Origin of the sequence: Nonomuraea montanisoli, from assembly GCF_013363975.1 — a bacterium.
Lineage (GTDB): Bacteria > Actinomycetota > Actinomycetes > Streptosporangiales > Streptosporangiaceae > Nonomuraea > Nonomuraea montanisoli.
In genome coordinates, this window is the sequence record NZ_JABWGN010000015.1 from 113,111 (window position 1) to 167,879 (window position 54,769).

Sequence of the window (54,769 nt, forward strand, 5' to 3'; positions counted from 1 at the left end):
CATCCTCATCGGCACCCTGGACGTGGCCGAGTCGGAGAACCTGGCCCGCCTGCTGCGGCGGCGCGAGCTCGACCCGGTCGTGCTCAACGCCAAGAACGACGCCGAGGAGGCGTCGATCATCGCCCGGGCCGGCGAGCGCGACGCCATCACCGTCTCCACGCAGATGGCCGGGCGCGGCACCGACATCCGCCTCGGCGACGGCGTGCCCGAGCTGGGCGGCCTGTACGTGATCGGCTCCGGCCGCCACGCCAGCAGCCGCCTCGACGATCAGCTCCGCGGCCGGGCCGGGCGGCAGGGAGACCCCGGCGGCTCGGTGTTCTTCGTCAGCATGCGCGACGACCTGGTCACCCAGTTCGCGCCCGACGAGCGGCCGCCCGCCCCCGACCCCGACGGCGTGGTCCGGCACCGCCGCGGCGCCTACGTCGTCGCCCACGCCCAGCGCGTCGCCGAGGGCGTCAACCTGCAGATCCACCGCAACACCTGGCGCTACACCCGGCTGCTGGAGCAGCAGCGCGAGCTCATCCTGGAGTGGCGCGACAAGGTCCTGCACGGCGACGCCGCCGCGCGGGCGCTGGCCGAGGGCGACCCCGAGCGGTGGGCGTCCATGCCCGAGGACACCCGCGAGGAGACGGCCCGGCAGATCGTGCTGCACGCCATCGACCGCTGCTGGACCGAGCACCTGGCGTTCCTCACCGACCTGCGCGAGGGCATCCACCTGCGGGCCCTGGGCCGGATGAGCCCGATCGACGAGTTCCACCGGGAGGCGGTCGCCGAGTACAAGGCGATGCTGGCGGAGGTGGAGCGGCGCTCGCTGGAGGCGTTCGAGGCGCCCGAGCCCGACCTGAGGCGGCCCACGGCGACCTGGACGTACATGGTGCAGGACAACCCGTTCGGCACCGAGTGGGACCGCATCCTCAAGCGCATGGGACCGGACGGCCGCCGTCGCGGATGATTGCCCGCCGTACCTGACGGAAGGTGGCAGGTACGGCTGGGAGGCTTGAGCCATGACAACGAAGGCGAAGCTCCTGGCCGTCACCCTCGACTGCGCGGAGCCCAAGAAACTGGCCGAGTTCTACCACCAGGTCACCGGCTTCGACGTGCAGTACTCCGAGGACGAGTACGCCGCGGTCGGCAACGGCACCACAGCCATCTACTTCGGCCGGGTCCCCGAGCGCGAGCCCGCCCCCTGGCCCGGCCCGGCCAAGCAGTTCCACCTCGACTTCCGGGTGCCCGACGTGGAGAAGGCGGTCGAGGAGTACATCGCGCTGGGGGCGACCAAGCCCGACTTCCAGCCCGGCGTCAGCGAGGAGGAGGGCGTCCGCTGGATCGTGCTGCGCGACCCCGAGGGGCACCTGTTCTGCGTGTGCCCCGACCAGTCCTGACGCCCCTGGCTCAAGGGTGAATTGTCCTAAAGGATGATTCCTGCGCTCCGCTTCCCTCATAAGCTGGAGCAATGCTCCTCCACGTTCCCCCGCCCCTGCGTGGGCGCCGATGACCTGGGCCGGACTCCTCATCGCCCTGCTCGGCGCCCTGGGATACGCGCTCGGGGCCGCCCTGCAACAGTTCGAGGCCGTGGCGGCCGGCGCCTCGCTCAAGCTGGTGCGACGGCCCCGCTGGTGGATCGGCGGGGTCATCGGGTTCGCCGGGGCGAGCCTGCACGCCGTGGCGCTCAGCTTCGCGCCGCTGGTCGCGGTGCAGCCCATCAGCGTGGCCACGCTCGTGTTCGCCGTGCCGCTGGCCGCGCTGATGTACGGACGGCGGCCGTACCGGGCCGAGATCCTCGGCTCGATCGCCGTGGCCGTCGGGCTCGTGTGGCTCATGCTGCTCGTGCCGGCCCACAACGTCACCCCGCACCTCGGCGACGGCGCCGCGCTCGCGTTCATCGGCGTGATCGCGGCGATCGCGGTGGCCGCCGAGCTGGTCTCCCGCCGGCTGCGGGGCCCCGCCAAGGCGCTGCTGATGTCGGTGGGGGCGGGGGCCGTCACGGCCAGCGTGTCCACGTTCGTGCGCGTGGTGGGCGGCGGCATGCAGGGCGACTGGAGCAGGCTGCTGCACTGGTTCACGCTGGCCGTGCCGGTGCTGCTGGTCTGCGCGGTGGTGCTGCTCCAGCGCTCGTACGCCGTCGGCTACTTCGGCATCGCGTACGCGGGCGTCCAGGTCGTCGACCCGGTCACCTCCGTGCTGGCCGGTGCGATCCTGCTGGGCGAGCCGCTGCCGGCGAGCCCCTCCACGGCGATCCCGGCGCTGCTCGCCGGGGCGCTGACCGTCGCCGGCACGATCACGCTCGGGCGGCTGGCCCCCGACCACTCGCGGCCCGCCGCGGTGGAGTCCATTCCAGCACCTCCCGCATTGACCGCAGCATCAGATCGGAGCTGAGCCGGGACGCGAGGGCCATGCCCGCCTCGCGCAGCGACACCGCGACCGGATTGTGGAGCTTCGTCGCCCGGCAGACCGCCGTCGAGCGGCGCATGATCGTGCTCGTCCGCTCCAGCCGGGCGGCCGAGTAGGCGGCCAGCCCACTGCCGCCCACCACGGAATCCGCCCCGTCTCCGACCGCGTGCGCCGGCCCGTCTCCGACCGCGTGCGCCAGCACGACCGCGTCCTCGATGGCCTGGCAGGCGCCCTGGCCCAGGTTCGGCGTCATCGGGTGGGCCGCGTCGCCCACCAGCGCCACCCGGCCCCGGTGGAAGGCCGGCAGCGGCGTGGCGAACGCGTGCACGTCGCTCCGCACGATCCGCTCCGGCCGTACGGCGGCCAGCAGTGACGGGATCGGCTCGTGCCAGCCGCCGAACCGGCGCAGCAGCTCCTCCCGCTCGTCCCCGTGGGCGGCGCCCTCGGGAGCCAGGTCCGTGGCGTAGAAGTAGACGACGTCGTCGGCCAGGAGATGGGCGCCGAACAGCCGGCCCCTGCCCCACGTCTCGGTGCTGGGCAGCGGGCGGCCGTCCCACGGCACCAGCCCGCGCCAGGCCGTCACCCCCGCGTACACGGGGCCCGGATGGCCGGGGAAGAGCGCGCGGCGGGTCGCCGAGCGGATGCCGTCGGCGGCCACGACCAGATCGGCCGCGTGCTCGCCCGTGTCCGTGCGCACGACTCCCGTGGCGGCGTCCACACCGGTCACGGTGACGCCCAGGCGCGGGGCGTCCGCACCCAGCGCCTCCACCAGCAGGTCCACCAGCGTGGCCCGCGCGAGCAGGACCACCGAGTCGTCGAACTCCTCCTGGGCCCTGTCCACCGTCGTGTGCGCCAGCCACCGCCCGTCGGGGCGGCGGACGCCCACCCGCCCCTGCACCCGCGACAGCGCCCGGACCCGGTCGCCGAGCCCGAGCGTGTCCAGGGCGCGCAGCGCGTTCACCGCGATGCCGAGCCCCGAGCCGACCGGCTCCAGCCGCGCGGCGCGCTCCAGCACCGTCACGTCCCACCCCGCCCGGCGCAGCGCGATCCCCGCGCTCAGCCCGCCGATCCCCGCCCCGATCACCACAGCAGCCGGCATCGCCGCCTCCTTCACTACGTCTGTAGTTTCACGGTACTACGGATGTAGTGTCGATGACTACAGGTGTAGTTGGCGCCCCGTAGGATCGGTGACCGTGAAGCGTTCAGAGGCGGTCGCGGAGGCGGCCATCACGCTGCTGGCGGAGCGGGGCATGCGCGGCCTGACCCACCGGGCCGTGGACGAGGCCGCCGGCCTGCCGCCCGGCTCCGCCTCCAACCTCGCCCGCACCCGCGCCGCGCTGCTCGAACTCACGCTGGCGCACCTGGTGGAGCTGGAGGAGCGCGCCCTGGCTCCCGCGCTGGAGAGCGGGCTGACCGCGCTCGACCGGCGGCCGTCGCGGGAGGTCCTGGTGGGCCTGCTGGTGGAGGCGCTGCAGGTGCAGATCGCCGACGTCCGGCGCTCGCTGGCCCGCTACGAGCTGGCCCTGGAGGCGACCCGGCGGCCCGAGCTGCGCCGCGTCTACGACCGGGCGGGCCGCCGCTTCCGCGACCCGGCGGTGGCATTGCTGGCCGTCCTGGGGTCGCCCGACCCGGTACGGCACTCCCGCCAGCTCGTGGCGTTCACCGAGGGCGTCATGTTCGACGCGATCGCCGGGGCGGGGGAGAGCCCGTCGCGGGAGGACACCCACGCGGCGATCCGCGAGCTGCTCGACGGCATGCTCGGGCCGGCCTGAGCCGCCACCGTCCGGTTCGGCCTCAGGCGAGGGCGGTGGGCTCGGGCTTGGGGGAGGGCGGTGGGCTCGGGGTCGGGCTCGGGGGAGGGCGGTGGGCGGTGGGCTCGGGCGAGGTCAGCCGGTGAGGCGGGCGCGGTGGGCCGGCCACTCCTCCTGGAGGATGCCGAAGACGGCCGTGTCGCGCCAAGTGCCGTCCGGCCGCCTGCGATGGCGGCGCAGCGTGCCCTCGTGGACGCCGCCGATCCGCCGGATGGCGTCCTGGGAGCGCGTGTTCAGCCCGTCGGTCTTGAGCATGACGCGGTTGTACCCCAGCTCGTCGAAGGCATGGTCGATGAGCAGCACCTTGCAGTTCGTGTTCACGGCCGTGCGCCAGACCGCCCTGCCGTACCACGTCCAGCCGATCTCGATGCTCTCGTCGAAGCCCGGCACGTCGCAGTAGGCGGTCCAGCCCACGGCCCGGCCGCTCTCACGCGCGACGACGGCGAGGGGGACGTGCCTGTCGTCCGCGATCAGCCCGGCGGCCACCTCACGCAGTTCCTCCTCGGTCCCGGGGCGCGCGGGCATCCAGCGCCACACCTCCGGGTCACCGCCTCCGGCGGCGAACAGGTCGGGGACGTGGGCGAGGGTGAGCGGTTCGAGCCGGACGACGTCGTTCTCGAGCACCACGGGGGAGGGGAGCTTCGCGGTCATGGCCGCCAGCCTAGGGCGCGGCCGGAACCCGGGTCATGGCCACATGGCGGCTTTTGCCGACGACCACTGTCGACACGCATACCGGCCGGTCGGTAGGGTCAACGCCATGGACTTCGCCTACGACAGCGTCACCGAGGAGTTGCGCGAGCGGCTGCTGCGCTTCATGGACGAGTGCGTCCTTCCGGCCGAGGCCGCCTTCGCCGAACAGGCCGCCACCAGCGGCTGGAGCGCGCCGCCGCTGCTCGCCGACCTCAAGGACGAGGCGCGCAAGCGCGGCCTGTGGAACCTGTTCCTGCCCGGCCGGGACGGCGCCGGGCTGACGAACCTCCAGTACGCGCCCCTGGCGGAGATCATGGGCCGCAGCCCCCACCTGGCGCCCGCCGCGACCAACTGCGCGGCGCCCGACACGGGCAACATGGAGGTGCTGTCGATGTTCGGCAGCGAGTGGCAGCGCGGGGAGTGGCTGCGCCCGCTGCTCGACGGGGAGATCCGGTCCGCGTTCGCGATGACCGAGCCCGACGTGGCCTCCTCCGACGCGACCAACATCGCCACCTCGATCGTGCGCGACGGCGACGAGTACGTGATCAACGGCCGCAAGTGGTTCATCTCGGGCGCCATGAACCCCGAGTGCAAGATCTTCATCGTCATGGGCAAGACCGACCCGGAGGCGCCCTCGCACCGCCAGCAGAGCATGGTGCTGGTGCCGCGAGACACGCCCGGCATGCACATCAGGCGCGGCATGAGCGTGTTCGGCTACGACGACGCCGACCACGGCGGCCACGCCGAGATCGTGTTCGAGGACGTCCGCGTCCCGGCCGACAACCTCATCGGCGAGCAGGGCGGCGGCTTCGCCATCGCGCAGGCCCGGCTCGGGCCCGGCCGCATCCACCACTGCATGCGCCTGATCGGCATGGCCGAGCGCGCCGTCGAGCTGATGTGCCGGCGCGCGCTGAGCCGCACCACGTTCGGCAGGCCTGTCGCCCAGCAGGGCGTCGTCCAGGACTGGATCGCCGAGTCCCGCGTCCGCATCGAGCAGCTCCGGCCGCTGGTGCTCAGGACGGCCTGGCTCATGGACACCGTCGGCAACCAGGGCGCCCACACCGAGATCCAGGCCATCAAGATCGCCACCCCGGCGGCCGTCGAGTGGATCCTCGACAAGGCCATCCAGGTCCACGGGGCGGGTGGCGTCTCCCAGGACTTCCCGCTGGCCGGCCTGTGGGCCGGGGCCCGCTCCCTGCGCCTGGCCGACGGCCCGGACGAGGTCCACAAGCGTTCCCTGGCCTACCGCGAGCTGAAGAAGTACATGTGACACCGATCGGAGGATCCCGAGTGGAGGAAGCACGGCTCAGGGAACTGGCGGCGGAGTTCGTCGCCCGCCACGACCCGGGAGGCGACCGGCTGGAGTTCCTGCGCGCCAGGTTCGACGCCGGGCTGGCCTGGGTGTGGTACCCGGAGGGCCTCGGCGGCCTCGGGCTGGCGCCCGAGCTGCAACGGGTGGTGGACGAGGAGCTGGCCGGCACCCCGCAGATCGACGTCGGCCTCCAGGGCATCGGCCTCGGCATGGCGGCCCCCACGATCCTGGCGTTCGGCACCGAGGAGCAGAAGCGCCGCTTCCTGCGCCCGCTGTGGACCGGCGAGGAGATCTGGTGCCAGCTCTTCAGCGAGCCCGGCGCCGGCTCCGACCTCGCCACGCTCGCCACCCGCGCCGTCCGGGACGGCGACGAGTGGGTCGTGGACGGGCAGAAGGTGTGGACGTCCGGCGCCCACCACGCCCGGTGGGCGATCCTCGTCGCCCGCACCGACCCGGGCGTGCCCAAGCACCGCGGTATGACGTACTTCGTCTGCGACATGCACGCCCCCGGCGTCGAGGTCCGCCCGCTGCGGCAGATCACCGGCGAGGCCGAGTTCAACGAGGTCTTCATGACCGGCGTGCGGCTGGCCGACGACCTGCGGCTCGGCCAGGTCGGCGACGGCTGGCGGGTCGCCCAGACCACGCTCATGAACGAGCGCGTCGCCATCGGCGGCGCCCGGGTGCGGCGCGGCGGCGGCATGCTCGGCCCGGTCCTGGACACCTGGCGCGAGCAGCCCGAGCTGCGCACTCACGACCTGCACCAGCGGCTGCTCGCGCTGTGGGTGGAGGCGGAGGTGACCCGGCTGTCCGGCGACCGGCTGCGCGAGCAGCTCGCCGCCGGCCAGCCCGGGCCCGAGGGGTCGGGCATGAAGCTGTCGTTCGCCAGGCTCAACCAGGCGGTGTCCGGTCTCGACGTGGAGCTGCGGCGCGACCTCGGCTACGACGACTGGACCTTCCGCCGCTCCGACACCGTCGACTTCTACGGCCGCGGCGCGGGCTACCGCTACCTGCGCGCCAAGGGCAACTCCATCGAGGGCGGCACCTCGGAGATCCTCCGGAACATCATCGCCGAGCGCGTCCTCGGCCTGCCCGCCGAACCCCGCGTCGACAAGGACGTCCCCTGGAAGGACCTGCCGCGATGACCCTGCTGTACTCGGAGGTCGAGGAGGAGCTGCGGGCCGCCGTCCGCGCCGTGCTCGCCGACCGCTGCCCGCCCGCCGCCGTCCTCGCGCGGGCCGAGTCCGAGCCGTACGACCCGAGCCTGTGGAAGACCCTCGCCGTCGAGATCGGCGTGGCGGGGCTGCTGGTGCCGGAGGAGCACGGCGGCGCCGGGGCGACGGCCAGCGAGGCGGCCGTGGTGCTGGAGGAGCTGGGGCGCGGGGTGGCGCCGGTGCCGTTCTTCACCAGCTCGGTCCTGGCCACGTACGCGCTGGTGCGCGCCGGTGAGACGGGCGCCGGGGCGGTGGGCGGGCTGCTGGGGCGGCTCGCGGAGGGGCGGGCGACGGCGGCGCTGGTGGTCCCGTTCGCCGCCTCGCCCTACCGGCCCTGGCCGTCCCGGGGCGGCGTCACCGAGGCGGGGGAGCGGCTCTCCGGGAGCGTGGCCGGGGTGGCGGGCGCGGACGTGGCCGACGTCCTGGTCGTCCCGGTGCCCGGGCCGGACGGGACGGCGGTCCTGTACTCCGTGGACCGCGAGGCGGCGGCCGTCGAGGCGGCGCCGTCGCTGGACCTGACGCGGCCCGTGGCCACCGTGACGCTCGACGGGGCGCCCGCCGCCCGGCTGGGCGTCGTGGACCTGGCCGAGGTGCTGCGCCTCGGCGCGGGGCTGCTGGCCTCCGAGCAGCTCGGCGTGGCCGAGTGGTGCCTGGAGACCACGCTCGCGTACGTCAAGGAGCGCCGCCAGTTCGCCCGGCCGGTGGGCTCGTTCCAGGCGGTCAAGCACCGGCTGGCGGACCTGTGGCTGGACGTGGTCAGGGCCAGGGCCGCCGCCAGGGCGGCCGCGTCGGGCGGGGCTTCCGGCGAGGACGGGCCCGACCCGGTGGCGGTCGCCGTGGCCCAGGCGTGGAACGGCGGCGTGGCGGTCCACGTGGCCGAGGAGGCGCTCCAGCTCCACGGCGGGATCGGGATGACCTGGGAGCACCCCGTGCATCTCTTCCTCAAGCGCGCCAAGGCCGACGAGATCGCCCTGGGCACCCCGGGCGACCACCGGGAGGCGCTGGCCTCACTGGCCGACGTGCCCGGCCCGGTCCCCGTCCCGCAGTGACGTGAGCAGCAGGTCGGCGAAGTGCCGTCCCACCTGGGCGCCGGTCAGCGGCCCGTCCGCGTGGTACCAGGAGCCCAGGTGGTGGACCGAGCCGAAGAAGTAGTCGACGACGAGATCGGCCGGGACCCGGTCGCTGAACGTGCCCTCGCGCTGCCCCTCCGCCACGAGATCGCGGAACCGCTCGTGGTAGCGGCGGCGCTCGGCCCGCACGCTCTTCTGCGTCTCGGGCGCGAGCAGGTGCATCGACCGGAAGAAGATCTTGGAGTCGTCGAGGTTGGCCGTGGTGGTCTCGACGACGTCGGCCGCGGCGGCGTGCAGCCGCTCGGCGAGCGTGCCGGGGCCGTCGGCGATGCGGGTGAGCCGGTCCATCTGCATGCGGAGCACACGGGCGTAGATCTCGTGCAGCAGATCATCCTTGGAACTGAAATAGTGGTACATGGCGCCCTTGGTGACGCCTGCCGCCAGCACGATCTCCTGCACGGAGGTGCCCTCGAAGCCCCTCTCGGCGAACAACCGCGTCGCCGCGCCCAGCAGCCGGCCGCGTACCGGTTCTTCCTTCACGTGTCCCCCTTGGTCACCTCCGATAGGATACCGACTGGTCGGTTGATTGGTCTTCGCGGTGCTATTTCCGTCACCTTAGGGTGCCCTTCCCCCGGGTGGGGTATTACTTGACGTGGCGAGGGATCTTCGGCGTGGCAGATCCCGTTTGGTTCCGACTCATCATTCGGGGAGTTTGCCGTGCCCGGTGGCTCTATCTACGTGCAGCAGGACGCGAAGTACGCGGGCTCGTCGCCGCAGTGGTACTACGAGAAGTTCTGGCGTGAGGCGGCCAAGAGCCGTCAGCGGTCCCGGATGATCAAGGCGGCCGTGGGCTTCGTGGCCGGCATCGGCCTGGCCCTCCGCTTCGGCCTCGACCTCGTGCCCTTCTACGGCCTCGCGCTCGCGGGCGTCGTCGCCGCCGCCGACTGGTGGTGGGCGTGGAACTCCTTCCGGGCCACGGCGGTCTGGCGCGGCCGGCGGCACGGCGAGGTCATCACCGGCCGGCTGCTGCGGCGCTCGCTGCGCAGGCGCGGCTACAAGGTCCTCGACGGCCGCGCCATCCGCGGCCAGGCGTCCATCGACCACCTCGTGATCGGCCCGGGCGGGGTGTGGATCGTCGACAACGAGTCGTGGAGCCCCGACACCGAGATCGCCGCGTACGGCGGCCGGCTGTTCTTCGGCGAGAAGTACGGCACCAGCGTGGCCAAGCCGCTGGTCGACACCGCCGACGCGTTCGCCGAGATGCTGACGCGCGAGACCGGGGTCGCGGTGACGATCACGCCCCTGCTGGCCGCGCACTCCGGCTCGCTGCCGCGCGGCGGCAGCGTCACGGCCGAAGGGCTCACGCTGCTCAAGCCGCGGCTGGTGGCCCGCCGGATCAAGGCGGCGCGCGAGGTCGTGCTGGACGACGCCCAGATCGAGCTGCTGGCCCGTACGGCGGCGCGCGAGCTGCAGCGCTCCTGACCGGCTCCTGGCCCGCTCCTTCGGCGTGACTCGGGCGAGGTCGTCGTGACTCAGGTGGGGTCGTCGTGGCCGGCGGCGGGCTCACCGGTCAGGTAGCCCAGGGTGCCGGTCACGTCCAGCAGTCGCTGGAGGGCCGGCCCCCGGTTGTCCAGGCGCAGCCGCGCGCCCGTCTCGTCCGCCCGGCGGCGGACCAGGAGCAGCGCCGACAGGCCCCGGGAGTCGCACAGCCGCAGCTCGGCGGCGTCCAGGCGTACCTCCCGAGGCGCGTCGGCGACGGCCAGGGCGGCGTGGACGGCGTCGAGGAGTTCGTCCGCGGTCGTGTGGTCGAGATCACCGCGCAGGGCGACGCGCAGGGTGCCCGGCTCGGGCGTCTCCAGGGCGAGCTCCAGCGGCTCGGGCGCGAAACCGCTCACGCGCCTCCTCCGGTGGCGGCGCGCAGGGTCTCGTGCCCGTACGCCAGCATGCCCGTCGTCCGGGGGAAGTCGGTGAGCCGCTCGGCGAGCAGGTCCAGCGCGGGCAGCAGGGCGCGGGCCGGCACGCCCCGCGCCGCGAGGATCTCGCCGGTCCACGCCAGGAAGCCGCCGAACAGCTCCTGATCGTCCAGGTAGAGCGCGGTGCCCAGGAAGTCCACGATGTGCGCGACGTCCTCGGCGGTGTGGCGGAGCTGCTGGGGCGTGTAGGAGGCCATCGCGGGGATCCGCTCGCGCAGCCCGTCCATGACCTGCCTGACCAGTTGCCGGGCCGACCGGGCGACCAGCGTGTACTCCTGGTCGTCCAGGTGCGGCAGGTCGTCGACGGCCTGGCGGCCCGGCGCCGGGCGGGGCGGGAGGCCGGCGTCCAGCCCGTCGGCCGCCGAGCGGGCGTCGGGCGCCCAGGCGTCGGCGCCCAGCAGGCGGGCGTAGCGGCCCTCGGGCCCGAACGCGGCGCCGCCCGCCAGCACCGGCGTCCCGGTCGCCTGGCAGGCCGTGATGGCGGCGTGCGCGGCCGGCAGTCGCGTGGCGATCGAGCTGGACAGCGCCACGACGTCCGGGCCCGTGCGGTGCAGGTGCGCGATCAGGTGCGGCGTGGGCACCTGCGCCCCCAGGTAGTCCACCCGCCAGCCGCGTAGGCGCAGCACCTCGGCCAGGATCCGCGCGGGGAACGCGTGCCACTCCCCGTCGATGCACGCCACCGTGACCCGCCCCCGGGGCTGCGCGGGCGCGGAGCCGTGGGGAGTGGACTGCGCGGGCGCGGAGCCTTCGAGAGTGGGCGGCGCGGGCGTGGAGCCGTGGGGAGTGGGCTGCGCGGGCGCGAAGATGCGGGCGGCCGGGTGGTGCGCCAGGGCGGCCAGCACGCGCTCGTTGACCGCGGTGATCGTGTGCTCCTGCGCGACCGTGATCCGGTTGGCCGCCCACTCGCGGCCCACCCGTGCCTGCACGGGCGCCACCACGTCCATGAGCAGGCTCTCCATGTCCATACCGTCGTGGAGCGCGGCCACCACCACGTCCACCGCCGCGTACTCGTCGCCGGCCGCCGCGGCCTCCCACAGCAGCTCGGCGCGGCTCACCGCGTCGTCCGTCGTGACGCCGCCCGGCGCGCCCGGGAGGTCCGCGCGTGCCGTCATGAGGCGCCACCGCCGTCACGGGGAGCGGCCGTCCCACGCCCCGTGCCGGGAAGGGGCGTCCCACGACCCGTGCCGGGAAGGGGCGTCTCACGCCCCGTGCCGGGAAGGGAGGTCCCGCGGCCCGCTCGGGGGGCGGTGATCGCGACGACCGCGATGTCGTCGTGGTCGCCGCCGCCGCCGATCCACTGCGCGGCCAGCATCTGGACGCGCTCGGTCAGCGCCTCGGGCGGCATTCCCGCGCACTGTTCCAGCTCCTCGCGCAGCCGCTGCTCGCCGAACAGCTCGTCGCCCAGCGGTCCGCCGCGTGCCTCGGTCACGCCGTCGGTGTAGAGGAGGCAGGTGTCGCCCGGCTCCAGCTCCACGGTCACGGTGGTGGCGGTGACGGTCTCCAGCATGCCGATCAGGGTGCCGCGCGTGCCCACCTCCTCCACCCGGCCGTCGGCCCGCAGGATCAGCGGCGGCAGGTGTCCCGCGCTGGTCAGTCGCATCGTCACGCGTGGCCCGTCCCGCCGTACGGACGCCAGCACGAGCGTGACGAACGTCCTGCTGTCACTCCGCAGCAGCACGTCGTTGAGCAGCCCCAGCAGCCGCCCGTGGTCGCGGGCCACCGGCAGCAGCGCGTGCAGCGTCGTGCGGATCCGGCCGGTGAACACCGCCGCCTCCAGGCCCTTGCCGCACACGTCCCCCAGCACCACCAGCGACTCCCCGCCGGGTTCCGCGGCCGGGTGCAGGTCGTAGAAGTCGCCGCCGACCAGCTCCGTGGCCCCCGCGGGCCGGTAACGGGCCGACAGCTCCACCCCGTCCAGGCCGCGGGTCGTGGGCGGCAGGAGCTCGCGCATCAGGGTCTCGGTGATCGACGCCTGCTCGGCGTACAGGCGGGCCGCGGACATGGCGGCCCCGGCCCGGGCGGCGAACAGCCGGGCGAACACCTCCTCGCCCTCGGAGAAACTCGCGTGGCCGGAACGCCGCAGCAGCATCAGCGCCCCCGCCGGAACCCCGTGGCCGGGCAGGGCCGTGACCACCATGGAGCCCGGCTCGCCCAGCTCCTCGCGGGCCAGCCAGCCGGGGGCCGAGGCGGGGTCGATCCAGCGCGACGGCACCGGCGGGAACCCGCGCAGCGCCTCGGCCAGCCCCGGCACCTCGCGCGGGTCCACGACGAGGTTCTCGCGCACCACGCGGCCGTCCGGCCCGCAGTACGCGACCGGATGCCTGCGCCCGGTGGCGGGCAGGATCACCAGGGCGGCGTCGGCCAGGTGCCGGGCGGCCAGCCGGACGGTGACGTCCATGCAGCGGTCGAGGTTCAGGGAGGAGAGCAGCTCGTTGGACGCCTCGGCGAGGAACGCGGTCCGCCTGCGCTCCAGCCGCAGCGCCTCGGACACCCGCTCGTGGTCGGTGGCGTCCACCAGCCACCAGGTCACGCCGGAGCCGCCGTCGCCGAGGGTGGGATGCGCCTCGAACGCCCGGTCGCCGATGAGTCCCCGTACGGGCGCGGCGGAGGCGTCCTCGGTGACGAGCCGGTGGGCCTCGGCGAGCCAGGCCGGCACGGCCTCGGCCAGCGGCACCCCCGGGGCGGCCGTGGCGGGCAGCGCGCGGGCCGCGTCGTTGACGTGCTCTATGACGCCGTCGCCGCCGACCAGCAGCACCGGGTACGGCGCGCTCCGCCAGACGGTCCCGGCCGGACCGTGTTCCGCTTCGCTGGTTGCACCCGTCACAATCGCGAGCCCTCGACGCGGGCTCTGCCTCCTGGATCACCTAGTGTGCTCGAAGAACGTTTTGCCCCACTGTAGCCCACTCCGCCGTCTTCCTACCCAGCCTTCCTACCCGGCGGTAACATCAGGCCAGGCCCTCGATGAACGCCGTGAGCTGGGAGACGTTGCGGCATTCGGTCATCGGGACGACGGCCGCGTACGCGCTCGCGACGGAGTCGCCCGTGTCCCACTGCGCACGCGGCTCGGGGTTGAGCCAGTAGGCGGTGCGGGCCCGCCCGGCCAGGGCCTTCAGGGTGTCGAGCGCGGGCGGCTGGTAGTTGGAGCGGGCGTCGCCGAGGATCAGCAGCGACGTCTTCGGGCCGACGGCGTCGCCGTGGCGCTCGGCGAAGCGCTCCAGCGCGTGCCCGTAGTTGGTGCGGCCGAAGCGGATCATGTCGGCCTCGTTCGCCATCCTGGTCATGGCGTCCACCACGTCCGTACCGGGCTGGAAGAACCGGGTGATCTCGTCCACCGTGTCCACGAACCCGAACGCCCGCACCTTCGCGAACTGCTCTCTCAGCGCGTACGTGAGCAGCACCGTGAAGTGCGCGAACGACGAGACCGAGTCGCTGACGTCGCACAGCACGACCAGCTCGGGCCGGTGCGGCCGGGGCGGACGGAACGACGGCGTCAGCGGCACCCCGCCGCTCTGCAGGGACGCCCGCACCGTCCGGCGGAAGTCGAGCCGCCCGCGCCTGCCCCGCTTGCGGCGGATCGCCAGCCGCGTCGCCAGCCGCCTGGCCAGCGGCTGCACCTCCCGGCGCAGCCGCGCCAGGTCGTCCCGGGTGGCGCGCAGGAACTCGACCTGGTCGAGCGGCGGGCGCACGGCCGAGCGGGCGATGCGCTCGACGCCCGAGTCCTCGGCGATGCGGCGGCGCACATCGGCGGCCACGGCGTCCTCGAAGCGCCGGATCCCGGCGTTCACCTGGTCGCGGACCGCCCGCTCCGCCAGGCCGCCGCGCTCGCGCCCGGCCAGCACCTCGCGCAGGATCCCGGCCATCAGCGTCTCGGGGGACAGGGCCCGCATGACGCTGTACGAGAACCAGTTCTGGCGTCCCGGCCCGGCCTGCTGCCGCCCGAACCGTTCCACCATGGCGCGGGCGAACTCCCGCATCTCCGCGTCGCTCCCGCCGGTCAGCAGCCCGGCCAGCCGCGCCCGCAGCTCGGCCGTCTGCTCGGAGGCCTTGGCGGTGTCGCCGGGTGGACGGGCCGGCGCGCCGGACGCGACGGCGCTGTCACCGGGCCCGGCCGGCGCACCGGACATGACAGGCGGGAACCACAGGTCGAACAGCACGTCGAACCCGGGCCGGTGGACGGGCCGCTTGACCAGCGTCGCCGCGTAGGCGGCGCGCAGCGACTTGCGCTCGGCCAGGTCGATCACCCGCAGGGCGCGCACCGCGTCCAGCCCCTCGGCCACGGACACGGGCACGCCCGCCTCGCGCAACGCCCGCACGAACCCGACATGCCGGTCGATCAGCGACTCACCCACCGGACAGGCCCAGTTCCTTCATCGCCCGCCGATGGTCGGAGGCGTGCTTGAGCACCACGCCCAGCGTCCCGGCGACGGTCGCCTCGTCCAGTTCGTCGCGTCCCAGGGCCAGCAGCGTGTTGGCCCAGTCCACGGTCTCGGCCACTGACGGGGCCTTCTTCAGCTCCAGCCCGCGCAGGGTCGCCACCGTACGGGCGAGCTGTTCGGCCAGGTCGGCCCGGATGGTCGGCACCTGCGCGAGCACGATGTCCCGCTCCCGCTCGGGCGCCGGGTAGCCGATGTACAGGTACAGGCAGCGCCGCTTCAGCGCCTCGGACAGCTCGCGGGTGGCGTTGGAGGTCAGCACGACGTACGGCCTGCGCACGGCGGAGACGGTGCCCAGCTCGGGGATCGTCACCTGGAAGTCGGACAGCAGCTCCAGCAGCAGCCCCTCGACCTCCACATCCGCCTTGTCGGTCTCGTCCACCAGCAGCACGGTCGGCACGTCGGCCCGGATCGCCTTCAGGAGCGGCCGTTCGAGCAGGAACTCCTCGGTGAAGATGTCCTCGTCCGTGCTGGTGGCCTGGATGCGGAGGAGCTGCTTCTTGTAGTTCCACTCGTACAGCGCCCGGGCCTCGTCCAGACCCTCGTAACACTGCAGCCGGATGAGCTGGGACCCGCTCGCCCGCGCCACGGCCTTGGCCAGCTGCGTCTTGCCCACCCCGGCGGGCCCCTCGACCAGCAACGGCCTGCCGAGCGCGGCGGCCAGGAAGACGGAGGTGGAGATGGCGTCGTCGGAGAGGTATCCCGCGGCGGCCAGCCGCTCGCCGACCTGGGCGGGGGAGTCGAACATGAAGGCTCCTGTCGTCACAGCCGAACCTTATTCTAGTCTCGCGCCCGTTCGCCGGGAGGAGCCGGACTCCGGCCGATTCGACCAGGATGCCGAGTGCCGGTATATTCCTCTCAGCAACGCGCCGCTAGCTCAGTTGGTTAGAGCAGCTGACTCTTAATCAGCGGGTCCGGGGTTCGAGTCCCTGGCGGCGCACGCGATCGAAGCCCCGCTCGGCTCGCCGAGCGGGGCTTCGCTTTTCTCCGCCGCGGCCTGGGCCCCCGGGGTGTTCGACGGATCGCCCTGCCTTCCAGGGCGACCGGCCGATTACAGATCGAGGGTCATTCCGGCGGGCGCCCGTCCGGCCAGACACAGGGGGAGGCCGCTCCCAGGTAGAGGTTGTCGCCTTCCGCCCAGGTGAGGGTGAGGGTGAAGCCGTCGGGCCGGGACTCGCCGCTCAGGTCAGGGTTCCCGGGTCTCCCGACCGCGACGATGCGATGGCCTGCGGCTTCCCAGTGGGCGCGAACCTGCTGTGAGATGGACATGTTCTCGCTCGTGGGCACGTCTCGTAGCCAGTAGGCGCGGCCTATGACCACCTTGTCGTCGGGCTGATCGTCGTTGAGGCAGGCATGTGGCGCCAGCGAGCTCTCGATCAGTTCCAATCGCGGTCGAGTAGCAAGAGCGTCTGCTGTGTCACGGATGAGTTGCTCGGCGCGAGCGATGGCTTGAGTTTGGTTGAGTGCGGATTCGTGCACAGTGCATCCCGAGAGCAAGAGTGCTGGCAAGACGAGGGCAAAGCGAAGCACCGGGGGTCACCTCTCGGTTGGGTTGCCCAGTTCGGGCATGAGCAGTTGTGGCTGCGTGTTGAGAGGCGCCGGGTGCACGATCTTGTCGTACTGGCCGTTGATGATCCGTCCCATGTTCTGCAGCGAAGTCGAGTAGGGCTGCCAGTAGCTGCTGTGCGCCGATGTGAAGACCTCTCTCCCCACAGGCATGTGCCGACCTCCGAACGATGCATCACCTGGGTCTGCGCCGAAGCGGCCGAGGGCCGCGACCGGGTCGTTGCCGGCCTCGCCCACCCAGACGTGCTCTGCCCTGACGCCCAGTTGCCGAGCGTGATCGACCCCCACCCCAGGGCTGCCGATGAGGATGACGTCGTCCGCGAAGCGCCCAGGACGTAGAACGGCGGCGCGACCGGTGGTCAATGACCCGTAGCTGTGACCGATGACGACAGCACGGGCGGTGCCCGACGGGCGGTGGGCTGCGTGAAGACCATCGTTGAAGGAGGCGAGCGCCTTACCACCTGCCGCGGCGGCCGAGGCGAAGGCGACGGACTTGGCCGGATCCATCAGCCCCGGATCGAGTTGAGGGGCGTTGTAGCCCAGCCACGTGATGGAAGCAATCGTGCGGTCACCGCTGTAGTACGAGGCCTGCTGCCACAGCGCCCGCGACCGCTCCAGGTCCCCGTGCGCCGCGTCCAGTCCCGACGTGAGGCCCGACACCGACGTGACCGTGATGTCCGCCGTATCCGGATCCCCCCACGAGACCACGAGCCGTCCCTGACCCGTGACGTCGAACGCCAGCAACAGCGGCTCCGGGTGCCCCGGCACCGGGCGCAGGTCCGCCTCGATGAGGTCGATGCGGCGGAGCCGGGCCGCGATGCGTTCCCAGCCGCCCAGCAGGCCCGGGTCCGCCAGCCGGCCGAGGTCGGCCGTGGCCGTCTCCAGCTCCCGCTCCAGCCGTGTCCGCTGCTCCGCCAGCCAGTGCCGGTTCGCCCGGTCGCGGGTGGCCGCCGGCAGGCCGTTCAGCAGCCCGAACCGCGGCAACGCCGTCAGTCGTTCCCGTGTCCCCGCCGAGAGCGTGGTCCACCATGCGGCGACCCGCGCCGCCAGGCCCCCGTCGGCGCCGCCCTCCTGCACGGCCAGCAGGCGCGTCACCGCCTCCTCGTCGCCGGCGCCGGCGCGCGCCAGCAGGCGCTCCGCCCCGGCCGGGTCCGCGGCGTGGGCGCCGAACAGGCCGTACGCGGCGAGTCCCGACGGCAGCAAGAGTCCCGGCGGCAGCGAGAGTCCTGACGGCAGCGAGCGGCTCGGGACGGTCTCGCGGATGCGGTGCAGCCGCCGCCGCAGGTCGTCGCTCTGGGCCGCGGTCCAGGTGGCGATGCGGCCGAGCGCGTGGCCCGGCTCGGCGGACAGGCCGTGACCCGACAGCTCGGCGGCCAGGCGCGCCCCCGCGACGGGCAGCGTGTGCGCGACCCGGCCCAGGGACGCCACCAGGGCGGTCATGGCGTCCGCGTCGATGCCCTGGAAACGTCCCGCGGCGGGGGCCAGGGTCGTCACCGGCGTCGTCAACGCCGGCACCGCCGGGGCCGGGCCGCCGTGCCGTACGACGAGGAGGGCGAGGGCGTGCAGTGCGCCCGCGAGCGAGGACTGCAGGGCGGAGCGGTGGCGCGAGAGGGCGTCGGCGAAAGCGGGGGCGCCGCCGCCGACCCAGGCGTGGGCATGCATGAGCCGCGTCGCCGGGTCGAGGTCGGTGTGGTGGCCGGCGGCCAGCGCCGCGGCCCGTTCGTACGCCGCGAGCGCCGCCCTGTGATCCGCCATGTCGCGGCCCAGAGTGCCAGGTCAGCCCGGTGGTTCTCAGGTGATCGGCGAGTCACCCGGGTAAGTGCTTTCTCGGCTGGTTAGTCAGGAGGCGTGGCTGGAGGGGCGAGAGATACCCTTGGAGGCTATGGCGTGTCGTATTACGGAGCTGGTGCTGGACTGCCGCGATCCGGAGGGGTTGGCGGCGTTCTGGTGTGAGGTGTTGGGCTATGTGGTGCTTGAGCGGCCCGATGACGGGTCGGTGGAGATCGGGCCGGAGAAGACGGGGGCCGGCTGGCTCCAGCCGACCCTCGTGCTCAGCCCGGCCGAGGAACCCAGGAGCGGCAAGCTACGGCTGCACATCGACGTGAACGCGACCGACCGCGACCAGGACGCCGAGCTGGACAGGCTGCTCGCGCTGGGGGCCCGGCCGGCGGACGTGGGGCAGACCGGCGAGGAGAGCTGGCACGTGCTGGCCGACCCGGAGGGCAACGAGTTCTGCCTGCTGCGGAGGAGGGTGGACGCGTAAGGCCCTTCCGGTCACCTCTCCTTCCGGTCATCCTCCTGCTGGGGCTCGTTCACGGCCGCTCCTCCGTTCGCTCGGTGGGGGTCGCCGAGCAGACGCAGGAGCAGGCGCGGCTCGCCCGGCCAGGCCTCCAGCAGGACCTCGCGCGGGACCTGCCGGGCCGCGTACCGCAGCGCCAGGGCGACCACCACGATGTCGTCGAGCGGGCCGATGACCGGCAGGAACTCGGGGATCAGGTCGACCGGGCTGGCCACCCACACGCCTGCGATCATGACGGCGATCTTGGCGCGGCGCGGCACGGCCGGGTGGCGGCGGAGCCTGCGGACGGCGGTCAGGCAGTCGGGGATGAACGCGGCCAGATCCCGCAACAGGCCGGGCGGCAGCCTGCGCGCCAGGAGGACGAGCACGCCCCAGGTGGCCGCCACGCACACGACCGTGACGGCGAGTCCGATCAGCCATCCCCGCACGCGGTCCCCGCCCTCGCTTCCGTTCCCGGCCGTTCCCGGCCGTTCCCGGCCCTTCCGGTACGGCCTCACTTTACGGTCCGCACCTCACGGTGGGCACGGCCGCGGTTGCCGACCGCCGCCGGTAAGGGCGCCTTCCTCTTTCGACAGGTACGAGAGGAGGATGTGGGCATGCACACGCGACCACTCGGACAGACGACCGTCAGCTCCATCGGTCTCGGCGCGATGCCCATGTCGGTGGCGGGACACATGCCCGACGAGGCCCAGTCGATCCGGACGATCCACGCGGCCCTGGACGCCGGCGTGACGCTGATCGACACGGCCGACGCCTACACCCCCGCCCACGACCAGGTCGGGCACAACGAGCGGCTGGTCGCCAAGGCGCTGGCGAGCTGGGGCGGCGACCGGGACACGGTGCTGGTGGCGACCAAGGGCGGGCACACGCGCGTTCCCGGGGGCGGCTGGGCCGTCGACGGCCGCCCGTCGTACCTGGTCGAGGCGTGCGAGCGGTCGCTCAAGGCCCTGGGGGTGGAGACGATCGGGCTCTACCAGCACCACCGGCCCGACCCGTCCGTGCCGTACGAGGAGACGATCGGCGCGCTGCGCGACCTGCTCGACACCGGCAAGATCCGGATGGCCGGGATCTCCAACGCCGACCCCGGCCAGATCAGGACGGCCTACGACGTCCTGGGCGGCCGGCTGGCGAGCGTGCAGAACCAGTACTCGCCCGCCTTCCGTTCCTCCGAGCCGGAGATCGACGTGTGCGAGGAGCTCGGGGTGGCGTTCCTGCCGTGGTCGCCGCTGGGCGGGATCAGCGCGGCGGGGCGGCTCGGCGGGGAGTACGAGGCGTTCGCCAAGGTGGCCGAGGGGCGCGGGGTGTCGCCGCAGCGCGTCTGCCTGGCGTGGGAGCTGGCCCGCAGCCCGGTCATGATCCCCATCCCGGGGGCGAGCCGGCCGGAGAGCGTCCGCGACTCGGTGGAGGCGGCCGATCTCGTGCTGACCGCCGAGGAGCTCGCGCAGCTCGACGGGTGATCTTTGACACGCCCGGCGCCGGCGCGGTCGGCCGGTTTCGCACGGCGGGTACGGGCGTGCGAAGCTTTGAACGTCCCCAACACCAGGAGGTCCTCATGACGGAAACACCGGAGCCGGAAGTCAGCGAAACTCCCGAGGACGAGATGAAGCGCAAGTTCCGGGAGGCTCTTGAGGCCAAGCGTGCCCAGCAGAGCGGTGCGGGCGCTGGTGGCAAGGGCGGCGACTCTTCCAAGATTCACGGCGCTCACGGGCCGGCCGCCAGCAAGCGCTCCTTCCGCCGCAAGAGCGGTGGCTGACGCACAGCGGGCAGGCGTCGTGAGCACGCGCTGAAACCTGGTTTTCTGGAGGGGTACGGCATGCCGTACCCCTCCTTTTCTTTGCCTGGAAGGTAGATCTTCACCCGTTTTATGGGGTTTCCTTTGCTATTGTCCGGTTCGCTGGCTAGAGTCGAACGCATCGACCGGTCAGTGACCTAAGCCCTTCGCCAGGAAGCGGCGGCTGACCGGCGCCGAATCCCGCGCCTGCGGGAACCGGGGAACCACATCTCTGGGGTGAATCCAGCCCAACTCGGGCCGGTAGGGCATCTCCACGTCCGAACCCGTCAGCTAACCCGGTAGGCGAGATGGAGAGGACGAACTTCGATGCGCTACCGCGTACCCCCGGACGGGGCAGTGACACCGGCCGCCTGCTGAGCGGCACCCCCTTCCCCCTGACTTACCTTTTCGCGCTCCCGCGTAGCGCCCGTTAGGCGATCTGCCCGGCTACGCCCCCATCTGTGCGAGCGCGCCCTCCTGTACCCCACGTAAAGGATTCTTCCGACACATGTCCGCACGACTTGGCATGCGTTCTTTCTCCCTCCTGACGGCGGCCGTACTCGGCGCACTCACCATCGGCGCCGGTACCGCGGCCCACGCCGACACCGTCGACGACCAGAAGGTCCTCCTCCAGGGCTCCACCAAGGCCTCCTACTTCTGGGACGACTCCTCCGGCCGCGCCGGCGACACCGGCCTGCCGGCCAGCGGCAAGCCCATGCAGAAGGGCCTGGTCGCCAGCCCGAGCTGGCCCCTCATGACCGAGGGCTACGTCGTCTACAAGGGCAAGAAGGCCCCGTTCTTCGTCGGCGACCGCGGCCCGGGCGTGCCCTCCAGCAGCGGCGTCATGCTCGACCTCGACGCCAAGACCTTCGCCCAGCTCACCGGCGGCCGCTTCAACTCCGAGACCCTCGGCGTCGACGGCGTCGGCGGCCAGGGCCACATCAAGGTGAGCTACGTCATCACCAAGTGGGGCAGCGGCCCGGGCAAGAAGAACGTCCCGGTCTCCTTCGCCTCCGGCGCCTGGCGCCGCGTCGACCACAGCCCGGCCAAGCCGCCGCTGCTGGCCGAGGACAAGTCCACCGCTCCGAAGGAGTCCGGCGCCGGTTCCACCGGTGAGGTGGCCTCCGTCTCCGCGCGGGACAAGGGCAACGACGACGCCGGCGTGGTGACCGCCGCCGAGCACACCTCCGGCCGCTCCACCGCCGAGGCCGGCGACGCCGCCTCCGGCGACCAGGGCCTCAGCGCCTCGGCCGGCCTCGCCCTGATGGGCGTGGCCGCGGTCGGCGGCGGCGCGTACCTCGGCCGCGACCGCCTGCGCAAGCTGCTCGTCAAGAGCTGACCCCACCGGGTCGCCCAGCGCTGACCCGGCCAGGCCGTCAAGCGCTGACCCCGCCGGGCCGGCCGCCGTCCCCCCGGACGGCACGCCGGCCGGCACCCGACCACATGGCCGGGTCCGGACGCCACCCCGTCCGGTCCGGCCCTCCCCAAGGGGCCTGCCTGCCTCTCCATCCAGGCCCCTTGTCGCCCCGCTCCGGACCACCGCCGCCCCGGTGGTTCCGGAGCGGGGCGACGCATTTCCGGCATTCTTCGCCGCACATCTGGTGCTCTTTACCGCACACCGATCCGAATGTCATTCTGTTGAACGTGATCGCGCGTGCGAAGGCCAACGGCATCGAGATCGCCTACGACAGCTTCGGCACCCCCGGCGCCCGTCCGCTCCTGCTCGTCATGGGGCTGGGCACCCAGCTCATCCACTGGGACGACGACTTCTGCCGCCTCCTCGCCGAGCAGGGACACCACGTCGTCCGCTTCGACAACCGCGACGCGGGCCTGTCCACCCACCTGCGCGAGTTCGGCCGGCCGGAGCTCGGCGGCGCCGCGCCGTACCTGCTGGACGACATGGCCGACGACACGGCGGGGCTGATGGACGTGCTCGGGTGGCCCGCCGCCCACGTGGTGGGCGTCTCGATGGGCGGCATGATCGCCCAGGTGCTGGCCATCCGGCATCGCGGACGGGTGCTCAGCCTCACCTCCATGATGTCCACGCCCGGCCCGCAGGCCGCCCCTCCCTCGCCCGCCGCCACCGCGGTGCTGCTGGCGACGCCGCCCGCCGGGCGCGAGGAGGCCATCGCACGCTCCCAGGCCGCCTGGGCCGTGATCGGCTCACCCGGCTACGAGCCGGACCGGGCGCGCATCGCGGACGTGACGGGACGCGCCTTCGACCGCTGCTTCGACCCGGCCGGGACCGCGCGCCAGCTCGCCGCCATCATGGCCTCGGGGGACCGTACCGAGGGACTGCGCGGGCTCGGCGTGCCGGCGCTCGTGGTCCATGGCGAGGCCGACCAGCTCGTCCCCCTCGCGGGCGGCCGGGCCACCGCCGAGGCCATCCCCGGGGCGAGGCTGCTGACCTTCCCCGGGATGGGCCACGACCTGCCGCGCCCGGTCTGGCCGGACCTCGTCGCCGCCATCACCCGGCTGACCGCCGGGCCGGCGCCCGCCGGCTAGACGTCCAGCTTCTCCTCGATGGAACGCAGCTGGTGCCTGGCCATCGCCAGGTTGGCCCGGTTCCGGTCCAGGGCGAGGTAGAGGAACAGTCCCTTGCCGCCGCGCCCGCTGATGGGCCGGATGATGTGGTACTGCGAGCCGAGCGTGATGAGGATGTCCTCGATCGCGTCCTTGAGACCGAGCGAGTCCATCGTGCGCAGCTTGGCCTTGACCACCTCGGTGTTGCCGGCGCCCGCGACCTGGAGGTCCAGGTCCTTGGAGCCGCCGAGCGCGCCCAGCGTCATGCCGCTGCCGTGGTCGACGACCGCCGCCCCGATGGCGCCGTCGATCGTCATCATCTCCTTGAGCGAGACGTCCATGCTGGCCATGTCACTTCTCCGTTCTGTGGTGATGTTCCTGAGGTGGGTCATCGCATCCGTGCTGCGATGGCGGCCACGGCGGCCGCCGTCTTGCGGCCCTCCAGCCGGAGCAGCCCGAGGTTCGTGCCGGGCTGGGCCAGGACTGTGAGGACGATGGTGGGGCCCGCGGCGTAGAACGCGGCGAACCCGGCCGTGCCCGAGATGAGCGTCTCCTCCAGGTCGCCCCTCCCGGACATGGCGAGCATGCGCCTGCTCATCGCGAGCAGGGCGGCGGTGAGCGCGGCCGTCCGCTCGCCGTTGTCGACCACGGGGTCGCAGGCGACGGCCAGCCCGTCGACCGTGCAGGCGACGCTGCCGCTGATGTCGGGGGTGCGCTCCCGCAGGAGCACCATCTCCTTGAGCACCTCGTCGTGCAGCTCCACCGGCGGCCTCCTTCTGAGCGAGGGCAGTCTCACGACGGCGAGTGGGGGGAACCTCATGCCAGCTCCTCCAGGGCCTTCTTCAGCCGCATGAGCAGGGCCAGGTCCCGCGGGTCCGCCGTCACGGCCGGGCCGAAGGACGGCGCCGGGCCGGACGGGCCTGACGTGGCGGAGGGGACGGACGCGCCCGCCGTGCCCGCCGTGCCCGCCGCGCCTGTCGTGTCCGCGGCGCCTGTCGTGTCCGTGGCGCCGGTCGTGTCCGTCGGGTCCGTCGTGTCCGGGAGGAGGGGCGGCGGTCCGGCCGGCGCCGCGAGCGGCCCGGGCGCGGGCGGGCGCGACGGGACCGTGGACGGCTGGGCTGTGTCCGCGGAGGGCCGGGCCGGATCCGGCGGCTGAGGCGGCGCATCCGCCGGATCCGGGGTCTGGGGGGAGGGGCGGGAGCGCCGGCCGCCCCCGCGTGCGCGCTTGGGCAGCGCCGCCCCGCGCCCTCCGCCGCCCGCGGGCGAGGGGGCGGCGGGCGCGTCACCGATCGCTCCGGTACCGGCCGCCCCGGCACCGGTGGTCCCAGACGCGGCGGGATCCGCTGAACGGGCCGGATCGGCGGAGCCGGCAAGGTCGGCGGAACGGGTCGGGTCGGCGGAACGAGCCGGGGCGGTGGAGTCGGCAAGGTCGGCGGAACGAGCCGGATCGGTGGAACAGGTCGGGTCGGTGGACGGGCTGGGGTCGGAGGACGGGCCGGGGTTGGAGGACGGGCCGGGGTCGGTGGACGGGCCGGGGTCGGAGGACGGGGCCGGGGCGGCCGGAGTGAGGAGCCCGGACGCGGCCAGCCGCCGTACCGCCAGCAGCACCGAGTACCCCGATCGGCCCAGCCGCCGCGCCAGGTCGAGCGGTGTCGCCTCCTCGTCGGCGCCGGTGACGATCTCCCACTGGACGGCGGTGAGCGTCACGCCGTGACCGGCCAGCCGGGACGCCGGCCGTACCGGAGCGGTGTCCACGTCGGCGGACGGCCAGATCCGCGCGAGCTGCGCCCGGCGGCGCGCGCACTCCCGCACGAGCCCCGACACCTCGAAGTACCACCGGCCGCCCAGCCAGTGCCGCTCGCCGGGCCGGAACTTCGGCCGCGTCCCCGTGGCGGGCAGCAGGAAGAACGCGGCGTCCAGCACGGCGCCCAGCACGCAGAACTGCAGCTCCCCGAGCGTCACCGGCCCCTCGGCCAGCAGCCGCTCGCAGCCGCCGTCCGCCTGGACGCGGCGCAGCGCCGCCTCGGGGACGCGGCCGCGCGCGGTCAGCAGCCGCTCGACGCCGGGCGTCTGGGCGCACTCCATGTACGTGATCCGTCCCTCGTCGAGGAAGACCGTGCCGGCTCGGCCGACGCGCAGGGCGCCGGTGGGGCGGTCGTTCGCGAGACTCGCCAGCAGCGTGTCGAGGGTGGCCATCGATCACGCCAGCAACCGGCCGGAGATGTCCCGCAGGCGGTGGCGCGCGAGCGCCAGGTTGGAGCGCTCGAGGTCGAGGCGGACGTAGATGACGAGCGGCCCCTCGAACACCGTCTCCATGAGCCTGAGCAGGTGGTGTCCGCGGTCGGTGGTGACGAGCATGTCGTCGATGCGGACGGTGTCGCCGGGACACGAGCGCGCCAGGCCGTCCATGGTGGCGCGCAGCGTCTCGGTCAGGGCGGCGGCGGAGCGCTCGGTGTCCACGCCCTGGGGCGCCCCGCTGGCGGCCACCGCCATGCCGCTGGTCTGGTCCAGCAGCATGGCGTCCAGCGCGCCCGGTATGGCCATGACCTCGGTCAGGCAGTCGTCCAGTCCGAGCACGGATCCTCCCCTCGCCGTCTTGAAGACTGGGACAGCGTAGGAGCGGCACGGGTGTCACGGAGCGGAGCCGGGCGGCGGCGGTACGAAAGCTATACGGCGCGGAAGAAGAAAAACCCCACTGGGGCGCAGCTTTCCCCGAGTTATCCGGATTGAGGGTGACTTAGGCGAACATCCTTCGCCTTTCCCCAGGTCAGCGGATCAGTCGGTCTCCTCTTCGCCGTCCTCCGCCATCCCCTCGGGGGGCTCGTCGGGGAGGACGGCCCGCTCGTCCGGCTTGTGGACGAGGACGTTCTCGATGTACGACTTCACGGCCGCCGCGAGGCCCACGTCGCCGCCGGCCTCCTCCGACAGGTACCACCGGTGGTCGAGGATCTCGTGGAAGACCTGGGCCGGGTCCAGCTTGGCCCGCAGGTCCGGCGGCAGCGCGTCGACCGTCGGCTGGAACACCTCGGCCAGCCAGCGGTGCGCCACGATCGCCTCGTCCTCGTGCCGCAGGCCCTTGGCCACGCGGAAGCCGTCGAGGTCGTTGAGCAGCCGCCGCGCCTGGTTCTCCTCCACGTCCAGGCCGGTCAGCCGGAGCAGGCGGCGCTGGTGGTGGCCGGCGTCGACCACCTTGGGCCGCACGATCAGCCGGCCGGTGCCGACCTTGCGCCGCACCATCATCTCGGCCACGTCGAACCCGAGCAGGTTCAGCCGCCGGATCCGCTGCTCCACCCGGTGCCAGTCGACCTCCTCGATGATCTCGTCCTGGGTGATCTCGCCCCACAGCCGGTGGTAGCGGTTGACGATGTCCTCGGCCGTCTCCATGGGGTCGACCGACGGGTGCAGCAGGCCGCCGGCCTCCAGGTCCAGCATCTCGCCGAAGATGTTGGTGTGGGCGACGTCGATGTCGGCCAGCCGCTGCCCCTCGCTGATCATCGGGTGCATCTCGCCGGTCTCGGCGTCCACCAGGTACGCGGCGAACGCCCCGGCGTCCCGGCGGAACAGCGTGTTGGACAGCGAGCAGTCGCCCCAGTAGAACCCGGTCAGGTGCAGCCGCACGAGCAGCACGGCGAGCGCGTCGAGCAGCCGGGTCAGCGTGTCGGGCCGCAGCGTGCCGGACATCACGGCCCGGTACGGGAGCGAGAACTGCAGGTGGCGGGTGATCAGGGCGGCGTCGAGGCCCTCGTCGCGGCCGGTGACGTAGGCGACCGGCTCCACGGAGGGGGCGTCCAGCCGGGCCAGGTCCCACAGGAGCTGGTACTCGCGGCGGGCGTACCGCTCGCTGATCTCCTTGATCGCGTACACCTTGCCGGAGAGCCGGGCGAAGCGCACGACGTGCCGGGAGATGCCTCGAGGAAGATCGACGAGGTGGTGCTGGGGCCAGTCGGCCAGCGGACGGTCCCAGGGAAGCCCGATGAGGTCAGGATCTTCGAGCGCTCCGGTGATCTGCAGCGGCATTTCTACAGGATATTGTGCGGCGGTGGACGAGTTTCTCAAATGGTACTTTTCCGACCGTCCGGTGATCGCCAGCATGCTGGGCGCGGACGGCTACGACCACACGCTCGGCGACTTCTCGGCCGAGGCGTGGACCGCCCGCGCCCGCGAGACCGAGGCCTGGCTGGAGCGGCTGTCCGTGACGGAGCCCTCCACCCTCGACGACGAGCTCGACCGGGACCTCGTCGTCTCCCAGCTCAGGGGCGCGGTCGCGCTGGAGTCGTGGCCCGAGTGGCGCCGCGAGCCGGCCGCGTACCTGAACCCGATCTTCGGTTCCCTCTTCACCCCGTTCCAGCAGCGGCTCAAGCCCGAGGCCGAGCTGGTGGACGCCGCGATCGCCCGGCTGGCCGAGGTGCCCGCCGTGCTCGCCGCGTGCCGCGCCAACCTCGACCCCGACCTGGCCGCGCCCCTCCTGGTGCAGCGCGCGCTGGGGCAGGCGCGCACCGGCCGCAGGTTCCTGACCGAGACCGTGCCCGGCATGGTCGCCGACGAAGCCGCCCGGGCCCGGCTCGCCGAGGCCGCCAAGCCGGCCGGCCACGCCTTCGACGAGCTCGTCACGTTCCTGGAGGGCTTCGAGTGCGGCGGCACCTGGCGCATGGGCGAGCGCCTGTACTCCACGCTGCTGCGCGAGCGCGAGATGCTCGGCTACGGCGCCCCCGAGCTGCACGAGAAGGGCAAGGCCGCCTGGGCGGAGCTCGACGGGCGGATGCGCGAGGTGGCGCGCGGCCTCAACGGCACCACCGACTGGCGGGCCGCCATGGAGTCGCTCATGGACGACCACCCGCCGACCCTGGCCGACATGCGCGCCGAGTACGAGGCCGAGACGCGCCGGGCCCAGGAGTTCGTCCGGGACCGCGACCTCGTCACCTTCCCCGAGGGGGAGGAGTGCCTGGTCCTGCCCTCGGCGGAGTACAACCGGCCCATCGTGGCCGTGGCCCACTACCTGGCCCCGCCGCCGCTGACCAGCTCGCGCACGGGCGTGTTCTTCGTGCCGTACACCCCGGACGGCTTCACCGACGAGCAGGTGCGGCAGCGGCTGCGCACGAACTGCCGGGCCCAGATGCCGTCGATCGCCGTCCACGAGGCCTACCCCGGGCACCACTGGCACCTGTCGCACATGGCGGGCAACCCGCGCACGGTGCGCAAGGTGTTCCGCACGCCGTACTTCACCGAGGGCTGGGCCCTGTACGTGGAGAAGGTGCTGCACGAGGAGGGCTACTTCGACACGCCCGCCACCGAGCTGGCCCACCTCGACTGCCGCATCTTCCGGGCCGCCCGGATGGTGGTGGACACCGCGCTGCACTGCGACGACATGACGATCGAGCAGGCCGAGGAGTTCATGTCCACCAAGGCGTCGCTCTCGCCGGGGACGGCCCAGGGCGAGGTCAGCCGCTACTGCGCCTGGCCCACGCAGGCGCCGTCGTACCTGACGGGCGCGATCGAGATCGACCGCATCAGGCAGTCGTACGCGGGGTCGCCGAAGGAGTTCCACGACCTGATCGCGGGCTCCGGCGGCATGCCCCTCGGGCTCGCGGAGAAGGCCGTCACGGGGGCCTCGGCCTCGCCGAGCTGACTCGCCGAGCTGACTTGCCGAGCTGACTCGTCGAGCTGAGGAGTCGCGCGGGTCAGGCGTCGGCGGGGCGGCGGGGGAAGTGGGGCGGGTTGAACGCCCGCTCCACGACCGCGTCGAGCTGCTCGGGCGTGAGGACGGCCGGCCGGCCCACCCCGAGCGCCCGCACGTACACCTCGCACAGCCACTCCAGCAACCGCGTCGCCTCGAACGCCTGCTCCAGCGTGGCGCCGATGGTCACCCCGCCGTGGTTGGCCATCAGCGCCGCCTGCCGGCCGTCGAGCGCCGCGCGCACGTTCGCGGCCAGCTCGGGCGTGCCGTACGTGGCGTAGGGGGCGACGCGGACCGTGCCGCCGAGCAGCAGCGCGTTGTAGTGGATCGGCGGCAGGTCGGTCATCGTCGTCGCCACGACCGCCCCGAACACCGAATGCGTGTGGACCACCGCCTGCGCCGCCGTGCTCGCGTAGACGGCCAGGTGCATCGGGGTCTCCGACGACGGCTGGAGGTCGCCCTCCACCAGGTGACCGTCCATGTCCACGACCGGGCACATCTCGGGGGTGAGCCGGTCGAGCGCCACGCCCGACGGGGTGACGGCGACCAGGTCGCCCTGGCGGACGCTCAGGTTGCCCGAGGTGCCGATCACCAGGCCCAGCTCGACGGCGCGCCTGCCGTACGCGCACAGCTGCTCACGGGGGCTCATGGGCGGCAATGTAGTCGGTCGTCCGAAATACATCAACGGCATTGACGGTGAATTGTCGCGAACATACGTTCGGGGAGGCGTAGTTACATACCCGGAGTATGGAAGAGGGTCCCGTCATGGACGCACCGACCATCGCGATCTACGGCGCCAACGGTCACACCGGACGCCTGGTGGCCGCCGAGCTGCTGGCCCGCGGAGCCCGCGTCCTCCTCGCCGGCCGCAACGGGGCCGCCCTGGACGCCCTCGCCGCCGAACTGGACGCATCAGCCCGGGACGGTGCGGGAGCCGTGCCGGCGGACGGACCCGCCCGGGTCCGCACGAGAGCCGTGTCCCTGGACGACCGTGACGGGCTGCGCGGGCTGGCGGAGGAGTCGGCCGTGGTCGTCCACTGTGCCGGGCCGTTCGCGGACACCGCCGTGCCCGTCGCGGAGGCGGCCGTCGCGGGCCGCTGCCACTATCTCGACCACGCCGTGGAGCCGCACCCGGTGAAGAGGCTGTTCGACACGATGGGCGCGGCGGCCGAGCGGGCCGGGATCGTCATGGTGCCGCAGCTCAGCTTCTACGGCGGCGTCGCGGACCTGCTCGCCGCGGCGGTGACCGAGGGCATGACCGGGGTGGACCGGCTGACCGTGGGCTACTCGGTGACGGGCTGGCGGATGACGCCGGCCGCCGTGCGGACCGCCGAGCTCCTCATCGGCGAGATCGACCGGGTGACGTTCGCGGACGGCGCGCAGCGGGTGGGGCCGGTGGAGATCCGCAACACGGTCTTCCCCTTCCCGCCGCCGGTCGGGCCGCGCACCATGATCGCGCCGTTCCCGTCGGGCGAGGTGGTGACGATCCCGCGGCACGTCCCGGCCCGGACGGTGGAGTCGCAGCTCACGGCGAGCACGTTCGAGGAGCAGCAGGTCTTCACCAGCCAGGACGCGACGCCCGAGGAGCGCGCCCGCACCGAGTTCACGGTGGCGGTGCAGGCCACCGCCCCCGAGGGCGGCGGACGCAACGGCCACGTGCGCGGGCGGGACATCTGGTGGGTCGGCGCGCTGGCCTCGGCCGAGGCGGCGGTGCGGCTGGCGCGGGGCGAGGGGCCGAGCAAGGCCGGCGTGCTCGGCACGGCGGAGGCGTTCCCCGCCGTGCCGTTCCTGCGCCGCCTGGAGCAGCTCGGCGCCTTCACCCTGCACCTGTGATCGCGCGCAGTGCGTCCTGAAGCTTGAGGCGGGGTCCTGGGGCGGCGGGGTCAGAGGCGGTCGAGGTGCGCGAGCATGAGGCGTTCGAGGTCGACCCGCGTCAGGCGCCCCGGGTAGAGGAGCAGGTGCAGGCTCAGCCCGTCCATCAGCGCCAGCAGGTGCTCCGTGACGTCGTCCAGGTTGTCCTCGGTGGTCAGCTCGCCCGCCTCGCGCGCCTGCGCGAGCAGGCCGCGTACGGCGGCGCGCAGCTCCTCGGCCTCGGCCCGCTGCACCTCGGCCAGCCGCTCGGCGGCCAGGCTGCGGCTCCAGAAGCTGACCTCCAGGCGCGTCTCCTGGGTGCGCTCGGCGTCCAGCGGCAGGTTGTCGAGCAGCACCTCGCGCAGCGCGGCGAGCCCCGTGACGCCCTCGACCCTGCGGGTGATGCGCTCGCGGATGCGCTGGTGGGACTGGCGCAGCGCCGACAGCAGGATCTCGTCCTTGTCGGCGAAGTAGTGGGCGAGCACGCCGTTGGAGTAGCCCGCCTCCTTGGCGATGGCGCGGGTGGTGGCGGCGTCGATGCCGTCGCGGACGATCACGCGGCGGGCCGCCGACAGCAGTTCGCGCCGGCGCTCGTCGTGGTCAACGATCTTGGGCAAGGCGCCGTCCCCCTTCGTGCGTCGGACTGCTCCCAGCATATTGACTTTTTATTCGGACGTCTGTCTATTTAGACCATGACCGTCGCCACCGTCGGCGTCCACATCGTCGACATCCTCGCCAGGCCCGTCGAGCGCATCCCCGAGGGCCAGGACACCGTGCTGGTCGACCAGATCCGGCTGACCGCCGCGGGCGCCGCGGCCGGCACCGCCGTGGACCTGGTCAAGCTGGGCAACGACGTCGTCACCATGGGCGCCGTCGGCGATGACGAGCTCGGCGACTTCCTGCTGGCGGTCCTCGCCAAGCGGGGCGTCGACGCCTCCCGCCTGGTGCGGAGGGCGGGGGAGCAGACCGCCGCGTCGATCCTGCCGATCAGGCCGGACGGCGGGCGGCCGAGCTTCCACGTGCCCGGCGCCAACCTGGGCGTGACGCTCGCCGACCTCGACGTGGAGGCGCTGCGCGGGGCGCGGGCCGTCCACCTGGGCGGCGTGGACGTGACGTTCGGGCTGGGCGACCCGGCCTTCTTCGCGCTCCTCGACGAGCTCCGGGCGGGCGGGACCATCGTGACGATGGACCTGCTGTCGGAGCTGCCCGACCTGCTGGGGATGGCCCGCGCGTTCCTGCCCCACGTGGACTACGTGCTGCCCAACGCGTCCCAGGCGTTGCTCATGACGGGCCTCGGCAACGACAGCTCAGAGGGTGGGGACGGCGGTGACGTGGCCGAGGCGGCGCTGGCGCTGCTCGCCGACGGGACGCGCGGCGTGCTCGTCACGCTCGGCGGCGACGGCAGCCTGGTCGCCACGGCCGACGGCGTCGAGCACCTGCCGGCCCTGAAGGTGGAGGTCTCCGACACGACCGGGTGCGGCGACGCGTACTGCGCCGGCTTCATCACCGGGCTGCTGCACGGGCGGGACGTGCTGGAGGCCGCCCGCTGGGGCACGGCCGCCGCCGCCCGCGTCGCCACCGGCCTCGGCTCCGACGCCGGCATCACGGACCTCGACTCCACCCTCGCCCTGCTGACCTGACCACCTGAGAGAAGGCACCAGATGAAAGACGCCGAACTGCGCGCGCGGGCCGCGAAAGTCGTCCCCGGCGGCATGTACGGCCATCTCAACGCCGCCATCTTCGCCCCCGGCTACCCGCAGTTCTTCGAGCGGGGCGAGGGCTGCCGGCAGTGGGACGTCGACGGCCGTGAGTACATCGACTTCATGTGCAGCTGGGGCCCCGTCGTGCTGGGTCACCGGCACCCCCGCGTCGAGGAGGCCGCGGCCCGGCAGCTCGCCCAGGGCGACTGCCTGAACGGCCCCGGCCCCGTCATGGTGGAGCTGGCCGAGCTCCTGGTGGACCTGATCCCCAGCGCGGACTGGGCGATGTTCTCCAAGAACGGCACCGACGCCACCACCCAGGCGCTCATGGTGGCCCGCGCGGCGACCGGCCGCACGAAGGTGCTCATGGCCCACGGCGCCTACCACGGCGCCGACCCGTGGTGCACGCCGTCACCCGCGGGCACCACGCCGAACGAGCGGGCCGACCTGGTGGAGTTCGCCTACAACTCGCTGGAGTCGCTGGAGGCCGCGGCGGCGACCGTCGAGGGGGACGTGGCGGCGATCATCGTGACGCCGTTCAAGCACGACTCGTTCGAGGACCAGGAGCTCGTGGAGCCGGCCTTCGCCAGGGGCGCGCGGGCGCTGGCCGACCGGCTCGGCGCCGCGCTGGTGATCGACGACGTGCGGGCGGGCTTCCGGGTCGACCTGCGCGGCTCGTGGGAGCCGTACGGGGTGCGCCCGGACCTGACGGCGTGGTCCAAGGCCATGGCCAACGGCTACCCGATCGCCGCCGTGACCGGCACCGACGCGTTGCGCGGCGCGGCCCAGACGCTGTACTCGACCGGCTCGTTCTGGTTCTCGGCGGTGGCGATGGCGGCGGCGAAGGCGACGATCGAGACGCTGCGCGACGAGGACGGCATCGGCGCGATGGAGCGCGCCGGCACGCGCCTGCGCGAGGGCCTGTACGCCCAGGCCAAGGCGCACGGCTTCACCGTGAACCAGACGGGCCCGGTGACGATCCCGTGGCTCAGCTTCGACGGCGACGCGGACCTGTCCACGGCCCTGTACTGGAGCGACGCCTGCCTGCGGAACGGGGTCTACCTCCACCCGTGGCACAACTGGTTCATGTCGGCGGCCCACACGGAGGAGGACGTGGACCGCGCCCTCGAAGGGACGGACCTGGCCTTCGCCGAGACCCGCGCCCACCTCGGCTGAGCGGGCCCTTGCCCTCGCCGCCCCGCGTGGACGATCCTGTAGCCGGGGGCGAGGGCGGAGGTCGTGGGGTCACGGCGAGGTCACGTCTCGACCGCGGCCCCTTGACGCAGCTCGGGGGGCGTCCGTACGTTCGGGCAAACGTTAGGAAACTTTCCTAATCTGCCCCGTCAGGAGCCCCCATGACCCACCCCGGAGAGATCACCCGAAGGCAGCTCATCCGGCGCATCGGCCTGGCCGCGCTGGTCGTGGGGCCCGGAGCGGGCCTGCTGAGCGGCTGCGCCACCGGCGGCGGCGAGGAGCCGGCCGCGCCCGTCACCTCCGCCACCGGCTCGGCCGATCCGCGCAACCCCTTCGGGGTGGACGCCAGGAAGCCGCTGAAGGTCACGATCTTCAGCGGCGGGTACGGCGACGCGTACGCCAAGGAGATCCACGAGGCGCTGTACAAGAAGGAGTTCCCCGGCGCGGCCGTCGAGCACAACGCCACCCAGCAGATCAGCACCCAGCTCCGCCCGCTGTTCGTCAGCGGCGACGTGCCCGACGTGGTCAACAACTCCGGCCCCCAGGCGCTCGACCTCGTGGCGCTGGCCGAGCAGGGGCACCTGGCCGACCTGACGGCCCTGTTCGACGCCCCGTCGATCGACGACCCGGCCAAGAAGATCCGCGACGTCGTCACCCCGGCCGTCCTCGACAACGCCAAGATCGACGGCAAGGACCTCGTCCTCAACTACACGGTCTCCCACCGCGCCCTCTGGTACAACGCCAAGCTGTTCGCCGCCAAGGGCTGGACGGTGCCCAGGACCTGGGCCGAGTTCACCGCCCTGGGCGACAAGGCCAAGGCCGAGGGCATCCTGCTCTTCGCGTACCCGGGGCAGAAGGGTCCGTACTACCAGCTCTGGAACGTCCTCTACACGGCCGCCAAGATCGGTGGCAACCAGGCCGTCATCGACATCGACAACCTCGTCGACGGCGCCTGGAAGACGGAGCCGGTCAAGCAGGCCGTCACCGCCTGGGTGGACATCCAGGCCAAGTACGGAGACAAGGCGTACTTCGGCCTCGACCACACCCAGACCCAGGTCAAGCACCTCCAGGACAAGCTGCTCTTCTACCCGGTCGGCTCCTGGATCGAGAACGAGATGGCCAAGGACAAGCCCGACGGCTTCGAGTACGCCATCGCCCCCATCCCGGACGTCACGGCGGCCGACAAGATGCCGTACGGCGCGATCCAGGTCGGCGTCGGCGAGAACTTCTTCGTCGCGGCCCGGGGCAAGAACCCGCAGGGCGGCCTGGAGTACCTGCGGATCATGCTGTCCAAGGACGGCGCGCGCGGCTTCACTGAGAAGACCCAGAACCTCACGGTGGTCAACGGCGCGGCCGAGGGGCTCGACCTGCCGCCCGGACTGCGCAGCGCGGCCAAGGCCCAGGACGCCGCCGGGCAGAACATCATCACCGACGCCCGCTTCGAGGGCTGGTACAAGGAGCTGTTCGACTACGGCACCGAGCAGATCAACGTGGTCATGGCCGGGCGGATCACCCCCGACGAGTTCTGCTCCCGCATGCAGGCCAAGGCGGACACCATCAAGAAGGACGGCTCCGTGCCCAAGCAGACGCGGGGCGAGTAGCCCATGGAGCGGTGGCGCACGTACGGCTTCGTCGCCGGGTTCCTCGCCGTCCCGATCGTCCTGTACACGGTGTTCGTCATCAGCCCGTACGTCCAGGCGTTCCAGATCTCGCTGACCGACTGGAACGGGATCGCCGCGCGGCCGGCCTACGTCGGGCTGGACAACTTCGGGCGCCTGCTCGGGGACGAGGTGTTCTGGCGGGCGCTGCGCAACCACGGCATCCTGCTGCTGGTGCTCCCGATCGCGACGATCGTGATCGCGCTGTTCTTCGCGTTCGTGCTCAACCTGGGCGGCGGCGCGCGCGGACCGGGCATGGCCGGCGTGCGGGGCTCGGGGTTCTACCGCGTCGTGTTCTTCTTCCCGCAGGTGCTCGCCGTGGCCGTGGTCGGGGTGCTGTTCAAGGCCGTCTACCGGCCGGACGAGAGCGGGGTGATCAACGGCGCGCTGATCAGGCTCGGGATGGAGCCGGTCGGCTGGCTGATCGAGCCGGACCTCGCGCTCTGGTCGATCATCGCGGTGATGGTCTGGCAGGCGGTCGGGTTCTACGTGGTGCTGTTCTCGGCCGGCATGGCGGCCATCCCGAAGGACTACTTCGAGGCGGCGGCGCTCGACGGGGCCGGGCGGGTCCGGCTGTTCTTCTCGATCACCCTCCCGCTGCTGCGCGACACCGTGCAGGTGGGGTGGGTGTACCTGGGCATCGCCGCCTTCGACGGGTTCGCGCTGATCCAGGTGCTGGCGGGGGAAAAGGGCGAGCCCGACGGCGCCACGACCGTGCTGCCCATCGAGATCTGGAAGAACGCCTTCTCCTACTCCAAGGTGGGGTACGCCTCCGCCATGGGCGTGGCGCTGTTCTTCCTGACCGTGACGTTCGCGGTGCTGACGCTGCGCACCACCCGGCGGGAGAGGATCGACCTCTGACGTGACCCCTGACTCCCTCCGATCGGTCCGCCAGGCCCGCTCCTCCCGCAGCCTCCCCGCCGACCGGCCACGGCCGGGCGTGCTGAACGGGCTGTCGCACGCCGCGCTCGCCGTCTGGGCGCTGCTGATCGTCGCGCCGCTGCTGTGGACGTTCCTGGCGTCGTTCAAGAGCAACACCGAGATCTTCGGCGACGCGCTCCAACTGCCCGGCGAGCTGCGGCTCGACGCGTGGGGACGGGCCTGGGGCAAGGCGCACGTCGGGCGGTACCTGCTCAACACCGCCGTCGTCGTCGCCGTCAGCACGTTCGGCACGATGCTGTTCGGCTCGATGGCCGCGTACGTGCTCGCGCGCTACCGCTTCCCGGGCAGCCGGGTGATCTACTACTACTTCACGGCCGGCATGGCGTTCCCCGTGTTCCTGGCGCTCGGGCCGCTGTTCTTCGTGGTCAAGCGGGTCGGCCTGCTGTACACGCACACCGGCGTCATCCTGGTCTACATCGCGTACTCGCTGCCGTTCACGGTCTTCTTCCTGGCGGCGTTCTTCCGTACGTTGCCCGAGAGCGTGGCCGAGGCGGCCCGCATCGACGGCGCCTCCCACACCCGCACGTTCTTCCAGATCATGCTGCCCATGGCCCGGGCCGGCCTGGTCAGCATCACGATCTTCAACGTGCTCGGCCAGTGGAACCAGTACCTGCTGCCCCTGGTGCTGCTCGCCCGCGACCAGGAGGACTGGGTCATCACCCAGGGCATCGCCAACATCTCCACCCTGGCCGGCTACGAGGCCGACTGGCCCGGGCTGTTCGCGGCGGTCTGCATGGCGGTCCTGCCGGTGCTCGTCGTCTACGTCGTCTTCCAGCGCCAGATCCAGTCCGGGCTCGGCGCCGGGGCACTGAAGTAACGTGACCTGCATGGACGTCGAGAAGATGCTCGCCGGGGTGCCCGCCTGGCACCGCGAGGGCGAGGAGATCCGCCGCACGGTCACCGCGCCCGACTTTCCCACGGCCATCCGGATCGTGGACGCGATCGCGATCAAGGCCGAGGAGCTGAACCACCATCCCGACATCGACATCCGGTGGCGCAAACTGCACCTCGCGCTCACCACGCACGACAAGGGACACCTGACCGAGACGGACTTCCGGCTGGCCGCCCTCATCGACGGGATCGTCGCCGAACACGGTGCGTAGCCGCGTGGTCACCCGCTAGAGTGGTGGCCCTCCACGAGCCGGCCGTACCCGCTCGTGACGCGATCCTTTGTCACCACCCCGGGGGTTTTCCATGCGCATGCCCATACCCATAGTGCTGTTCGCCGTGCTGGCGGCAGGCTGTGCGCCCACCACGGCCGGTCAGGCCGGCACCGCCCAGACCCAGGAGTCGCCGGCCCAGGAGGCGGCCGCCCACACGCCGTCGCCGGAGCCCACGGCCGGCGGCAAGGGCATGGCCGCCGCCCGGTCCGGCTCCCTGTCGGCCAGCGGCAACTTCACGGCGGACGGCAAGCGGGCCGTCGTCTACGCCCGCAAGCTGGCCCCGGAGGGGGCGCGGGCCAGCATCACCGTCGAGTCGTCCAGCGGCCAGACGCTGTCGTCGCTCGTCGTCGAGGGCCTGGTGCCCAACCGCGCCTACGGCGCCCACCTGCACACCAAGCCGTGCGGTCCCAAGGCCGACGACGCGGGCCCGCACTACCAGCACGAGAAGGGCGAGGCCAGCGCCGCCAACGAGGTCTGGCTCGACTTCACCACCGACGCCTCGGGCGCCGGGCGCGCCACCGCCCGCAACGCGTGGGCGTTCTCCCCCGGCCGGCGGCCGCACTCGCTGGTCATCCACGCCAAGCAGACGACCACCGGCGGGCCGAAGGCGGGCGAGGCCGGCGAGCGCGTCGCCTGCCTCACCCTGGGCTGACCCGGCGGGCGGCCACCCGGCCGCTCCGCGATCGTCGAAACGAGGCTCTGACCGGTGCGAAAGCGCTGGTCGGGGCCTCTTCCTTCAGGTGAGGACACGGTCAGGCGGGCTGCCACAACTCGATCCGGTTGCCCTCCGGATCGGTCACCCAGCCGAACCGGCCGACACCCTCCATGTCCTGGGTCTCCTCGGTCACGTCCGCTCCCTTGGCGCGCAGTTGCGCGAGCATCGCGTCCAGGTCGCGGACCCGGAAGTTGAGCATGGCCTGCTGGGTGGGGGAGCCGAAGTAGTCGGTCCCGGACTCGAACGTCGCGAACACCGTCGGCCCGGCTGCCTGGCGCCACAGGCCGTTCTCGTCGGCGTCCAGGCCCAGGCGGTCGCGATACCACGCGCCCAGGGCCGCCGGGTCGGCGGCCCGCAGGAAATATCCACCGATTCCAAGCACACGTTCCATGCCGCCATCCTTCCAGGACTGCGATCGCGTGACCCGGCGCCGGCGTGTATCACGCCGCGCCGCCACGCCCTCCTTCAGTGCGAGATGCGTACGGAAGGAGACGGTCATGGGAAGGAACAAGGTGGCGCTCGCCTGTCTGGCGACGATCATGGCGATGGCGACGGCCGCATGCCGGGTGCCGATCGAGCCCCCGCACGTGCGGCCGCCGGACGACGTTCACCCGCCGGTGCCCAAGCCGCACGACGGCTGGCACAAACCTGACCTGCCGTACCCGCAGCTGACGGATCTGTTCCACACCCCGCAGCCCTCCCGGCGCGCGTGACCGGGCCGGAGGTGACCCGGCTCGCGGACGGCCGGGCAGGGGCGTGAGCGGTGGCGGTGGGTCAGCCGAAGACGGCCGGTGGCGGGACCGGCGCCAGCACCGGCTCGCCGTCCCGGATGGGGGCCGCCCCCGCCACGAAGCGGGTCAGCGCGTCGCCGTGCAGGCACCGGGCCTGGGTGAGCCCACCGGCGGCGCGGCGCGTGAGGAGGTCCACGGGCAGGGCCGTGCGCGAGGCGGCCAGGATGAGGTTGCCGAAGCGGCGCCCCCGCAGCACACCCGGCTCCGAGAGCAGCGCGACGTGGCCGAACGTGCCCTGCACGGTGGCCGCGAGCCGCCGGGCGAAGACCAGGCCCTTGCCGTCGGCGAGGTTGACGAGCAGCGTGCCGGACGGCCGCAGCACCCGGGCGAGGTCGCCCATGTACTCGGCGGTGGCCAGCTCGACCGGCATGGTCGCCCCGGCGAACGCGTCGAGCACGACCAGGTCGGCCGAGGAGTCCCACACCCGGGCGGCGCCCTCGCGGCCGTCCATGACCAGCACCTTCAGCCGCGGCACCGACCGCAGGTCGAGCTGCTCGCGGATGAGGTTGACGAGCAGGCCGTCGGGCTCGATGACGATGTGGCGGGAGCCGGGCCGGGTGGTGGCGACGTAGCGGGGGATCGTGCAGGCGCCGCCCCCCACGTGGACGCAGCTCAGCGATCCCTCGGGGAGGAGGTCGATGACGTCCGCCATGAGCTGTACGTACTCGAATTCCAGATATGTGGGGTCTTGTAGGTCCACATAGGACTGCGGTACGCCATCCTTGGACAGCACCCAGCCGTCCTGCCGGTCCAGATCCCGGAGCAGTTCGATCTCGCCGAAGGTCACCGGGTACAGGCCGGGCATCGGTTCGCGCTGTGCTCGTGCCACGTTGCTGCCTCCCTGGGAGAACACCGTATGCGACGAAGAAGGCTGATCGTGCTCGTCGTCGCGGTTCTGGCGATATTGGGTGCGTACGGCTTCGCGGTCGCCGCGGCCGGCCGGGTGCGGGGCAGCGCCGGGCAGACGGCCGACTCCTACTTCCGGGCCTGGCGGGAGGGGGACGTGCGGGGCATGGCCCGCCTGGTCTACCAGCCGCCGCCCGACTTCGTCTCCCGCCACCTCGCCCTCACCGAGGACCTGGACGTCGAGAAGATCGAGCTGCGGCCCGGAGCGGCCAAGGCCATGGGCGAGGGTGCCGCCGAGGTGCCGTTCACGGGGGTGCGCACGCTGCGCGCCTTCGGGGCCTGGCCGTTCACGGGCACGCTGCGCCTGGCCGTACGGGACAAGGCGTGGAAGGTGCTGTGGAGCCCCGAGACGCTGCACCCGCTGCTCGCCGCCGGCGGCAAGCTGGAGATCGTGGACCTGCCGGAGGTGAAGGCCGAGATGCTGACCAGCGAGGGCGACCCGATCCCCCACGACAGCTACGCCGGCGCCTATCTCGACCGGCTCGCGCCGGAGTTCGCGACCACCGGCGGGGGCCGGGCGCTGGTGGCCACCGCGCCCGGGAAGCCGGAGCAGCGGCTGCTGACGAAGGCGACCAAGCCGAAGACGCAGCGGACCACCCTGTCCCGGCCGGTGCAGGCGGCGGCGGCCCGCGCGCTGGACGGCGTGGAGGACGCGGCGGTCGTCGCGCTGCGGCCGAGCAGCGGCGAGGTGCTCGCGGTGGCCGACCGGCTGGCCGACGGCCAGAGCGCCTTCGACAGCCTGTACCCGCCCGGCTCGACGTTCAAGACGATCACCGCGGCGGCCCTGCTCGGCGGCGGGCTCGACCCCGCGGCCGAGCTGCCCTGCCCGGGCGACTACCAGATCCCCTTCCACCGCTCCTTCCAGAACGCGGGCCTGCAGGACCACGGCACCGTGACCTTCGCCGACGCCTTCGCCCTGTCGTGCAACACCACGTTCGTCGAGCAGGCCACGACCCGCCTGGAGCCGGGCGAGCTGCGGACCGCGGCGGGGGAGTGGGGGTTCGGCCGCGCGCTGCCCACGGGCGTCGGCGGCACCTGCGGCACGATGGAGGAGCCGGAGGACGAGGACGTGCTGGGGGCCGACGCCATCGGCCAGGGCACCGTGCAGGCCACCCCGCTCTGCATGGCCGCGGTCGCCGCCGCGGTGCAGAGCGGCACCTGGCGCCCGCCGCGGCTGCTGCCCGAGAAGCAGGCGCGGCGCGTCGACGGGCCACAGCCGGAGGCGGTCGAGCTGGACCAGGGCGTCGTCGAGGCGCTGCGCGGCATGATGGCGGCCGTCGTGGACCACGGGACGGCGAGCCAGGCGGGGCTCCCGGCGGGGGTGGCGGGCAAGACCGGCACGGCCGAGACGCCCGACGGCGCCGACCACGGCTGGTTCATCGGCTACCGGGACGACCTGGCGTTCTGCGTCTTCGTCCGGCACGGGGGAGCGGGCCGGACGGCGGCGCTGCCGATCGCCGCCCGCTTCCTCAACGGCCTGTGACCTCTGCCGGGCCGCCGGTGGGCCGCGTCCGGCGGACCGGAGGAACCGTAAAAGTTACGGTACCGTAGGTTTCATGACGACCGTCGCCGTGAAGCCGCGACTGCGCGGCTGGTTGCATACCGGAGCCCTCCCCGTGACGCTGGTCGCCGGCTTCGTGCTCGTGGCCCTCGGCCCCACCCTCCAGGCGCGCCTCGCCTCCGCGATCTACGCCATCACCTCGGGCCTTCTGTTCGGGATCTCGGCCACCTACCATCGCGGCACGCTCGGGCCGCGCCTGGCCGAGGTGCTGCGCCGCTTCGACCACGCCAACATCTACCTGATCATCGCGGGCACCTACACGCCGTTCGCGCTGCTCGCGCTCACCGGCGCGGCGCGGATCGCGGTGCTGTCGGTCATCTGGGGCGGCGCGCTGGCCGGCGTGGTGTTCCGGGTGTGCTGGATCGGCGCGCCGCGCTGGCTCTACACCGTCCTCTACCTCGCCCTCGGCTGGACGGCGATCTTCGTGATGCCGCAGCTCCTGGACGGCGCGGGGGTGGCCGCCGTGGTGCTGGTCGCCGTCGGCGGCGTCTTCTACAGCGCCGGCGCGATCGTGTACGGCCTGCGCCGCCCCGACCCGTCGCCCCGCTGGTTCGGCTTCCACGAGGTCTTCCACGCCTGCACCATCGCCGCCTACCTGGTGCAGTACGTCGCGGTGTCGATCGTCGTCTACTCCCACATGTGACCTCGTGCGACCCGGGCCGGTCGGTCGATCGCCGACTTTTGACCCGATGGTGGTCTGCTCTCGGGATCCTTCTGGAGATCAGACCAATATGGACCAACTCGCGCGCATCTGGTGGCTCATCCTCATACGGGGCATTGTGGCCATCATCTTCGGCATCCTCGCGCTCATCTGGCCCGCCATCACGCTGCTGGTGCTGGTGATCTTCTTCGGCGCCTACGCCCTCGTGAACGGCATCTTCTCGATCGTCGCCGGGATCCGGCACGGGTCCGGATCCCGCGCGTGGCTCATCATCTCCGGGGTCCTCGGCGTGCTGGCCGGCATCGTGGCCTTCGTGTGGCCCGGCATCACGTCGCTGGCCCTGCTCTACGTCGTGGCGTTCTGGGCCATCTTCAGCGGTGTGTCGGAGATCGTGGCGGGAATCCAGATGCGCAAGGTCATCGAGAACGAGTGGATGCTCATCATCGGCGGCGTGCTGTCGGTGATCTTCGGCATCCTGCTGCTGATCTGGCCGGGCGCCGGACTGGTCACGCTCGTCTGGCTGGTCGGCATCTTCGCCATCATCTACGGCATCACGATGGTCGTCCTCTCGTTCCGGGTGAAGAAACTTCCGGCAACGGCGTAGATATCCAGAAATTTTCCGGATGAATGGGGGTAAGGGCGGGCAAGTATGTCCCTGTCGCTTCGTCGTGGAGGAGCCATGGACGTACACGCCCGTCTCGCCCGCCATCTACTCGTCGACGGCTACCATCTCGTGCTCGACCTCGACCGCAGCCAGGGCTCCTGGCTCGTGGACGCGCGTGACGGACGCCGGTACCTGGACTTCTACACCTTCTTCGCCTCGGCGCCGCTGGGCGTGAACCCGCCGTTCGACGGGGCCGCCGCGGAGCTGCTCGGCCGGGTCGCGCGCAACAAGCCGGCCAACCCCGACATGTACACCGAGCAGCTCGCCGACTTCGTCGAGACCTTCATGCGCGTGCTCGGCGACCCCGAGCTGCCCCACCTGTTCTTCGTGGAGGGCGGCGCGCTCGCCGTCGAGAACGCGCTGAAGACCGCCTTCGACTGGAAGAGCCGCCGCAACGAGGCCGCCGGCCGCTCTGCCGACCTCGGCACCCAGGTGCTCCACCTGACCCGGGCCTTCCACGGCCGCAGCGGCTACACCCTCAGCCTGACCAACACCGAACCGGGCAAGACCGACCGCTTCCCGAAGTTCGGCTGGCCCCGCATCGACGTCCCGGCCGTCCACCTCGGGGACGTCGAGGCGGCCGAGGCGCGGGCGCTGCAGCAGGCCCGGGCCGCCTTCGAGCGGCACCCGCACGACATCGCCTGCTTCATCGCCGAGCCGATCCAGGGCGAGGGCGGCGACAACCACATGCGCCCCGAGTTCCTGCAGGCCATGCAGCGCCTGTGCCACGAGCACGAAGCGCTGTTCGTGCTGGACGAGGTGCAGACCGGCGGCGGCACGACCGGCACGCCGTGGGCCTACCAGCAGCTCGGCCTCGCGCCGGACATCGTGGCCTTCGCCAAGAAGGTGCAGGTGGGCGGCATCATGGCGGGCCGCCGGGTCGACCTGGTGCCGGACAACGTCTTCCAGGTCAGCGGCCGGATCAACTCCACCTGGGGCGGGGGACTGGTGGACATGGTCCGCTCCCGCGCCCTGCTGGAGATGATCGAGCGGGACTCCCTGATCCCGCGGGCCGGCCGGCTCGGCGCGCTGGTGGTGGAGCGCCTGACCAAGTTGCAGGCAGAGCGGCCGGAGATGGTGTCCGGCGTGCGCGGGCGCGGCCTGATGTGCGCCTTCGACCTGCCGGACCGGGAGAGCCGGGACGCCCTCGTGACCCGGTTGCGCGAGGAGCAGGGGGTGCTGGTGCTGCCCTGCGGGCCGCGCTCGGTACGGCTGCGCCCGGCGCTCAACATCACCGAGGACGAGCTGGGCCACGGCCTGGGCGCGATCGCGGCGGCACTGGACACCTGACGCACGACCCCCGCGAGGACACGGCGTTCCCGGCGTCCCCGGCGCTCCCCGAAACCGCCAAGCCTTGGCAAGAACATCGCCGCGGGCGGGCTTTCCGGCATCGGGGAGGCCGGGACGTCGCCAGTCTTTCCCGCATGGCCGAAGCTCCACCGTTTCCGCGTACAGCACCCCTCGCCTCCGAGCCCCTGACGGAGGGCTCCGCCGCCCCGCCCCCGCTGCGGCCCGCCGGCTGGCTGCCGGCGCTGGCCGTGGCCGGCTGCGCCGGGGCGGTCCTCGGGTATCACGGCGTCGCCTTCGCCGACCTGGCGGTCTTCACCGTCTACGTCGGGCTCGGCCTCACCCTGCCCGGCGTGCTCTGGGTGCGCGTGCTCTACCGCCGCCCGCACACCCTGCCCGAAGAGCTGGCCCTGGGCCTGGCGCTCGGCTACGCGGCCGAGGTCCTCTGCTACCTGCCCGCCCGCGCGATGGGGATGCCGCTGCTCGTGGCCGCCTGGCCGATGGGCACGTACGCGCTGTTCGCCGCCGTGCCGCGGCTGCGCGCCCACTGCCGGCGTACGCGCCGGGCCCGGGCCCCGCTGTGGTGGTCGTGGTGCCTCGCGCTGGGCGTCGTCTGCCTGACCCTGTGGATCGGGGCCGGCTACTTCCCCGTCCACCCGGTCGGCATGCCGCCGGCCGCCGCCCTGCCGCACCTCGACATGGTGGCCCGGCTCATGAGCGACGGGCCGGACGGCGGGCCGTTCGGCCATGACTGGTTCGTCCACGCCCACCTCGCCGCCGCGAGCTGGATCACCGGCGTCGCGCCGTCCGTGCTGCTCTTCCGGCTGGCCGCGCTGCCCATGCTGGCGGCGCTCGTCGTGCTGCTCGCCATGGCGGGCCGCCGCTTCACCGGCTCGCGCCGCCAGGCGCTGACCGCCCTGGCCGCCGCGGTGTTCGTGGCGGCGCCCGTCCTGTACACGGGGACCGCGGCCGGCGTCCTCGCCTGGACCTCGCCGCACGAGTGGGCCGCGCCCGCGCGGACCTTCGGCGCGCTGCTGTTCGCGCCGCTCGTGGTGCTGCTGCTCGACCTGTTCGGAGACCGGCCGCCGGGGCGCGGCGCGTGGCTGGTCTTCGCCGTGCTGCTGGCGGCGCTGGCCGGCGCCAAGGCCGTGTACGTGCCCCTGCTGGCCGTCGGGCTGCTGGCCGTGGTGGTGGTCGAGACGGTCAAGTGGCTGTCGCCGCCCCGCCGCGCCGTCGCCGCGCTCGGGCTGACGGCGTGCGCGCTCGCGGCGCAGGCGGCGCTGCTCGGGGACGTCTGGCAGGGGACGGCCGTCCAGCCGCTGGAGTTCGCGCGGGCGTCGTGGGCCGGGCTGACCGGCGCGGCGGACACGGCCGAGGCGCCGATGTCGTCGCTGGCCGGCGTCACCGCGCTGGGCCTGCTGTGCGGGGCGATCACCTGGAGCGGCGTGCTCGGGCTGGTGCGGCGGCCCCGGCTGCTCGGCCGCCCGCCGGTCGTGCTGGCGCTCGGCATGGGCGCGGCCGGGCTCGGCGCCGCGCTGCTGCTCGGCGACCCGTACCTCGCCCAGGGCGACTACCTCCAGGCCGCCTGCCCGTACCTCGCGATGGCCGCGGTCCACGGGCTCGGCTGCGTGATCCGGAGGGCGCACGTCACGCTCACGGCGGGGGTGTGCGCGGCGCTGGCCGGCGTGGCGGCCGCCTGCGCGGTCCGCTGGGTCTTCGGCGTGCACGTGCCGCTGCGGCCGGGGGCGGGGGAGCTCGCCCTGTACCTGCCGTACCTCACGCTGGCCGGCGTGGTGCTCGCGGTGGGGGCCCTGCTGGCGGCGGCCGGCCAGCCGCGGGCGCGCGTCCTCGCGCTGACGCTCCTCCTCGTGACGGCGGCGGGCACGCCGGCCGCCTGGCTCGGCCGGGCGCTGCCGGTCGCGCCACCCGTCGCGACCGCCCCGGCGCAGCCGCCCGGTCCCGGGGAGGTGACCGGGCCCGTCGCCGGGACGTGAGGCCCCGGACATGACGAAGGCCCTCCGGCCACCGGCCGGAGGGCCTTCGCGCGTCACGTCACAGCACCTCGACGTTGGGGCCGCGGCAGCGGTTGCGGGTGTCGAAGACGTACGGGCTGACCTCCTGCACCAGCTCGAAGTCGAACTGGTCGTGGTCGGTGAGCACCAGGACCGCGTCGGCCTCGGCCAGCTCCTGGCGCGTCGCCTCGACGATCTCGATGCCCGCGGGCAACCGGCAGTCCGTCACGTGCGGGTCGGCGGCCCGTACCCGGGCGCCCAGCTTGTGCAGCGACTTGACCACGTCGATGGCCGGGGACTCGCGGCAGTCGCCGGCGTTCTTCTTGTACGCGAGCCCGAGCACGACCACCCGGCTGCCGTTGAGCGCCTTGCCGCGCTGGTTGAGCGCCAGCATGAGCCGGTGGACGACCCGGTCGGGCATGTGGTCGTTGATGTCGTTGGCCAGCTCCACGAACCGGAAGTTGTGCCCGAGGCTGCTCTTGACCTTCCACGACAGGTACGACGGGTCGATCGGCAGGCAGTGGCCGCCGACGCCCGGGCCCGGCGTGAAGCGCATGTAGCCGAACGGCTTGGTCGAGGCGGCGTCGATGGCCTCCCAGACGTCGATGCCGAGCTGCTCGGCGAAGATCGCCAGCTCGTTGACCAGCGCGATGTTGACGTGCCGGAACGTGTTCTCCAGCAGCTTGCACAGCTCGGCGACCTGGAGCGAGGACACCGGCACGACCCGGTCCACGACCCGCTGGTAGAAGCTCTGGATCCGCTTCAGCGAGGCCGCGTCGATGCCCGAGACGACCTTGGGCGTGTTCTCCAGCCGCCACACGGCGTTGCCCGGGTCGATCCGCTCGGGGCTGTAGCCCAGCAGGAAGTCCTCGGGGGCGCGCAGCCCGGAGCCCTCCTCCAGGATCGGCAGGAGGTACTCCTCCGTGGTGCCGGGATAGGTGGTCGACTCCAGGACCACCGTGGCGCCCGGCCGTACCAGCGGGGCGATGGAGCGGCCGGCCGACGCGATGTGGCAGAGGTCGGGGGCGCCCTCCGACAGCGGGGTCGGCACCGTGATCACGCACACGTCGAAGCCCTCGGCGTCGGCGTAGTCGGTGCCGGCGAGGTAGCGGCCGCAGCGCAGCGCGGCGGCCACCTGCTCGTCGCTGATGTCCTCGACGAACGACTCGCCGGCGTTGAGCCGCTTGACGCGCCACTCGTCGACGTCGATCCCCACGACGTCGAAGCCGGCCTCGACCGCCCGCATCGCCAGCGGCAGGCCGACGTATCCCTGGCCGACGACTACGAGTTTCTCTCCCATGTCTGGACCCCCGTCACTTCGAGATGAGATATCACCTGACTGTAGGAGTCAGGTGATCTCGCACCGCCGATTCGGCGCGGGGCCCGGCGTGTCGCCGGCGGGCCGGCCGGCGGGCGGGCGGCGAAGGTCGCACCACAGGCAAGGACTGGCAAGAAGATCACCCAGGCGGGATGTACGCGCCGGTCGTTGGTGATCTCCTCGCCACACTTGCGGGCATGGCCAATCTTTCGCCGCGTTCATGGCTGTCCGTCGGGTTGACCGGCGTACTGGCCATGGGCCTGCTCACCGCCTCCACCTGGAGCGCGGACGCCCGCCAGGAGCCGATCGACCTCGGCGACGGGTTCGGCGTCGCGGTGCTGGCGGCCCTCGCCGTCAACAACGAGGAGCTGACGCGCATCACCGGTGACGTCGCGGTCAGCCCGGGAGGCGTCGTGACCGGCTTCCCGCCGGGTGTGGTGCTGGGCCGGATCTACCGGGGCAACGGGCAGGCGGCCCAGATCCGCGGGGACGTGCGGTCCGCCTACCAGGAGGCGCAGGGGCGGGCGGCCAACGGCGTCATCCCCGCGCAGCTCGGCGGCCGGACCCTGGGGCCCGGCGTGTACTCCAGCAGGAGCGGGGCCTTCGTGATCGACGGGACCCTCAAGCTGGACGCCAAGGGCGACCCCGACGCGGTCTTCATCTTCCAGACCGACACGACGCTGAACACCGCCGAGGTCAGCAACATCGACGTCCTCAACGGCGCCCAGGAGGACAACATCATCTGGGCCGTCGGCAACACGGCCAGCCTGGGGACGCTGTCCACCTTCCGCGGCAACATCCTCGCCCGCAACGGGGTCGTCGTGGACGAGGGCGTGCAGATGGTCGGGCGCGCGATGTCGCTCGACACGTCCGTCAGCATCGCGGGCACCGGGGCGACCCCGAGGACCCTCATCTCGGTGCCGAACCGACCGCCGACGTCCACGGCCCTCGGCTCGTCGCCGAACCCGTCCCGCCTGCGCGAGCCGGTCACCTTCACGGCCGTCGTCGACGGCGACGTCAACGGGGTCAAGCCCGGCGGCGAGGTGATCTTCAAGGACGGCGCCACGGTGATCGGCTCCGCCCTGCTGGACGACGCGGGCATCGCCCGGTTCACCACCGACGAGCTCACCAGGGGCGTGCACCTGATGAGCGCCGTCTACCTGGACGAGGGCAGCGCCGTCAACGAGGCCTGGGTCTACTGGCAGCCCAGCCAATCCCCCGTCATCGAGCACCAGGTGCTCAACCGCCGATAGGACCTGACCGACACAGGGGGACGTGCAGTGTTTCGTGGGATGAGAACGCCGGCGCTGGTGCTGACGATGGCCTGCGCCGCCTGGGGGCTGGCCGGCGTGGACGCGGCCCCGGCGGGCGCGCGGACGGCGACCGGCCCGGGCGCCGGTGCGGGGGCCTCGACCGGTGTGGCGGGGACCCCGGCCGGTGTGGCGGGGGCCGCGCTCGGCGGGCCGCTGCTCGGGAAGGGCCGCGCCGCCGAGCGCGGGCGCTGCCGCAGGCACCACTGCGGGTGCCGGCGCGCGTGGTGCGGCCGGGCGTGGCCGGGGCCGCCCGGACCGCCGGGACCGCGCGGGCGCCGGGGCGTCCGCGGTCCGCAGGGCGTGGCGGGGCAGGAGGGCGCGCCCGGCAAGGACGGCGCGGCCGGGCCGCAGGGGCCGCAGGGATCGCGCGGCCCTCAGGGGCCCGCGGGTCCGCGGGGCCCGGTGGGCCCGGCCGGCGGCGACGGCCCGAGCATCGACACGACGCTCGTCTCGCTCACGTTCCCGCCGTTCGACACCAACTTCGCGGGGTACGCCCGGGGCGGCGGCACCTGGATCCACGACCCCCGCAGCGACGCGCCGTGGCACAGTCTGAGCCAGGTCGACAACTACCCGGACGACGTGGTCGGGGTCTCGGTGACCGAGGCCGTGCCGCTCGACGCCCTGCTGGTCACCGTGGTCACCGCGGACGGCCGGCTGGCCGAGACGACCTGCCGGTTCACCGAGGGCACGCCGCCGCCCGCCGGACCGGCCTGGGGGACCACCTTCTGCGACGACTTCCGCCCGATCACCCCGCCCGCCTGACCGCGCCCGGTGTGCGGGGAACCCGCCCGGCCGCGACCACGGTCCGGCCGCGACCACGGTCCGGCCGCGCCGCGGTCCGGCCGCGGCCGGTCGGGCGGGGGTAAGGCTTGCGCAACGGGTGCGTCACGCGGGGTGGCGCGCCGCCCGCCCGCGGGCCGCGCCGGGTTTCACTGCGGCTGTGAGCACCACCGCGGTGAGAACCGTTCCCTTCAACCGGCCGTATCTGAGCGAGCGCGAGCTCGACTACGTCGCGGAGGCCGTCCACAACGGGCGGACCTGCGGCGACGGGCCGTTCACCCGCCGGGCGACCGCGCTGCTGCGCGAGCTGACCGGCGCCCGCCACGCACTGCTGACCACCTCCTGCACCCATGCCCTGGAGATGTCGGCGCTCCTGCTCGACCTGCGGCCCGGCGACGAGGTGATCGTGCCGTCGTTCACCTTCATGTCCACGGCCAACGCCTACGCGCTGCGCGGCGCCGTGCCGGTGTTCGCCGACTGCCGGCCCGACACGCTGAACCTCGACGAACGCCTCGTCGAGGAGGCCGTCACCGAGCGGACCCGGGCCATCGTCGTCGTCCACTACGCGGGCGTCGCCTGCGCGATGGAGGAGCTCGGCAAGCTCGCCGACCGGTACGGCCTCGCGCTCGTCGAGGACAACGCGCACGGCCTGGGCGGCTCCTACCAGGGGCGGCCGCTCGGGTCGTTCGGCGACATGGCCGCGCAGAGCTTCCACGAGACCAAGAACGTCCAGTGCGGCGAGGGCGGTGCGCTGCTCGTCAACGACGACGAGCTGGCCGCGCGGGCCGAGATCGTCCGCGAGAAGGGCACCGACCGCGGCCGGTTCTTCCGCGGCCAGGTCGACAAGTACCGCTGGGTCGACATCGGCTCCAGCTACCTGCCGTCCGACCTGCTGGCAGCCCAGCTCACCGGGCAGTTCGAAGCGTTCGGCGAGATCCAGCGCCGGCGCACGGAGACGTGGCGGGCCTACCACGAGGGCCTGGCCGGCTGGGCGGCGGCCAACGGGGTCGGCCGGCCGACCGTGCCGGACGGCTGCGAGCACCCGGCCCACCTCTACTACCTGATGCTCCCCGACCTGGACAGCCGCCAGGCGTTCATCGCCCACCTCGCCGCGCGGGGCGTGCAGGCGCCGTTCCACTACCAGCCGCTGCACGACGCGCCCGCCGGCATCCGGTACGGGCGGCCGGCGCCGGGCGGCTGCCCGGTCACCGAGCAGGCGGCCGACCGGCTCGTGCGGCTGCCGCTGCACGCCGGCCTCGGCGAGGAGGACGTGGCGTACGTCATCGACGCCGTCCGGGAATTCGCCGTCCGGGAAGGCGAGGTGCGCTGATGGCCTGGCAGGACGTGATCGAGGCACGGGCCGTCCGGGCGGTGCCCTCGCCGCTGGAGTCGGCCCGCTTCGGCCGCCCGGTGGAGCGCCTGACCGTCGGCGCCGGATCGGAGGAGGAGCCGGCCACGGAGGACACGGTCGACGGGGTCCGCGAGGCTGTCCTGGGGTCGGCGGCCGACGTGATCGTGCTGCGGTACCCGGCCGAGCGCGTCGGCTGGTTCGCCGGGCTGACCGGCCTCGGCCGGACCGCGATCTTCGCCGACTGCCTGGTGTACTGGAGCCTGCGCGCGGGCCGGGGCCGCCCGCCCGCGCCGTCGCCCGGCCTGCGGACTGGCCCGCTCCGCGACCCGGCCGCCGTCGCCGCGCTGGTCGCCGACATCTTCGCCGCGTACGGCAACCACTACCTGGCCGACCCGCTCCTCGACCCGGCCGCCGCGCTGGCGGGCTACCAGGAGTGGGCGGCGCGCTCCGCCGCCGAGGGGAGCTGCGTGGCGCTCGACGACGGCGCGCGGACGCTGGGGATCGCCACGCTGGAGGACGGCGGCCCCCGCACCGAGATCCTGCTCGCCGGCGTGGTCTCCGCCGCCCGGGGGCGCGGCCTGTACGCCCACCTGCTCAAGGCCGTCGAGGACCAGGCGCTGGCCCGCGGCGGGAGCGAGGTCGTCATCTCCACCCAGAGCCACAACACGCGGGTGCAGCGGGCCTGGGCCAGGTACGGGTTCGTCCCGGTGCAGGCACACGTCACCGTCCACCTGGTGCGGCCGGAGCTGCTGCGCCCGGCGGGCGCGTGAACGCCCTGACCCGGCCGCCGGCCGTCCGCCAGGCGGCCCGGCCGGGGCTGGGGCACCGGCTGGCCTACCTGGCCGGGGGCGGCCTGACCGCGGTCATCTACTACGGCATCCTCGCCGCGGCCCTGGCCGCCACGGGGGGACGGGTGCCGTACCTGCTGCTGGTGGTGGCCAGCCACCTCGTCACCGTGGTGATCGTGTACCCGTGGTACCGGCTGGTCGTCTTCCCCGGCGCGGGACACGGCTGGGTGGCCGGATACCTGCGCTTCTACGCGGCCGGGCTGAGCATCCTGTCGGCCTCCCTCGTGGGGCTGCCGATCCTCGTCGAGCTGGCCGGGCTGCCCGTGCTGGCCGCCCAGGCGCTGATCATCACCCTGACCTTCTCGCTCAGCTACGTGCTGCACCGCGCCTGGACGTTCCGCCGGCGCGGACCGTCGCGGCCGGGCGGGGAAAGGCCCGGCCGGGAAAGGCCCGGCAACCCGCCGCACAACCTTCGGCCAAAGCGCAGCGCGGCGAGGACCCGGTGATCCCGGCCGTTCGTAGCTTCGGGACCGACATGGTCGATCACCACGGGCCACGCGCTCGTCGCGAAAGGACTCCACGGCGATGAAGGCGCTCGTGCTGGCAGGGGGAAAGGGGACGCGGCTGCGCCCGCTCACCCACACGTCGGCGAAGCAGTTGGTGCCGGTGGCCAACAAACCGGTCCTGTTCTACGGCCTGGAGGCCATCCGGGCGGCCGGGATCACCAGCGTCGGCATCGTCGTCGGCGACACGGGGGCGGAGGTGCGCGAGGCCGTCGGCGACGGCTCCCGGTTCGGGCTGGAGGTGACCTACATCCCCCAGGACGCGCCGCTCGGGCTCGCCCACTGCGTGCTCATCGCCCGCGACTTCCTCGGCGACGAGCCGTTCGTGATGTACCTGGGCGACAACTTCCTCATCGGCGGCATCGCCGACCTGGTGGACGCCTTCGGCGCGGCCGGCCACGACGCCCAGATCCTGCTCACCAAGGTCGCCGAGCCGCAGTTCTACGGCGTCGCCGAGCTCGGCCCCGACGGGCAGATCCTGCGGCTGGAGGAGAAGCCGGCGAACCCGCGCAGCGACCTCGCGATCGTCGGCGTCTACACCTTCTCCCCGGCCATCCACGAGGCCGTCCGCTCCATCGAGCCGTCCGCGCGGGGCGAGCTGGAGATCACCGACGCCATCAAGTGGCTCATCGACCACGGCTACAGCGTCCACTCGCACTTCGTCAGCGGCTACTGGAAGGACACCGGGCGGCTGCAGGACATGCTGGAGTGCAACCGGATCGTCCTGGAGGCGATTCGCCCCGACATCCGGGGGAGCGTGGACGGCGCCTCGGAGATCAGCGGGAACGTCGTCGTCGAGGCCGGGGCGTCGGTGGAGGGCTCGGTGATCCGGGGGCCCGCCGTCATCGGCGCCCACACCGTGATCCGCGACTCCTACGTCGGGCCGTACACCTCCATCGGCGAGAGCTGCCTGATCCGCGACAGCGAGGTGGAGTACGCCATCGTGCTGCGGGACTCCTCCATCACGGGGATCTCCCGGCTCACGTACTCGCTCATCGGGCGCAACGTCGAGGTGACCAGGGCCCAGGGCATGCCCAACGCCTGCCAGCTCATGGTGGGCGACCACAGCAAGGTCCAGGTGCGGGCCTGACGGCACGGCCACCGTACCGCGTGGCCCGATCGAGGAGAGGTCATGGAGGCTACGGAGATCCGTCGCACGGTCGAGCTGGAGGACCACCACTGGTGGTACCGCGAGCGGCGTGCCATCCTCGCCCGCGAGCTGCGCAGGCTGCGCCGGTACGGCCCGCCCGGCCGGGCGCTGGACATCGGCGCGGCCGGCGGCGGCAACACGCGGGTGCTCGTGCGGCACGGATGGGACGCGCTGGTCGCCGACTACTCCGAGCTCGCGGTGGAGCTGGCCCGCGAGCGGGGCCTGCGCGCCATCCACGCCGACGCCCGGGAGCTGCCGCTGCCCGACGACTCCTTCGACCTGGTGTGCGCCTTCGACGTGCTGGAGCACATCGAGGAGGACGGCCGCGCGGCCGCCGAGATCGTCCGCGTGCTCCGGCCCGGCGGCACGGCGCTGATCACCGTGCCGTGCGACATGGCGCTGTGGTCGGCGCACGACGTCGCCTCCGGCCACGTCCGCAGGTACACCCGGCCGACCCTGCGCGCCCTGCTCGCCGGCCAGGGGCTCGTCCTGGACCGGATGTGGAGCTGGAACGTGCTGCTGCGGCCCGTGGTGGCCCGCCACCGCAAGAGCAGCTCGGGCTCGGACGTCATGGAGCTGCCGTACCTGGTGAATCTGGGGCTCATGGGGGTGATCACGGCCGAGCGCTACCTGCCGGTGCGGTCGCTTCCCGGGGTGTCGCTGATCGCGCGGGCGCACCGCCCGGCCCACGGTTAGCATGACATTCCATAGCGGCTCAGTTACTCAGCGCAGTATTTGCAGTACAACAGGGGTGTGATTCACCCGGAGGGGCGCACCCCCGCGACACCCGCCCCGTCGCACCGCACTCCAGGGCCGATCGGTTCGCCGTCACGGACGCCGCTCGCCCGCCCTCGCTCCCGCCGCGCGCTGCCCCCGCGCCGGCCGGGCGCCCGCCGCACCGCGCTGGCGGCGATCCTCTCCACCGTCCTCGCGACAGGTTTCCTCGCGGTGATGCCTGACAGGGCCGTCGCCGCGCCGCTGATCCCCCTCGGGAACGCGGCGGCCTTCGCGGTCCTGGCGGGCGGCGCGGTCGCCAACACCGACAACACCACCGTCACCGGAGACCTGGGCACCAGCCCGAACAACGTGGTGTCCGGGTTCCCGCCCGGCCAGGTGATCGGCACGATCCACGCCGGCGACGCCACCGCGGCGTCGGCCAAGACCGACGCGGTCGCCGCCTACAACAACGCGGCCGGACGCGGGGTGACCGACAACGTGCCCGCCCAGCTCGGCGGCACCACCAAGGGGCCGGGCGTCTTCGTCCCGTCGTCCGGCACCACCTTCCAGATCAACGGCACCCTCACCCTGGACGCCGAGACCGACCCGAACGCGATCTTCATCTTCCGGGCGGCCACCCTGACCACCGCCACCGTGAGCAACATCAACCTGGTCAACGGCGCCCGGACGGACAACGTCTTCTTCCAGATCACCGGCACGGCGACCCTGGGCACGAACTCGACGTTCCGCGGCAACGTGCTGGCCAACAACGCGGCCACGGTCAGCTCCGGCGCGGCGGTCACCGGCCGGGTCTTCGCCCTGACCAACAACGTCACGCTCCAGGGCACCACGTCCGGACCGCGCACCCGGGTCTCCCTGCCGGAGGAGCTGGCGTCGCACACGTCGCTGAACGTCTCGCCCTCCGGCTCCGTGGCCGAGGGGCAGCAGGTCACGCTCTCC

The 54,769-nt window shown here is 73.0% G+C and carries 57 protein-coding genes, 1 tRNA gene and 1 riboswitch (2 of these 59 cut by a window edge); of the genes, 37 read left to right on the top strand and 21 right to left on the bottom strand.

The annotated features are described in order from the left end of the window. From secA2 to HTZ77_RS34080, 3 genes are all read left to right on the top strand, one after another. Nucleotides 1-952: the 3' end of an accessory Sec system translocase SecA2 gene (secA2, locus tag HTZ77_RS34070; RefSeq protein ID WP_328808927.1), read on the top strand. The gene continues 1,202 nt to the left of window position 1, outside the view; 952 of the gene's 2,154 nt are visible here — the last part of the coding sequence; its start codon lies beyond the left edge, outside the window; it ends in the stop codon at nt 950-952. Nucleotides 953-1,004: 52 nt separating this feature from the next. Next, nucleotides 1,005-1,382 (top strand): VOC family protein, encoded by a 378-nt coding sequence (locus HTZ77_RS34075; RefSeq protein ID WP_175593853.1) that lies wholly within the window; start codon nt 1,005-1,007, stop codon nt 1,380-1,382. A gap of 109 nt (nt 1,383-1,491) precedes the next feature. After that, the gene (locus tag HTZ77_RS34080) at nt 1,492-2,376 is read left to right on the top strand and encodes a DMT family protein (protein ID WP_175593854.1); all 885 of its coding nucleotides are present in this window, start codon (nt 1,492-1,494) and stop codon (nt 2,374-2,376) included. On the opposite strand, the gene HTZ77_RS34085 is transcribed toward HTZ77_RS34080, so the two are convergent. Then, a complete protein-coding gene (locus tag HTZ77_RS34085; RefSeq protein ID WP_175593855.1) occupies nt 2,279-3,490 on the bottom strand; it encodes an FAD-dependent monooxygenase in 1,212 nt (403 codons plus the stop codon). The two genes, HTZ77_RS34080 and HTZ77_RS34085, sit on opposite strands and share 98 nt — an antisense overlap. Before the next feature lie 94 nt (nt 3,491-3,584). On the opposite strand from HTZ77_RS34085, the gene HTZ77_RS34090 reads away from it, so the two are divergent. Then, nucleotides 3,585-4,163, top strand: a complete 579-nt coding sequence (locus tag HTZ77_RS34090) for a TetR/AcrR family transcriptional regulator (protein WP_328808928.1) — start codon at nt 3,585-3,587, stop codon at nt 4,161-4,163. Nucleotides 4,164-4,277: 114 nt separating this feature from the next. Here the strand turns inward: HTZ77_RS34090 and HTZ77_RS34095 are convergent, their stop codons facing one another. Beyond that, nucleotides 4,278-4,853 carry a GNAT family N-acetyltransferase gene (locus HTZ77_RS34095; protein WP_175593856.1) on the bottom strand — a complete coding sequence of 192 codons (576 nt, stop codon included), beginning with the start codon at nt 4,851-4,853 and terminating at the stop codon, nt 4,278-4,280. Between the two features lie 106 nt (nt 4,854-4,959). On the opposite strand from HTZ77_RS34095, the gene HTZ77_RS34100 reads away from it, so the two are divergent. Genes HTZ77_RS34100 through HTZ77_RS34110 form a run of 3 tightly spaced genes read left to right on the top strand, consistent with a single transcriptional unit; the run spans nt 4,960 to nt 8,464 of the window. Further along, entirely contained in the window at nt 4,960-6,162 is a 1,203-nt protein-coding gene (locus tag HTZ77_RS34100) for an acyl-CoA dehydrogenase family protein (protein ID WP_175593857.1), read from the top strand. Between the two features lie 20 nt (nt 6,163-6,182). Next, nucleotides 6,183-7,346, top strand: a complete 1,164-nt coding sequence (locus HTZ77_RS34105) for an acyl-CoA dehydrogenase family protein (protein WP_175593858.1) — start codon at nt 6,183-6,185, stop codon at nt 7,344-7,346. Continuing rightward, on the top strand, nt 7,343-8,464 hold the full coding sequence (locus tag HTZ77_RS34110) for an acyl-CoA dehydrogenase family protein (RefSeq protein WP_175593859.1): 1,122 nt from the start codon (nt 7,343-7,345) through the stop codon (nt 8,462-8,464). Before HTZ77_RS34105 ends, HTZ77_RS34110 begins: the two co-directional genes overlap by 4 nt. Here HTZ77_RS34110 and HTZ77_RS34115 read toward each other — a convergent pair. Then, nucleotides 8,423-9,049 carry a TetR/AcrR family transcriptional regulator gene (locus HTZ77_RS34115; RefSeq protein WP_175593974.1) on the bottom strand — a complete coding sequence of 209 codons (627 nt, stop codon included), beginning with the start codon at nt 9,047-9,049 and terminating at the stop codon, nt 8,423-8,425. The genes HTZ77_RS34110 and HTZ77_RS34115 overlap by 42 nt on opposite strands. A gap of 153 nt (nt 9,050-9,202) precedes the next feature. Between HTZ77_RS34115 and HTZ77_RS34120 the strand changes: the two genes are divergently transcribed. Beyond that, on the top strand, nt 9,203-9,967 hold the full coding sequence (locus tag HTZ77_RS34120) for a nuclease-related domain-containing protein (RefSeq protein WP_175593860.1): 765 nt from the start codon (nt 9,203-9,205) through the stop codon (nt 9,965-9,967). A 50-nt stretch (nt 9,968-10,017) separates the two neighbouring features. Here HTZ77_RS34120 and HTZ77_RS34125 read toward each other — a convergent pair whose 3' ends face one another. The 5 genes from HTZ77_RS34125 to HTZ77_RS34145 form a co-directional block, all read right to left on the bottom strand. Further along, on the bottom strand, nt 10,018-10,380 hold the full coding sequence (locus HTZ77_RS34125) for an STAS domain-containing protein (protein ID WP_175593861.1): 363 nt from the start codon (nt 10,378-10,380) through the stop codon (nt 10,018-10,020). Further along, nucleotides 10,377-11,570: a cobalamin B12-binding domain-containing protein gene (locus tag HTZ77_RS34130; protein ID WP_175593862.1), complete on the bottom strand. Its 1,194-nt coding sequence runs from the start codon at nt 11,568-11,570 to the stop codon at nt 10,377-10,379. Before HTZ77_RS34130 ends, HTZ77_RS34125 begins: the two co-directional genes overlap by 4 nt. Next, nucleotides 11,567-13,282 (bottom strand): PP2C family protein-serine/threonine phosphatase, encoded by a 1,716-nt coding sequence (locus HTZ77_RS34135; protein ID WP_328808930.1) that lies wholly within the window; start codon nt 13,280-13,282, stop codon nt 11,567-11,569. The genes HTZ77_RS34130 and HTZ77_RS34135 overlap by 4 nt, the downstream gene beginning before the upstream one ends. Before the next feature lie 121 nt (nt 13,283-13,403). After that, on the bottom strand, nt 13,404-14,807 hold the full coding sequence (locus tag HTZ77_RS34140; protein ID WP_175593863.1) for a vWA domain-containing protein: 1,404 nt from the start codon (nt 14,805-14,807) through the stop codon (nt 13,404-13,406). Continuing rightward, a complete protein-coding gene (locus HTZ77_RS34145; protein WP_175593864.1) occupies nt 14,800-15,639 on the bottom strand; it encodes an AAA family ATPase in 840 nt (279 codons plus the stop codon). Before HTZ77_RS34145 ends, HTZ77_RS34140 begins: the two co-directional genes overlap by 8 nt. A 118-nt stretch (nt 15,640-15,757) precedes the next feature. Between HTZ77_RS34145 and HTZ77_RS34150 the strand changes: the two genes are divergently transcribed. Continuing rightward, nucleotides 15,758-15,831, top strand: a tRNA-Lys gene (locus tag HTZ77_RS34150). Nucleotides 15,832-15,956: 125 nt separating this feature from the next. On the opposite strand, the gene HTZ77_RS34155 is transcribed toward HTZ77_RS34150, so the two are convergent. Continuing rightward, nucleotides 15,957-16,277, bottom strand: coding sequence for a hypothetical protein (locus tag HTZ77_RS34155; RefSeq protein ID WP_175593865.1), 321 nt, complete (start codon nt 16,275-16,277; stop codon nt 15,957-15,959). Between the two features lie 150 nt (nt 16,278-16,427). Next, nucleotides 16,428-18,212, bottom strand: coding sequence for an alpha/beta hydrolase (locus HTZ77_RS34160; RefSeq protein WP_175593866.1), 1,785 nt, complete (start codon nt 18,210-18,212; stop codon nt 16,428-16,430). Nucleotides 18,213-18,339: 127 nt separating this feature from the next. Between HTZ77_RS34160 and HTZ77_RS34165 the strand changes: the two genes are divergently transcribed. Continuing rightward, nucleotides 18,340-18,720, top strand: a complete 381-nt coding sequence (locus tag HTZ77_RS34165) for a VOC family protein (protein WP_175593867.1) — start codon at nt 18,340-18,342, stop codon at nt 18,718-18,720. Nucleotides 18,721-18,731: 11 nt separating this feature from the next. On the opposite strand, the gene HTZ77_RS34170 is transcribed toward HTZ77_RS34165, so the two are convergent. After that, nucleotides 18,732-19,184 (bottom strand): YkvA family protein, encoded by a 453-nt coding sequence (locus HTZ77_RS34170; protein WP_175593868.1) that lies wholly within the window; start codon nt 19,182-19,184, stop codon nt 18,732-18,734. A gap of 168 nt (nt 19,185-19,352) precedes the next feature. Between HTZ77_RS34170 and HTZ77_RS34175 the strand changes: the two genes are divergently transcribed. The 4 genes from HTZ77_RS34175 (at nt 19,353) to HTZ77_RS34190 (ending at nt 23,032) form a co-directional block, all read left to right on the top strand. Beyond that, a complete protein-coding gene (locus tag HTZ77_RS34175) occupies nt 19,353-20,213 on the top strand; it encodes an aldo/keto reductase (RefSeq protein ID WP_175593869.1) in 861 nt (286 codons plus the stop codon). Between the two features lie 95 nt (nt 20,214-20,308). Beyond that, the gene (locus HTZ77_RS34180) at nt 20,309-20,509 is read left to right on the top strand and encodes a DUF5302 domain-containing protein (protein ID WP_175593870.1); all 201 of its coding nucleotides are present in this window, start codon (nt 20,309-20,311) and stop codon (nt 20,507-20,509) included. Nucleotides 20,510-20,709: 200 nt separating this feature from the next. After that, nucleotides 20,710-20,848, top strand: a riboswitch (cyclic di-AMP (ydaO/yuaA leader). A 187-nt stretch (nt 20,849-21,035) separates the two neighbouring features. Continuing rightward, on the top strand, nt 21,036-21,866 hold the full coding sequence (locus HTZ77_RS46865; RefSeq protein ID WP_235995589.1) for a hypothetical protein: 831 nt from the start codon (nt 21,036-21,038) through the stop codon (nt 21,864-21,866). A 305-nt stretch (nt 21,867-22,171) separates the two neighbouring features. Beyond that, nucleotides 22,172-23,032 carry an alpha/beta fold hydrolase gene (locus HTZ77_RS34190; RefSeq protein WP_328808931.1) on the top strand — a complete coding sequence of 287 codons (861 nt, stop codon included), beginning with the start codon at nt 22,172-22,174 and terminating at the stop codon, nt 23,030-23,032. Here the strand turns inward: HTZ77_RS34190 and HTZ77_RS34195 are convergent. From HTZ77_RS34195 to HTZ77_RS34215, 5 genes are all read right to left on the bottom strand, one after another. Continuing rightward, nucleotides 23,029-23,400 (bottom strand): hypothetical protein, encoded by a 372-nt coding sequence (locus HTZ77_RS34195; RefSeq protein ID WP_175593871.1) that lies wholly within the window; start codon nt 23,398-23,400, stop codon nt 23,029-23,031. The genes HTZ77_RS34190 and HTZ77_RS34195 overlap by 4 nt on opposite strands. A 38-nt stretch (nt 23,401-23,438) precedes the next feature. Further along, complete coding sequence (locus HTZ77_RS34200; protein ID WP_205304317.1) at nt 23,439-23,870, bottom strand: roadblock/LC7 domain-containing protein; 432 nt, start codon at nt 23,868-23,870, stop codon at nt 23,439-23,441. Continuing rightward, nucleotides 23,867-25,246 carry a hypothetical protein gene (locus HTZ77_RS34205; protein ID WP_175593872.1) on the bottom strand — a complete coding sequence of 460 codons (1,380 nt, stop codon included), beginning with the start codon at nt 25,244-25,246 and terminating at the stop codon, nt 23,867-23,869. Before HTZ77_RS34205 ends, HTZ77_RS34200 begins: the two co-directional genes overlap by 4 nt. 3 nt (nt 25,247-25,249) lie before the next feature. Continuing rightward, a complete protein-coding gene (locus tag HTZ77_RS34210; RefSeq protein ID WP_175593873.1) occupies nt 25,250-25,627 on the bottom strand; it encodes a roadblock/LC7 domain-containing protein in 378 nt (125 codons plus the stop codon). A 198-nt stretch (nt 25,628-25,825) separates the two neighbouring features. Next, entirely contained in the window at nt 25,826-27,067 is a 1,242-nt protein-coding gene (locus tag HTZ77_RS34215; protein ID WP_175593874.1) for a DUF4032 domain-containing protein, read from the bottom strand. A 22-nt stretch (nt 27,068-27,089) separates the two neighbouring features. Here HTZ77_RS34215 and HTZ77_RS34220 point away from each other — a divergent pair, with 22 nt between their 5' ends. After that, the gene (locus tag HTZ77_RS34220; protein WP_328808932.1) at nt 27,090-28,676 is read left to right on the top strand and encodes a DUF885 domain-containing protein; all 1,587 of its coding nucleotides are present in this window, start codon (nt 27,090-27,092) and stop codon (nt 28,674-28,676) included. Between the two features lie 52 nt (nt 28,677-28,728). On the opposite strand, the gene HTZ77_RS34225 is transcribed toward HTZ77_RS34220, so the two are convergent. Continuing rightward, on the bottom strand, nt 28,729-29,373 hold the full coding sequence (locus HTZ77_RS34225) for a class II aldolase/adducin family protein (protein ID WP_175593876.1): 645 nt from the start codon (nt 29,371-29,373) through the stop codon (nt 28,729-28,731). A 116-nt stretch (nt 29,374-29,489) separates the two neighbouring features. On the opposite strand from HTZ77_RS34225, the gene HTZ77_RS34230 reads away from it, so the two are divergent. Further along, nucleotides 29,490-30,557, top strand: a complete 1,068-nt coding sequence (locus HTZ77_RS34230) for a saccharopine dehydrogenase NADP-binding domain-containing protein (RefSeq protein WP_175593877.1) — start codon at nt 29,490-29,492, stop codon at nt 30,555-30,557. Between the two features lie 50 nt (nt 30,558-30,607). Here the strand turns inward: HTZ77_RS34230 and HTZ77_RS34235 are convergent, their stop codons facing one another. Then, nucleotides 30,608-31,192 (bottom strand): TetR/AcrR family transcriptional regulator, encoded by a 585-nt coding sequence (locus tag HTZ77_RS34235; protein WP_175593878.1) that lies wholly within the window; start codon nt 31,190-31,192, stop codon nt 30,608-30,610. A gap of 75 nt (nt 31,193-31,267) precedes the next feature. Here HTZ77_RS34235 and HTZ77_RS34240 point away from each other — a divergent pair, with 75 nt between their 5' ends. The 7 genes from HTZ77_RS34240 to HTZ77_RS34270 all read left to right on the top strand — a co-directional run bounded on the left by HTZ77_RS34240 (nt 31,268) and on the right by HTZ77_RS34270 (nt 37,884). Beyond that, nucleotides 31,268-32,215, top strand: a complete 948-nt coding sequence (locus HTZ77_RS34240) for a carbohydrate kinase family protein (protein ID WP_175593879.1) — start codon at nt 31,268-31,270, stop codon at nt 32,213-32,215. Between the two features lie 21 nt (nt 32,216-32,236). Then, complete coding sequence (locus HTZ77_RS34245) at nt 32,237-33,451, top strand: aminotransferase class III-fold pyridoxal phosphate-dependent enzyme (RefSeq protein ID WP_175593880.1); 1,215 nt, start codon at nt 32,237-32,239, stop codon at nt 33,449-33,451. A 179-nt stretch (nt 33,452-33,630) separates the two neighbouring features. After that, nucleotides 33,631-35,070, top strand: coding sequence for an N-acetylglucosamine/diacetylchitobiose ABC transporter substrate-binding protein (gene ngcE, locus HTZ77_RS34250; protein WP_175593881.1), 1,440 nt, complete (start codon nt 33,631-33,633; stop codon nt 35,068-35,070). A gap of 3 nt (nt 35,071-35,073) precedes the next feature. After that, nucleotides 35,074-35,988, top strand: a complete 915-nt coding sequence (locus HTZ77_RS34255; RefSeq protein ID WP_175593882.1) for a carbohydrate ABC transporter permease — start codon at nt 35,074-35,076, stop codon at nt 35,986-35,988. A gap of 1 nt (nt 35,989) precedes the next feature. Beyond that, complete coding sequence (locus HTZ77_RS34260; RefSeq protein WP_175593883.1) at nt 35,990-36,886, top strand: carbohydrate ABC transporter permease; 897 nt, start codon at nt 35,990-35,992, stop codon at nt 36,884-36,886. A gap of 10 nt (nt 36,887-36,896) precedes the next feature. Beyond that, nucleotides 36,897-37,172: a 4a-hydroxytetrahydrobiopterin dehydratase gene (locus tag HTZ77_RS34265; protein ID WP_175593884.1), complete on the top strand. Its 276-nt coding sequence runs from the start codon at nt 36,897-36,899 to the stop codon at nt 37,170-37,172. A 97-nt stretch (nt 37,173-37,269) separates the two neighbouring features. Continuing rightward, nucleotides 37,270-37,884 carry a superoxide dismutase family protein gene (locus HTZ77_RS34270; RefSeq protein WP_175593885.1) on the top strand — a complete coding sequence of 205 codons (615 nt, stop codon included), beginning with the start codon at nt 37,270-37,272 and terminating at the stop codon, nt 37,882-37,884. A 100-nt stretch (nt 37,885-37,984) separates the two neighbouring features. Here HTZ77_RS34270 and HTZ77_RS34275 read toward each other — a convergent pair whose 3' ends face one another. Beyond that, nucleotides 37,985-38,338, bottom strand: coding sequence for a VOC family protein (locus tag HTZ77_RS34275; protein ID WP_175593886.1), 354 nt, complete (start codon nt 38,336-38,338; stop codon nt 37,985-37,987). 106 nt (nt 38,339-38,444) lie between these two features. Here HTZ77_RS34275 and HTZ77_RS34280 point away from each other — a divergent pair, with 106 nt between their 5' ends. Beyond that, the gene (locus tag HTZ77_RS34280) at nt 38,445-38,660 is read left to right on the top strand and encodes a hypothetical protein (RefSeq protein ID WP_175593887.1); all 216 of its coding nucleotides are present in this window, start codon (nt 38,445-38,447) and stop codon (nt 38,658-38,660) included. Between the two features lie 61 nt (nt 38,661-38,721). On the opposite strand, the gene HTZ77_RS34285 is transcribed toward HTZ77_RS34280, so the two are convergent. Continuing rightward, nucleotides 38,722-39,567, bottom strand: coding sequence for a spermidine synthase (locus tag HTZ77_RS34285; RefSeq protein ID WP_328808933.1), 846 nt, complete (start codon nt 39,565-39,567; stop codon nt 38,722-38,724). Between the two features lie 27 nt (nt 39,568-39,594). Between HTZ77_RS34285 and HTZ77_RS34290 the strand changes: the two genes are divergently transcribed. The 5 genes from HTZ77_RS34290 to HTZ77_RS34310 all read left to right on the top strand — a co-directional run bounded on the left by HTZ77_RS34290 (nt 39,595) and on the right by HTZ77_RS34310 (nt 45,811). Then, a complete protein-coding gene (locus tag HTZ77_RS34290; RefSeq protein ID WP_175593888.1) occupies nt 39,595-41,127 on the top strand; it encodes a penicillin-binding transpeptidase domain-containing protein in 1,533 nt (510 codons plus the stop codon). A 73-nt stretch (nt 41,128-41,200) separates the two neighbouring features. Further along, on the top strand, nt 41,201-41,848 hold the full coding sequence (gene trhA / locus HTZ77_RS34295) for a PAQR family membrane homeostasis protein TrhA (protein WP_175593889.1): 648 nt from the start codon (nt 41,201-41,203) through the stop codon (nt 41,846-41,848). Between the two features lie 88 nt (nt 41,849-41,936). After that, entirely contained in the window at nt 41,937-42,470 is a 534-nt protein-coding gene (locus tag HTZ77_RS34300) for an HdeD family acid-resistance protein (protein WP_175593890.1), read from the top strand. A 75-nt stretch (nt 42,471-42,545) separates the two neighbouring features. After that, nucleotides 42,546-43,820, top strand: a complete 1,275-nt coding sequence (gene lat, locus HTZ77_RS34305; protein WP_175593891.1) for an L-lysine 6-transaminase — start codon at nt 42,546-42,548, stop codon at nt 43,818-43,820. 134 nt (nt 43,821-43,954) lie between these two features. Beyond that, nucleotides 43,955-45,811: a hypothetical protein gene (locus tag HTZ77_RS34310; protein WP_175593892.1), complete on the top strand. Its 1,857-nt coding sequence runs from the start codon at nt 43,955-43,957 to the stop codon at nt 45,809-45,811. A 58-nt stretch (nt 45,812-45,869) separates the two neighbouring features. On the opposite strand, the gene HTZ77_RS34315 is transcribed toward HTZ77_RS34310, so the two are convergent. Beyond that, nucleotides 45,870-47,129, bottom strand: a complete 1,260-nt coding sequence (locus tag HTZ77_RS34315; RefSeq protein ID WP_175593893.1) for a nucleotide sugar dehydrogenase — start codon at nt 47,127-47,129, stop codon at nt 45,870-45,872. Nucleotides 47,130-47,344: 215 nt separating this feature from the next. Between HTZ77_RS34315 and HTZ77_RS34320 the strand changes: the two genes are divergently transcribed. From HTZ77_RS34320 to HTZ77_RS34355, 8 genes are all read left to right on the top strand, one after another. Beyond that, complete coding sequence (locus tag HTZ77_RS34320; protein WP_175593894.1) at nt 47,345-48,400, top strand: ice-binding family protein; 1,056 nt, start codon at nt 47,345-47,347, stop codon at nt 48,398-48,400. Between the two features lie 39 nt (nt 48,401-48,439). Continuing rightward, a complete protein-coding gene (locus HTZ77_RS47805) occupies nt 48,440-49,222 on the top strand; it encodes a collagen-like protein (RefSeq protein WP_175593895.1) in 783 nt (260 codons plus the stop codon). A gap of 178 nt (nt 49,223-49,400) precedes the next feature. After that, nucleotides 49,401-50,570 carry a dTDP-4-amino-4,6-dideoxygalactose transaminase gene (rffA, locus tag HTZ77_RS34330; RefSeq protein ID WP_328808934.1) on the top strand — a complete coding sequence of 390 codons (1,170 nt, stop codon included), beginning with the start codon at nt 49,401-49,403 and terminating at the stop codon, nt 50,568-50,570. After that, a complete protein-coding gene (locus HTZ77_RS34335; RefSeq protein ID WP_175593896.1) occupies nt 50,570-51,361 on the top strand; it encodes a GNAT family N-acetyltransferase in 792 nt (263 codons plus the stop codon). The genes rffA and HTZ77_RS34335 overlap by 1 nt, the downstream gene beginning before the upstream one ends. Next, nucleotides 51,358-51,885, top strand: a complete 528-nt coding sequence (locus tag HTZ77_RS34340) for a GtrA family protein (RefSeq protein WP_175593897.1) — start codon at nt 51,358-51,360, stop codon at nt 51,883-51,885. The genes HTZ77_RS34335 and HTZ77_RS34340 overlap by 4 nt, the downstream gene beginning before the upstream one ends. Before the next feature lie 79 nt (nt 51,886-51,964). Beyond that, entirely contained in the window at nt 51,965-53,032 is a 1,068-nt protein-coding gene (locus HTZ77_RS34345) for a glucose-1-phosphate thymidylyltransferase (protein ID WP_175593898.1), read from the top strand. A gap of 42 nt (nt 53,033-53,074) precedes the next feature. Beyond that, nucleotides 53,075-53,788: a class I SAM-dependent methyltransferase gene (locus HTZ77_RS34350; RefSeq protein ID WP_175593899.1), complete on the top strand. Its 714-nt coding sequence runs from the start codon at nt 53,075-53,077 to the stop codon at nt 53,786-53,788. A gap of 255 nt (nt 53,789-54,043) precedes the next feature. Beyond that, nucleotides 54,044-54,769, top strand: the 5' portion of a protein-coding gene (locus HTZ77_RS34355; protein WP_175593900.1) for a DUF4082 domain-containing protein. The gene runs 1,209 nt beyond the window's last position; 726 of the gene's 1,935 nt are visible here — the first part of the coding sequence; its start codon is at nt 54,044-54,046; its stop codon lies beyond the right edge, outside the window.

Excerpts from the sequence above, each read along its gene's own strand:
- HTZ77_RS34130 (WP_175593862.1), bottom strand. The coding sequence starts at position 11,570 with ATGACGGCACGCGCGGACCTCCCGGGCGCGCCGGGCGGCGTCACGACG.
- HTZ77_RS34230 (WP_175593877.1), top strand. The coding sequence starts at position 29,490 with ATGGACGCACCGACCATCGCGATCTACGGCGCCAACGGTCACACCGGA.
- HTZ77_RS34095 (WP_175593856.1), bottom strand. The coding sequence starts at position 4,853 with ATGACCGCGAAGCTCCCCTCCCCCGTGGTGCTCGAGAACGACGTCGTC.
- HTZ77_RS34345 (WP_175593898.1), top strand. The coding sequence starts at position 51,965 with ATGAAGGCGCTCGTGCTGGCAGGGGGAAAGGGGACGCGGCTGCGCCCG.
- HTZ77_RS34225 (WP_175593876.1), bottom strand. The coding sequence starts at position 29,373 with ATGAGCCCCCGTGAGCAGCTGTGCGCGTACGGCAGGCGCGCCGTCGAG.
- HTZ77_RS34280 (WP_175593887.1), top strand. The coding sequence starts at position 38,445 with ATGGGAAGGAACAAGGTGGCGCTCGCCTGTCTGGCGACGATCATGGCG.
- HTZ77_RS34245 (WP_175593880.1), top strand. The coding sequence starts at position 32,237 with ATGAAAGACGCCGAACTGCGCGCGCGGGCCGCGAAAGTCGTCCCCGGC.
- HTZ77_RS34275 (WP_175593886.1), bottom strand. The coding sequence starts at position 38,338 with ATGGAACGTGTGCTTGGAATCGGTGGATATTTCCTGCGGGCCGCCGAC.
- HTZ77_RS34205 (WP_175593872.1), bottom strand. The coding sequence starts at position 25,246 with ATGGCCACCCTCGACACGCTGCTGGCGAGTCTCGCGAACGACCGCCCC.
- HTZ77_RS34300 (WP_175593890.1), top strand. The coding sequence starts at position 41,937 with ATGGACCAACTCGCGCGCATCTGGTGGCTCATCCTCATACGGGGCATT.
- HTZ77_RS34310 (WP_175593892.1), top strand. The coding sequence starts at position 43,955 with ATGGCCGAAGCTCCACCGTTTCCGCGTACAGCACCCCTCGCCTCCGAG.
- HTZ77_RS34165 (WP_175593867.1), top strand. The coding sequence starts at position 18,340 with ATGGCGTGTCGTATTACGGAGCTGGTGCTGGACTGCCGCGATCCGGAG.
- HTZ77_RS34175 (WP_175593869.1), top strand. The coding sequence starts at position 19,353 with ATGCACACGCGACCACTCGGACAGACGACCGTCAGCTCCATCGGTCTC.
- HTZ77_RS34200 (WP_205304317.1), bottom strand. The coding sequence starts at position 23,870 with ATGAGGTTCCCCCCACTCGCCGTCGTGAGACTGCCCTCGCTCAGAAGG.
- HTZ77_RS34100 (WP_175593857.1), top strand. The coding sequence starts at position 4,960 with ATGGACTTCGCCTACGACAGCGTCACCGAGGAGTTGCGCGAGCGGCTG.
- HTZ77_RS34240 (WP_175593879.1), top strand. The coding sequence starts at position 31,268 with ATGACCGTCGCCACCGTCGGCGTCCACATCGTCGACATCCTCGCCAGG.
- HTZ77_RS34085 (WP_175593855.1), bottom strand. The coding sequence starts at position 3,490 with ATGCCGGCTGCTGTGGTGATCGGGGCGGGGATCGGCGGGCTGAGCGCG.
- HTZ77_RS34145 (WP_175593864.1), bottom strand. The coding sequence starts at position 15,639 with ATGTTCGACTCCCCCGCCCAGGTCGGCGAGCGGCTGGCCGCCGCGGGA.
- HTZ77_RS34160 (WP_175593866.1), bottom strand. The coding sequence starts at position 18,212 with ATGGCGGATCACAGGGCGGCGCTCGCGGCGTACGAACGGGCCGCGGCG.
- HTZ77_RS47805 (WP_175593895.1), top strand. The coding sequence starts at position 48,440 with ATGAGAACGCCGGCGCTGGTGCTGACGATGGCCTGCGCCGCCTGGGGG.
- HTZ77_RS34075 (WP_175593853.1), top strand. The coding sequence starts at position 1,005 with ATGACAACGAAGGCGAAGCTCCTGGCCGTCACCCTCGACTGCGCGGAG.
- trhA (WP_175593889.1), top strand. The coding sequence starts at position 41,201 with ATGACGACCGTCGCCGTGAAGCCGCGACTGCGCGGCTGGTTGCATACC.
- HTZ77_RS34350 (WP_175593899.1), top strand. The coding sequence starts at position 53,075 with ATGGAGGCTACGGAGATCCGTCGCACGGTCGAGCTGGAGGACCACCAC.
- HTZ77_RS34110 (WP_175593859.1), top strand. The coding sequence starts at position 7,343 with ATGACCCTGCTGTACTCGGAGGTCGAGGAGGAGCTGCGGGCCGCCGTC.
- ngcE (WP_175593881.1), top strand. The coding sequence starts at position 33,631 with ATGACCCACCCCGGAGAGATCACCCGAAGGCAGCTCATCCGGCGCATC.
- HTZ77_RS34335 (WP_175593896.1), top strand. The coding sequence starts at position 50,570 with ATGGCCTGGCAGGACGTGATCGAGGCACGGGCCGTCCGGGCGGTGCCC.
- HTZ77_RS34195 (WP_175593871.1), bottom strand. The coding sequence starts at position 23,400 with ATGGCCAGCATGGACGTCTCGCTCAAGGAGATGATGACGATCGACGGC.
- HTZ77_RS34215 (WP_175593874.1), bottom strand. The coding sequence starts at position 27,067 with ATGCCGCTGCAGATCACCGGAGCGCTCGAAGATCCTGACCTCATCGGG.
- HTZ77_RS34270 (WP_175593885.1), top strand. The coding sequence starts at position 37,270 with ATGCCCATACCCATAGTGCTGTTCGCCGTGCTGGCGGCAGGCTGTGCG.
- HTZ77_RS34180 (WP_175593870.1), top strand. The coding sequence starts at position 20,309 with ATGACGGAAACACCGGAGCCGGAAGTCAGCGAAACTCCCGAGGACGAG.
- HTZ77_RS46865 (WP_235995589.1), top strand. The coding sequence starts at position 21,036 with ATGTCCGCACGACTTGGCATGCGTTCTTTCTCCCTCCTGACGGCGGCC.
- HTZ77_RS34320 (WP_175593894.1), top strand. The coding sequence starts at position 47,345 with ATGGCCAATCTTTCGCCGCGTTCATGGCTGTCCGTCGGGTTGACCGGC.
- HTZ77_RS34315 (WP_175593893.1), bottom strand. The coding sequence starts at position 47,129 with ATGGGAGAGAAACTCGTAGTCGTCGGCCAGGGATACGTCGGCCTGCCG.
- HTZ77_RS34290 (WP_175593888.1), top strand. The coding sequence starts at position 39,595 with ATGCGACGAAGAAGGCTGATCGTGCTCGTCGTCGCGGTTCTGGCGATA.
- lat (WP_175593891.1), top strand. The coding sequence starts at position 42,546 with ATGGACGTACACGCCCGTCTCGCCCGCCATCTACTCGTCGACGGCTAC.
- HTZ77_RS34265 (WP_175593884.1), top strand. The coding sequence starts at position 36,897 with ATGGACGTCGAGAAGATGCTCGCCGGGGTGCCCGCCTGGCACCGCGAG.
- HTZ77_RS34255 (WP_175593882.1), top strand. The coding sequence starts at position 35,074 with ATGGAGCGGTGGCGCACGTACGGCTTCGTCGCCGGGTTCCTCGCCGTC.
- HTZ77_RS34080 (WP_175593854.1), top strand. The coding sequence starts at position 1,492 with ATGACCTGGGCCGGACTCCTCATCGCCCTGCTCGGCGCCCTGGGATAC.